The organism is Myroides sp. C4067 (genome assembly GCF_038039665.1).
Lineage (GTDB): Bacteria > Bacteroidota > Bacteroidia > Flavobacteriales > Flavobacteriaceae > Flavobacterium > Flavobacterium odoratimimum.
Genome location: NZ_JBBPHJ010000012.1, coordinates 57,672 through 115,342, shown reverse-complemented (window position 1 = coordinate 115,342; position 57,671 = coordinate 57,672). Strand labels below are relative to the sequence as shown.

At 34.4% G+C, this 57,671-nt stretch carries 42 protein-coding genes (2 of these 42 cut by a window edge); 22 read left to right on the top strand and 20 right to left on the bottom strand.

The genetic code is table 11. The features are described 5' to 3' along the window. The 5 genes from AABL87_RS10575 to AABL87_RS10555 form a co-directional block, all read left to right on the top strand. On the top strand, nt 1–8,670 hold the 3' portion of the coding sequence (locus AABL87_RS10575; RefSeq protein WP_341277320.1) for a hypothetical protein. The gene continues 810 nt to the left of window position 1, outside the view; the window shows 8,670 of its 9,480 coding nt (coding positions 811–9,480); its start codon lies off the left edge, out of view; the stop codon is at nt 8,668–8,670. Nucleotides 8,671–8,734: 64 nt separating this feature from the next. Then, the gene (locus AABL87_RS10570) at nt 8,735–10,234 is read left to right on the top strand and encodes a hypothetical protein (RefSeq protein ID WP_006264273.1); all 1,500 of its coding nucleotides are present in this window, start codon (nt 8,735–8,737) and stop codon (nt 10,232–10,234) included. Nucleotides 10,235–10,568: 334 nt separating this feature from the next. Further along, nucleotides 10,569–17,486 (top strand): hypothetical protein, encoded by a 6,918-nt coding sequence (locus AABL87_RS10565; protein ID WP_341277319.1) that lies wholly within the window; start codon nt 10,569–10,571, stop codon nt 17,484–17,486. A gap of 52 nt (nt 17,487–17,538) precedes the next feature. Further along, nucleotides 17,539–19,095, top strand: a complete 1,557-nt coding sequence (locus tag AABL87_RS10560) for a hypothetical protein (RefSeq protein WP_006265848.1) — start codon at nt 17,539–17,541, stop codon at nt 19,093–19,095. Between the two features lie 363 nt (nt 19,096–19,458). Then, entirely contained in the window at nt 19,459–20,085 is a 627-nt protein-coding gene (locus AABL87_RS10555; protein WP_006258608.1) for a 2OG-Fe(II) oxygenase, read from the top strand. Between the two features lie 64 nt (nt 20,086–20,149). Here AABL87_RS10555 and AABL87_RS10550 read toward each other — a convergent pair whose 3' ends face one another. From AABL87_RS10550 to AABL87_RS10525, 6 genes are all read right to left on the bottom strand, one after another. Further along, nucleotides 20,150–21,745: a PepSY-associated TM helix domain-containing protein gene (locus AABL87_RS10550; protein ID WP_341277318.1), complete on the bottom strand. Its 1,596-nt coding sequence runs from the start codon at nt 21,743–21,745 to the stop codon at nt 20,150–20,152. Nucleotides 21,746–21,765: 20 nt separating this feature from the next. Continuing rightward, nucleotides 21,766–22,056 (bottom strand): hypothetical protein, encoded by a 291-nt coding sequence (locus AABL87_RS10545; RefSeq protein WP_341277317.1) that lies wholly within the window; start codon nt 22,054–22,056, stop codon nt 21,766–21,768. Nucleotides 22,057–22,058: 2 nt separating this feature from the next. Continuing rightward, nucleotides 22,059–22,391: a hypothetical protein gene (locus AABL87_RS10540; RefSeq protein WP_225581760.1), complete on the bottom strand. Its 333-nt coding sequence runs from the start codon at nt 22,389–22,391 to the stop codon at nt 22,059–22,061. A 221-nt stretch (nt 22,392–22,612) separates the two neighbouring features. Next, complete coding sequence (locus tag AABL87_RS10535; protein ID WP_006264266.1) at nt 22,613–22,978, bottom strand: DUF1801 domain-containing protein; 366 nt, start codon at nt 22,976–22,978, stop codon at nt 22,613–22,615. Nucleotides 22,979–22,983: 5 nt separating this feature from the next. Beyond that, on the bottom strand, nt 22,984–23,442 hold the full coding sequence (locus AABL87_RS10530; RefSeq protein ID WP_341277316.1) for a GyrI-like domain-containing protein: 459 nt from the start codon (nt 23,440–23,442) through the stop codon (nt 22,984–22,986). Nucleotides 23,443–23,483: 41 nt separating this feature from the next. Then, entirely contained in the window at nt 23,484–24,218 is a 735-nt protein-coding gene (locus AABL87_RS10525) for a helix-turn-helix transcriptional regulator (protein WP_341277315.1), read from the bottom strand. A gap of 77 nt (nt 24,219–24,295) precedes the next feature. On the opposite strand from AABL87_RS10525, the gene AABL87_RS10520 reads away from it, so the two are divergent. Next, nucleotides 24,296–26,386, top strand: coding sequence for a hypothetical protein (locus AABL87_RS10520; protein WP_341277314.1), 2,091 nt, complete (start codon nt 24,296–24,298; stop codon nt 26,384–26,386). Between the two features lie 67 nt (nt 26,387–26,453). Next, the gene (locus tag AABL87_RS10515; protein ID WP_230493071.1) at nt 26,454–26,999 is read left to right on the top strand and encodes a hypothetical protein; all 546 of its coding nucleotides are present in this window, start codon (nt 26,454–26,456) and stop codon (nt 26,997–26,999) included. Nucleotides 27,000–27,059: 60 nt separating this feature from the next. On the opposite strand, the gene AABL87_RS10510 is transcribed toward AABL87_RS10515, so the two are convergent. Both AABL87_RS10510 and AABL87_RS10505 read right to left on the bottom strand, forming a co-directional pair. Next, entirely contained in the window at nt 27,060–27,257 is a 198-nt protein-coding gene (locus tag AABL87_RS10510; protein ID WP_006258599.1) for a heavy-metal-associated domain-containing protein, read from the bottom strand. Between the two features lie 771 nt (nt 27,258–28,028). Beyond that, nucleotides 28,029–28,709, bottom strand: coding sequence for an aspartate/glutamate racemase family protein (locus AABL87_RS10505; protein WP_006264259.1), 681 nt, complete (start codon nt 28,707–28,709; stop codon nt 28,029–28,031). Nucleotides 28,710–28,891: 182 nt separating this feature from the next. Here AABL87_RS10505 and AABL87_RS10500 point away from each other — a divergent pair, with 182 nt between their 5' ends. The 3 genes from AABL87_RS10500 to AABL87_RS10490 all read left to right on the top strand — a co-directional run bounded on the left by AABL87_RS10500 (nt 28,892) and on the right by AABL87_RS10490 (nt 31,167). Then, entirely contained in the window at nt 28,892–29,788 is an 897-nt protein-coding gene (locus tag AABL87_RS10500) for a LysR family transcriptional regulator (RefSeq protein ID WP_006264258.1), read from the top strand. Nucleotides 29,789–29,858: 70 nt separating this feature from the next. Continuing rightward, nucleotides 29,859–30,803: a YeiH family protein gene (locus tag AABL87_RS10495; protein ID WP_006265845.1), complete on the top strand. Its 945-nt coding sequence runs from the start codon at nt 29,859–29,861 to the stop codon at nt 30,801–30,803. A 220-nt stretch (nt 30,804–31,023) separates the two neighbouring features. Further along, entirely contained in the window at nt 31,024–31,167 is a 144-nt protein-coding gene (locus AABL87_RS10490) for a hypothetical protein (RefSeq protein ID WP_232297408.1), read from the top strand. Nucleotides 31,168–31,236: 69 nt separating this feature from the next. On the opposite strand, the gene AABL87_RS10485 is transcribed toward AABL87_RS10490, so the two are convergent. After that, nucleotides 31,237–32,865: an acyl-CoA carboxylase subunit beta gene (locus AABL87_RS10485; RefSeq protein ID WP_006261778.1), complete on the bottom strand. Its 1,629-nt coding sequence runs from the start codon at nt 32,863–32,865 to the stop codon at nt 31,237–31,239. Between the two features lie 653 nt (nt 32,866–33,518). Between AABL87_RS10485 and AABL87_RS10480 the strand changes: the two genes are divergently transcribed. Then, the gene (locus AABL87_RS10480; protein ID WP_029988676.1) at nt 33,519–34,163 is read left to right on the top strand and encodes a DUF47 domain-containing protein; all 645 of its coding nucleotides are present in this window, start codon (nt 33,519–33,521) and stop codon (nt 34,161–34,163) included. A gap of 19 nt (nt 34,164–34,182) precedes the next feature. Then, nucleotides 34,183–35,280 carry an inorganic phosphate transporter gene (locus tag AABL87_RS10475; protein ID WP_006258592.1) on the top strand — a complete coding sequence of 366 codons (1,098 nt, stop codon included), beginning with the start codon at nt 34,183–34,185 and terminating at the stop codon, nt 35,278–35,280. A gap of 107 nt (nt 35,281–35,387) precedes the next feature. Here the strand turns inward: AABL87_RS10475 and prfB are convergent. Continuing rightward, nucleotides 35,388–36,486 (bottom strand): peptide chain release factor 2 gene (prfB, locus tag AABL87_RS10470; protein ID WP_115660748.1). Its coding sequence is split into 2 segments (ribosomal slippage): nt 35,388–36,422 and nt 36,424–36,486, totalling 1,098 coding nucleotides; the frame shifts between segments, so codons are not numbered across the junction. A gap of 47 nt (nt 36,487–36,533) precedes the next feature. On the opposite strand from prfB, the gene AABL87_RS10465 reads away from it, so the two are divergent. Both AABL87_RS10465 and AABL87_RS10460 read left to right on the top strand, forming a co-directional pair. Then, nucleotides 36,534–37,559 carry a threonine aldolase family protein gene (locus AABL87_RS10465; protein ID WP_006258590.1) on the top strand — a complete coding sequence of 342 codons (1,026 nt, stop codon included), beginning with the start codon at nt 36,534–36,536 and terminating at the stop codon, nt 37,557–37,559. A 96-nt stretch (nt 37,560–37,655) separates the two neighbouring features. Further along, a complete protein-coding gene (locus tag AABL87_RS10460) occupies nt 37,656–37,967 on the top strand; it encodes a DUF6787 family protein (RefSeq protein ID WP_006258589.1) in 312 nt (103 codons plus the stop codon). A 73-nt stretch (nt 37,968–38,040) separates the two neighbouring features. Here AABL87_RS10460 and AABL87_RS10455 read toward each other — a convergent pair whose 3' ends face one another. From AABL87_RS10455 to dnaA, 3 genes are all read right to left on the bottom strand, one after another. Continuing rightward, a complete protein-coding gene (locus tag AABL87_RS10455) occupies nt 38,041–38,766 on the bottom strand; it encodes an SAM-dependent methyltransferase (RefSeq protein ID WP_006258588.1) in 726 nt (241 codons plus the stop codon). Nucleotides 38,767–38,865: 99 nt separating this feature from the next. Further along, a complete protein-coding gene (locus AABL87_RS10450; protein ID WP_006258587.1) occupies nt 38,866–39,321 on the bottom strand; it encodes a low molecular weight protein-tyrosine-phosphatase in 456 nt (151 codons plus the stop codon). Beyond that, nucleotides 39,321–40,760: a chromosomal replication initiator protein DnaA gene (dnaA, locus tag AABL87_RS10445; RefSeq protein WP_006258586.1), complete on the bottom strand. Its 1,440-nt coding sequence runs from the start codon at nt 40,758–40,760 to the stop codon at nt 39,321–39,323. The genes AABL87_RS10450 and dnaA overlap by 1 nt, the downstream gene beginning before the upstream one ends. Before the next feature lie 187 nt (nt 40,761–40,947). Here dnaA and AABL87_RS10440 point away from each other — a divergent pair, with 187 nt between their 5' ends. Both AABL87_RS10440 and AABL87_RS10435 read left to right on the top strand, forming a co-directional pair. Beyond that, entirely contained in the window at nt 40,948–41,355 is a 408-nt protein-coding gene (locus AABL87_RS10440) for an acyl-CoA thioesterase (RefSeq protein ID WP_006258585.1), read from the top strand. Nucleotides 41,356–41,491: 136 nt separating this feature from the next. Further along, on the top strand, nt 41,492–42,232 hold the full coding sequence (locus AABL87_RS10435; RefSeq protein WP_039330326.1) for a hypothetical protein: 741 nt from the start codon (nt 41,492–41,494) through the stop codon (nt 42,230–42,232). Between the two features lie 59 nt (nt 42,233–42,291). Here AABL87_RS10435 and AABL87_RS10430 read toward each other — a convergent pair whose 3' ends face one another. The 3 genes from AABL87_RS10430 to ribD all read right to left on the bottom strand — a co-directional run bounded on the left by AABL87_RS10430 (nt 42,292) and on the right by ribD (nt 45,177). Beyond that, on the bottom strand, nt 42,292–43,329 hold the full coding sequence (locus tag AABL87_RS10430; protein WP_341277313.1) for an alpha/beta hydrolase family protein: 1,038 nt from the start codon (nt 43,327–43,329) through the stop codon (nt 42,292–42,294). 151 nt (nt 43,330–43,480) lie between these two features. After that, on the bottom strand, nt 43,481–44,107 hold the full coding sequence (locus tag AABL87_RS10425) for an IMPACT family protein (protein ID WP_073144428.1): 627 nt from the start codon (nt 44,105–44,107) through the stop codon (nt 43,481–43,483). Beyond that, nucleotides 44,107–45,177, bottom strand: coding sequence for a bifunctional diaminohydroxyphosphoribosylaminopyrimidine deaminase/5-amino-6-(5-phosphoribosylamino)uracil reductase RibD (gene ribD, locus AABL87_RS10420; protein WP_006261776.1), 1,071 nt, complete (start codon nt 45,175–45,177; stop codon nt 44,107–44,109). Before ribD ends, AABL87_RS10425 begins: the two co-directional genes overlap by 1 nt. Before the next feature lie 34 nt (nt 45,178–45,211). Here ribD and prmC point away from each other — a divergent pair, with 34 nt between their 5' ends. Next, on the top strand, nt 45,212–46,054 hold the full coding sequence (gene prmC / locus AABL87_RS10415) for a peptide chain release factor N(5)-glutamine methyltransferase (RefSeq protein ID WP_036496764.1): 843 nt from the start codon (nt 45,212–45,214) through the stop codon (nt 46,052–46,054). 203 nt (nt 46,055–46,257) lie between these two features. Here the strand turns inward: prmC and AABL87_RS10410 are convergent, their stop codons facing one another. The 3 genes from AABL87_RS10410 to AABL87_RS10400 all read right to left on the bottom strand — a co-directional run bounded on the left by AABL87_RS10410 (nt 46,258) and on the right by AABL87_RS10400 (nt 52,387). Beyond that, complete coding sequence (locus AABL87_RS10410; RefSeq protein ID WP_006264250.1) at nt 46,258–47,469, bottom strand: efflux RND transporter periplasmic adaptor subunit; 1,212 nt, start codon at nt 47,467–47,469, stop codon at nt 46,258–46,260. A 10-nt stretch (nt 47,470–47,479) separates the two neighbouring features. Further along, on the bottom strand, nt 47,480–51,829 hold the full coding sequence (locus AABL87_RS10405; RefSeq protein WP_326368019.1) for a CusA/CzcA family heavy metal efflux RND transporter: 4,350 nt from the start codon (nt 51,827–51,829) through the stop codon (nt 47,480–47,482). A 213-nt stretch (nt 51,830–52,042) separates the two neighbouring features. Continuing rightward, nucleotides 52,043–52,387 (bottom strand): DUF6660 family protein, encoded by a 345-nt coding sequence (locus AABL87_RS10400; RefSeq protein WP_006258575.1) that lies wholly within the window; start codon nt 52,385–52,387, stop codon nt 52,043–52,045. 257 nt (nt 52,388–52,644) lie between these two features. Here AABL87_RS10400 and AABL87_RS10395 point away from each other — a divergent pair, with 257 nt between their 5' ends. Further along, on the top strand, nt 52,645–54,045 hold the full coding sequence (locus AABL87_RS10395) for an NAD-dependent succinate-semialdehyde dehydrogenase (RefSeq protein WP_006261772.1): 1,401 nt from the start codon (nt 52,645–52,647) through the stop codon (nt 54,043–54,045). Between the two features lie 211 nt (nt 54,046–54,256). On the opposite strand, the gene AABL87_RS10390 is transcribed toward AABL87_RS10395, so the two are convergent. After that, nucleotides 54,257–54,778, bottom strand: a complete 522-nt coding sequence (locus AABL87_RS10390; RefSeq protein WP_341277312.1) for a hypothetical protein — start codon at nt 54,776–54,778, stop codon at nt 54,257–54,259. 179 nt (nt 54,779–54,957) lie between these two features. On the opposite strand from AABL87_RS10390, the gene AABL87_RS10385 reads away from it, so the two are divergent. The 4 genes from AABL87_RS10385 to AABL87_RS10370 form a co-directional block, all read left to right on the top strand. Further along, on the top strand, nt 54,958–55,287 hold the full coding sequence (locus tag AABL87_RS10385; protein ID WP_006258572.1) for an ArsR/SmtB family transcription factor: 330 nt from the start codon (nt 54,958–54,960) through the stop codon (nt 55,285–55,287). A gap of 65 nt (nt 55,288–55,352) precedes the next feature. Then, nucleotides 55,353–55,838 carry a DUF6428 family protein gene (locus AABL87_RS10380; RefSeq protein ID WP_006258571.1) on the top strand — a complete coding sequence of 162 codons (486 nt, stop codon included), beginning with the start codon at nt 55,353–55,355 and terminating at the stop codon, nt 55,836–55,838. A 4-nt stretch (nt 55,839–55,842) separates the two neighbouring features. Continuing rightward, entirely contained in the window at nt 55,843–56,865 is a 1,023-nt protein-coding gene (arsB, locus tag AABL87_RS10375) for an ACR3 family arsenite efflux transporter (protein ID WP_326368021.1), read from the top strand. Between the two features lie 600 nt (nt 56,866–57,465). Next, nucleotides 57,466–57,671, top strand: partial view of a class I SAM-dependent methyltransferase gene (locus AABL87_RS10370; RefSeq protein WP_341277311.1) — the start only. 592 nt of this gene lie beyond the right edge of the window; only the first 206 of its 798 coding nucleotides appear in the window; it begins with the start codon at nt 57,466–57,468; its stop codon lies off the right edge, out of view.

Genomic DNA, 57,671 nt, shown 5'->3' with positions numbered 1-57,671 from the left:
ATTACGCTGCTAAAAGATAATGGTAATGGTACTTTGACATATTATAACGAAGCTTGTTTTGACAAAGACGGAAAATTTATAGAGGGATCAGTAGGAGAATCTTTTGATTCTAATACCCTACGTATCGAATCGACTAAAGATGGAAAGTATCTTTTCTTCGATGGAAGAAGTAAGGATATACCAGTGGCTACTATAGATGTGAAGCAGACTGTAGTAGAGAATATCACAGAGATATTAAAAGAGAATACTGTAAAAGAAGAAATATATAATACTGTAGCTGCACAAGGGAAAAAGGCAATAGGTGTAGATGCTGTGGATATCGTAGGAGGGGATAAGGCTGTACTGAATGGGATGACAATCTCTCTAAAGGATAAAGGAATCACTTCTGCTAAACTAAAACCAGGTGGCACTAAACAAATCTTAGTGACTACTACTAAGGGAGAAGTGCAATGGGTGAGTGCGACAGATGAAGTGATTAAGGATGCTGTGAAACACAATGAAAAGATTACAGTATTAGAGAATCATCACAATGGTACGTTTACGTATTACAACGAAAAAGGAGTGGATGAACAAGGGAATGTGATCAAGGATAAAGGAATTCATTTTGATGCAAATACCTTAAGAATAGAAGAGAGAAAAGGAGCAAAAGGTAAAGGGATATACGACTTCTACGATGGAATGAAAACAATCGAGAAAGGAACTCCTTTAATGACGATTAATACGCGTGCAAGTGCTATCGTTTTTGACAATACAACCAATATTGTGCAAGGAGATAACCTACAAGAGGTAATCGATAATATTTTACAAAAAATAGAAGTTGCTCAAGGTAAGCCTGCTGCTGTAAAGGGAAGTGGAATCTTGATTAACAATCAAACTGAATTAGCTGGCGCAGTATTAAAAGAAATGTTGTTAACTATAGCAGATGGCGCTATCAGTACAGATAAGTTGGTAGATGGTGCAGTAACTTCTTACAAACTGAGAGATGGCGCTGTTATTACTGAGAAATTAGGTAATAAAGCAGTGACAACAGCTAAAATAGCTCCTGGAGCAGAGAAACAGATTTTGGTAACTAAAAGTGGGAAAGCGGAATGGGTCACTGCAACAGACGAAGTGATTAAAGATATAGTATCTGCACATGAGGCGATAACAGTCGTTGTAAATAATGGAAATGGTACTTATAGCTATTACAATGAAAAAGGGGTGGATGCTAAAGGGCAACCTATTGAAGGAAAAGGGATGTTAATCGATGCGAATACGTTAACGATTGCAGATAATGGGAAAGGAGAATATATATTCAGAGATGGAGATAAACATCTGGCAACTATTGATATTCAAAAGACGGTAATTAACAATATTACAGGTATTCTGAATGATAGTAATGTACAGAATGAAATTTATAATACAGTAGCTGCGAAAGGACAAAAATTAGAAGCAGAGGATTCGTCTATCCATGTCGATGGTGGAGATAAAGCTGTTCTTACTAATGCGAAAATATCTGTAGCGAATCAAGGAATCACAACAGCGAAGATAAAGCCAGGAGCAGATAAGTATTTGTTAGTTACTAAAGATGGAGAAGTACAGTGGGTTCCAGCTTCAGATTCAATTATTGGAGAGGTAATAGATAGTAATGAGACGGTTACATTACTAACAGTTAATCCTAATGGAACGTTTACGTACCAAAATGAGAAGAATATCAAAGAGGGAACAGCAGGTGTTGAATTTGATGCAAATACGCTAAAAATAGAAGAGAAAAAGGGAGAAAAAGGAGTTTATATCTTTTATGATGGAAAAACAACTCTATCGGCACCTTTAATGACTATTGATGTAGCAGGTATTGTGATTGAGAATATCAAAGAAATACTAAATGATACTACAGTACAAAACGATATTTATACTACAGTAGCAGCACAAGGAGAAGCAGTGACTTCTCCTAAAGGATCTATTCAATTAACTGGAGGCGATAAAGCCGTATTAAATGCAATGCAATTAGATATTGCAAAAGATGGAGTAAGTACTGAAATGATTCAGAACAAAGCTGTAACACCTGCTAAATTAGCTCCAGGGGCTAAAGTAGGACAGCTATTAGTGACGAATGTAAATAAGGAGGCACAGTGGGTAGATGCAACAGATGAAGTGATTAAAGATTTCTTAAAAGGGAATCAAGCAATAACTGAATTAATAGATTTAAAGAATGGTAAGTTTACGTACTTTAATGAAGGTGATTATGACACTAATGGTGTGCGTAAACCTGAAGCTAAGGGGATTACATTTGATGCAAATACATTGACAATAGTTGAAGTTATAGGTGCCGATGGGAAAGGTAGTGGTGTATATAACTTCTTTGATAAAACAAGTGATACTAAACCAATAGGTACTATAAATGTAGCCGCTAATGTAATAGATAATATTACAACTATCTTAAATAGTGAAGAGGTAAAGAACCAAATATTCAATACAGTAGCCTCAAATGGTAAAAAGGTAGAGAGTACAGATGGCTCTATGGCTATAACTGGAGGGGATAAAGCTGCTCTAAACGCCTTGACTATTAATATTAAAGAGGGAGGGGTGACTACTTCTAAGATTAGTTCTAAAGGAGCTGCTCAGGGAACTGTATTAACAGCTGATGGTAATGGGAAAGTTGACTTCAAGACACCAACAGAATCTGTAGCGCCTGCTATGAAAGGTGACTTAGTAGGAGAGGATACGGTAATTAAGATAGAAGGAGGAAGAGATGTTCTTTTTGGAACAGATGGAAAGGAAACGAAGATATCTATTAATACAGGAGGAATTACAAGTAAGCATATTCAGAATGAGACAATCCAGAATGACGATATTAAGAATAAAACGATTCAAGCAGGTAAACTTGATGCAACAGGAGTAACAGCAGGAGCTGTAGCTACTGTAAATGCTGATGGAACTGTGTCTTATCAGCCGTTGACAAGTACTGTTATAACTGATAATGCCGCATCTTTAAAAACAGATGGTATTATTACTGTAGGTGGATTAATGGAGCAAAAAGGAACTTTGTTTACAGAAGCTAAGTTAGGTATTGTAGACAGTGGGATTAATACACTTCAACTGGCAGATAATGCTATAAAAAACAGTAAAATAGATACTGGAGCTGTCACCGTTGACAAGATTTCTGCAGGAGCTCTTGATAAAAAGAAAGTAATGGTGACGGATGATAATGGAGTGGTGAAATGGGGAGAATTAGATGATATTGTTACAGATGCTGCGGGTAATTTAACAACGGATAATATTATTGAATTGACAGTAGGAGATGGTGTTAATTCACTTTTTAACAATGTTGGATTAGGCATTAAAGACAATAGTATCACGAAAGGTAAATTGAGTTCTGCTGATGAAACTACGCCAGGAAGTAATATTGTCAAAGATAGAATATTGGTGACTGATGGTGATGGAGGGTTTGATTATGTTAGTAAAGATGCTGTTCTACAAGGAGGAAAGAATTTAAAGATAGGAAAATCGCTTGAGTTCACACAAGGAGATGGTCTAAGTGCTTTATTAGTAGAGACACATATTGATGTCGTTGATCAAGGAATCAGTACAGAAAAATTAGCTGATGGAGGAGTAACTCCTGCTAAGATTTCTTCTATTGGAGCAGATGAAAATGCTGTGTTAACAGCTGATGGTCAGGGAAAAGTTGCATATGTGAAACTTAGTGAAACTGCTTTTGCTGGAAAAGGAGCTGAGTTAAAATCGGAAGGTTCATTAAAGATCCCTCAAAATAATAAAGCAGTTTTAGAAGGAATAACTATTGATATTGCTGATGCAGGAGTTCAAAACATACATATCGCTTCTAAAGCTGTAACAGCAGAGAAAATAGGAACGAATGAGGCTGAAGGAAAAGTACTGACTTCTAATGGAGAAGGAGGAGCTGCATTTAGAACGCTAAAAGAAGTAGTTGGAGAGCAAGGTAAGGCCATAAAAGGGGATTCGGCTATTCATGTAGAGGGAGGAACACAAGCTGCACTTACTGAAGTAACACTTAGTTTGAATGAATTAAGTATTACTAATGCGAAGTTAGCAACTGATGCAGTATCGGGAGATAAGATCCAAAATCAGACCATTACTGCTACTAAAATGGTTGGGGAACAATCTAGAACGATATTGGTTACTGATGGTGGAGGTAATGTAAAATGGGCAGATGCAAATGAGAATGTGATTAAAGACATGGTTAAACATGTAGAATCATTGACTTTGTTGAGAGATAATACAGATGGTACATTTACTTATTTTAATGAAGATCAGGTAGACAATAAGGGGAATGTTGTTTCTGGAGCAAAGGGAGTAACTTTTGATGCGAATACACTAACTGTGGATACAAAAACTCCTGGGGTATATGTACTGAAAGATAAGTCTACAAAAGAGAATTTAGCTGTCATAGATACACGTGCAAGCCATATCATCTTTGAAGGAGATAATATCGAATACAATAATGTAGAGGAAGCTATTGTATCTATCACGAAGAAAATAGAACAATTAGAAAAAGTAGAAATACAGAAAGCTCCGTTATCAGGTAAAGGTATTTTAGTGGATGGTAAAGCGAGTGTAGCTGATGTTGTCTTTAAAGCTGTGGAGTTGAGTATTGCAGATAATGCGATTACTACTTCTAAAATTGTAGATGAGAATATAACTCCTCAAAAAATAAAAGGAGGAAAAGCAAAACAGCTTTTAGTTACGAATACTACTGGTAAAACAGAGTGGGTAGACGCTTCAAGTGATATCATTAAAGAGATGGTACAGACACAAGAAAGAGTGACTGTTTTAGAAGATAATGAGGATGGTACATTTACTTACTTTAGTGAGAAAGATATAGATAAAGATGGAAATAAAATAGGGGCTGGTGTTAATTTTGATGCTAATACCTTAAAAATAGAAGTAGCAGGTAAAGGAAAGTATGATTTCTATGATAAATCACAAGAGGCTCCTTTAGCAACTATTGACGTTGCTCATGATGTTATTGAAAATATTTTAGAGATTCTTAAGGAGGAAAAAGTTAAGGAAGAGATCTATAATACAGTAGTTGCTCAAGGTAAAAAAGTATCTACTGATAATGCTATTGAGGTAGTAGGTGGAGAGCAAGCAGCTTTATCAGAAATGACAATCTCTCTTAAAAATAGTGGAGTTACTACAGAGAAGATAAAAGATCAAGCTGTTACAGAGGAGAAGTTATTTGCTGGAGAAGGAAAAGAAAACTTCGTACCTGTGGTACAAAGTGATGGAACAGTAAGATATCAACCAATGTCTGCTGTAGTGACAGGGAAGATGCTTACACTTGATACTTCATTAACAGCAACAGGAGATACTTCAAAAGCGCTATTAGAGGCATTAGACTTAAAAGTAAGCGAAGCAGGAATAGGAAATGAACATTTACAAAGTCTGTCTGTTACATCAGATAAAATTAGTTCTAAACAAGGGGCTCTAATAGCAGGTAAAGGAGACGTGCTTACCGCAGATGGTGTTGGAAATACAGCTTTTTATTCAGCAAAAGAGATTGTCAATAAAGCAACTCAGCGAGATTTAAAAGGAGAAGAAGATGTTATCGTTGTAGAGGGAGGTGAGAATGTTTTATTTGGAGAAGCAATCGAAAAGACCATAATTTCAATTAATAAAGGTGGTATTAAAGGAGGTGATAAAGGACATATTGCTGCTGGAACTATTCAAGACTCAAATATTGCAAATCAGAGTATTACCATAGGTAAATTAAATGCAGAAAATGCACAAGAAGGTACAGTAGCTACTGTTGGAAAAAATGGAATAGTAAGCTATGAGCCTATAACTACTGCAGCTATTACAGGAAAAGGAAGCATCGCAGTAAGAGATGGTCTTACTGTTTCTGATAATGGAGCAGATAAAGTGTTCTCCAATGTAAGTTTAGGTATTGCTGATACGTCTATTTCTGTCAGTAAATTAGACGGTGGAGGAGCTGTAGCAGGGAGTGTTGCAACAGTAGGAGCGAATGGACAATCAGTGTCTTATCAACCTATTTCGACAACTATATTAGCTAACAAAGGTACATTATCTACAGACGGTGTAATCGTGGTGGATAATGGAGTAGATAAACTATTAGCTGATGCAAAAATAAGTATAGCTGATGGAGGTATTACTAACACACAATTAGGAGAAAAGGCAGTAATGGCTAATAATATTTCTTCTGAAGGGATAGGAGAAAAACATGTATTAGTCAGTGGAGAAAATGGTGAAGTAGTATGGGGTGAATTAGGAGATATAGTAACGAATACTGCTGGTAACTTAACTACGGATGATATTATTGAAATTACCCAAGGTGATGGTGTTAACTCACTATTAGCAAATGTTGGGTTAGGGGTTAAAAATAATAGTATTACAAGTGATAAGTTGAGTTCTAAAAAAGATAATGTACCTGTAGATATTGATTACATTTTAGTAACAGATGGAAAAGGTGGATTTGATTATGTTGAGAAAGAAGCTGTACAAGCAGGAGGAGTAGATTTAAATATAGGTACTGCACTTGAGTTCACGAATGGTACAACTGGTAAAAATGCTGTGTTAGCACCAACTTCAATTGATGTTAAATCAGGAGGTGTCTCAACAGATAAATTAGCTGTAGGTGCAGTAACAGTAGATAAGATATCTTCTGGAGATGCAGTAGCCAATACAGTATTGACTTCTATAGGAGAGGGAAAAGTTGCTTATAAGGCATTAAATAATACAGCCTTTGAAGGAGAAGGTGCAGACTTAAAATCAGATGGTTCTATTAAGGTAGGAGTAAAAGATAATAAGGCTTTATTGAAAGAAACATCGATAGAAATAGCTAAGGATGGGGTTAAAACAGAACACCTTAGTAGTAAAGCTGTAACAGTTGAAAAGATTAATCCAGAGAAAGCTGTAAAAGGAGCCGTATTATCAGTAGATGATAAAGGGAATGCTGTATTCCAAGGATTAGATGCAGTGGCTCAAACACAAGGAAAAGCTATAACTTCTACAGGGAAATCCTTGGAAATAGCAGGTAATAAGGCCGCATTACAAGATGTTAATATTGATGTAGCAATAGGAGGAATTAAGGCTAATCATATAGGAGCAAGAGAAGTAACTGTAGATAAAATAGCTTCAGGAGAAATGGGCGCTGGATTACTATTAGCTACTGATGGTCAAGGAGGAGCGGAGTTTAAAGATGTAGAAGAGGCGATGTCTGAGATAGGGAAGCCTTTAGCAGGAGGAACTGGTATTACGATTACTGGAGGAGGAAAAGAACATGCTTTATTAGGGGATGCAACAGTGAATATCGCTGAGAGTGGTGTTGGAGAGTTACAATTGGCTAATGGTGCAGTTACAACAAGTAAAATAGCAGCTAAGAATGTGACTTCAGATAAGTTAAGCTCTAAAGAGAAAGATAAAGTGGTAGATCCAGGAATGGTGTTGACAGCTGATGGAAAAGGAGGAGTAGAATTTAAATCTCCTTCAGGAGTTACAACAACAGGTGAATTAAAAGGGTCTACTATTATAGCTGTCAATGGAGGTAAAGATGCATTATTAAAAGAAGCAAGTCTTGATATTAAAGAAAGTTCTATTACTGACATTTACTTAGCAGATAATGCGGTTAGTACTAATAAACTTCAAGGTAAAGCTGTAACAGTTGAGAAAATAAAATCGAATAGTGGTACAGGAAATGCAGCCGCTGGAACTGTTTTAACAGCTGATGGAAGTGGAAATGTAAAGTATGGAAAAATGTCTGATAATGGTAAATTCCTTAAGACAGATGGAACAGGTCCAATATCAATTAAGACAGCTGATCATGGTCGAATTGTTTTGGAAGAAACAACAATCAATATAAAAGATAAAGGAATATCTCAAAAGTATATCGCAGATGAAGCAATCACCACAGATAAACTTGGATTGGGAGCTGTAACAACAGCCAAAATAGCGGATGATGCAGTAGGTTATAAAGAATTGAAGAAAGATGCTGTACATGATGATGTTATTCAAGATAGAGGAATTGAGAATAGGAAGATTAGTTCTCATGGATCTCCTGAATTTGAGGTATTAACATCAGATGGTAAAGGAGGAACACGTTGGGCTAAAGTCGCTGGAAATGATTCAGGAACAGGTGATTTAGATAATAGTAGTACAATTGAAGTGGCAAGTGGAGATGGTGAAGGAGCTCTATTTAATGATTTAACATTGGAAGTGAGAGAAGGAGCTATTGAGAACAAACATATAAAAGAAGAAAGTGTGAAGGTAGAAAAATTAAGCTCTTTAGATGCTGCTAATAAACAAGCTCCTCAAGGGCAAGTATTGGCTTCTGATGGGAATGGAGGAGTTGAGTGGAAAGATGGAGGAAGTGCTAATAAAACAGCGATGCCTAAATTCTTTTATGCACCATCATTCTATATTACAGTAGAGCCAGGAGAAGAAGAAACAATAGATGTTTATGAGTATTATAAACAACAGTTTGGGAATCCAAAAGTAGTAAACTCAAAAGCGCAGAGGAAAACATTACCTGTATTGAAACCTGTTGAATTAGATTATTATGTGCTTTATTATGATGAGGAAGTGTTTGAATGGGTTACTATTTCAGATTATGGAGATTTGGAATATAAAGTTAGGAATAATGCACAAGTGAGTACAAACACTTATTTTAATATAGTGTTTAGTGTAAGAGATTAAAGTTTGTCAAGCCTATTTTTATACAAAATAGGCTTCATTTAATTAGTTTAATAGAGATAATAAGATGAACAATAAAATAATTGTACTAATAGCATTAATCGTTACAAGTTTTGTTTATGGACAACAAGCACGAACCTTTCCCTATTTTCTTCCTCTAACGGGAGATGACAAGCCCAGTGTGATCACCGAGTACTTTGGACGTGATGTTTTTGAAAAATCAGAGCGTTATTCAGAAGATGGCTTAGCACTAACTTTTAAGACTTCTACTGGAGAAACACAGGAGTTTAGTGGTTTCGCCTTAGATGAAATCCCTTTTACCTCAGAGTTTGGTATTATAGTAGAGTTTAAATATGCTATGATAGACGGAGAGAAATTTAATAATCGGTATGGGGATGGAATGACTATGTTTTTATACGATAGTGATAAAACTTTTGAAATTGGAGGGCATGGAGCAAGTTTAGGATATACCTATAGAAATAGTGATTATGCTAATAGTGATGTAAAAGGGCTTAATGGAGGGTATCTAGCTGTAGGATTAGATGTTTATGGAGATTTTAAAGCAAGATCTGTTGCTTATGGAGAGAAAAAGGAAGGTATTGCAAAATATGATTGGTCAGAAGTAGGTAATCATGTTACTATTCGTGGAGCCCAATATTTGAATGACAGGTCCAAAGGATATCCTGTTTTATATACAATGAATGCAAATAATCAGTGGAAAGATAATAAGGCTTATTTAGATTATGATACTGGAGATTATCAGATTCGAGAAGATAATTTTACTAAACGTTTTGAGATGTATACAGGTCATGATGACAAAGGAAATATTAAGTATAATACAGTAATTGTTCTTATTTTTCCGGATCATGATAGAGGTGGAAGTTATGTAGAAGTTAAAGTAAAAGATGAATATGCTGATAATGGTAGAAGCGTTATTGATCGTTTTTTCTATCCCAATGAATTTAAGACAAAGGATCAGATGGGGAATTTATATGATTTTAAAACAAAAGTACCTGATAATTTTAAGGTAGGTTTTGCTGCTGCAACTGGAGGAGCTTATGAAAAGCATTTAATTAAAGATGTAAAAGTAAGTTTACCTTATGAACCGGATATGGATGATATGTTTGTTGAAATGTGTGGAGGGAATACTGATGGAAAAGAAGTTAAGATTGCTCCTTATGATGGAGCTTGGTTTTATAATGGATCAGTAAGTAATCCAAGTGGGGGAAATGATAAGAAGTATATCAATTATGATAGCTTCCGTTTTGAAGATGAGAAGGGATATGCTTTAAATTCAAGTAATCATTTTAAATATACTCAATCAGGTGTAGGTATCTGGGAATATGACTCTACTAAGGGAGAGGTAACTTTTGAAGCAACAGAGAATCTACCTAATGGAGAGTATTCTGTGTATTTCTCAGCGACAGGACAGAACAATGGACCGGGAGGATTTGGGCCTTTTGGACGAGAAGAATATCGATCTCGACCTACTAAATTGACAATAGCTGTTAAAGGATGTAAAGTGTTTTTTAACCCCAATATGCCAGTTAAAGTAAGAGTGAAATAATAGAGTAAGTATTGAAAAAGGGAAGCTAATTAATATTAGCTTCCCTTTTTTTATGCCTTTTTTTGAAATATGGATGTTGTATTTATTTGATTTTTTGATTTAAAATCAGCAAGTTAATTGTTGATTTTAAAGTTTCTTTTGTGATAAAATTAGTTTAAATGATGAATGAAAAAAGAATAGTAGGTCATTAATGCTATAACTGAGATTTTGTTTGTGGTATGATTTTTGTTTTTTGCTTATTGAATTACAGAATAGTATAAAAAACAAATATTTATAACTGTGATTTTCTATTACTAATTCAACCATTTTAATGGTATAGATAAATATAAAGGTTATGAAAAAAAAGGTAATTACAATTGGAATGTTAATGATGGCGGGGGTTGCATTTTCTCAAGTAGGGGTTGGGATAAGAGCACCACATAAATCGGCATTATTAGAGTTGAAGGCTTCTGAGGGAGAGTATAGAGGAGTGTTAATACCTCGTATTCCATTAAAAAATCTAACTGATGTTTCTGAAATAAATAAAGGTGATGTAGCCACTAGTTTATTAGTGTTTAATACTACAACAAATAATGTTTTAAGTACAGGTTTCTATTATTGGAGTGGAGCAAAATGGGTGAGATTAATCAATAATCAAGATATAATAGATAATATAGATACTTTTCCTAGAAATAAGGTTTTAGAAGTTAGAGGAGATGTATTAGTATTAGAAGATACTAAAGGTCTAAAAGTGGATACTCCTATTCAGGATTTAAATATTATTACTACAATTAAAGAAGGAGAGAATGGTACTTATATTTACAAGAATGAAACTGGAGAAGAAAGTATAATTAATATTACAGGTAGTGTTATTGACAATATCACTGAGATTTTAAATAATACAGAGGTAAAAGAAGAAATATTCAATACAGTAGTTGCGCAAGGACGCGCTATTACTGCTAAAGATAGTTCGATAACATTAGTCGGTGGAAGTAAAGCTGTTTTAGAAGAAACACAAATAGCTGTTGCAGATGGAGGAATTACAACAGAAAAGATAGCTGCAGGAGGTAATAAACAAATCCTAATCACGAATGCAAAAGGAGAAGTAGAATGGGTAGATGCAAGTGATGAGGTAATTATCGATGCAGTAAAGAATAATGAAACTGTAACAGTATTATTAGATAAAGGTAACGGAACTTTTGAGTACTACAACGAAAAAGCAATAGACGCTAAAGGTAATTTAATCGCAGATAAAGCAGTAAAGTTTAATGCCAATACATTAAGCATTGTAGAGAGAGAAAAAGAGAAAGGTATTTATGATTTCTTTGATGGAGAGCATAAAGACACGCCTTTAATGACGATCAGTACTCGTGCAAACTCTATCTATTTTGACAATAGTTCTACTACTATTGAAGGAGATAATCTACAAGAGGTAATCGAGAATATTATCACTAAAATAGAAGTAGCTCAAGGTACTCCATCATCTATAAAAGGAGGAACAGAGATCTTGATCAATGGAGAGAAAGAATTAGCAGATGCAGTGTTAAAAGATATGACTTTAAGTATTGCACCAGGAGCTATTACAACAGAAAAGATAGAAGCAGGTGGTAAGAAACAAATCCTAATCACGAATGCAAAAGGAGAGGTAGTATGGGTAGATGCTAGTGATGAGGTAATTATCGATGCAGTAAAAAATAACGAGACAGTAACAGTATTAGTAGATAAAGGCAACGGAACTTTTGAGTACTATAACGAAAAAGCAATAGATGCTAAAGGTAATTTAATCGAAGATAAAGCAGTAAAGTTTAATGCCAATACACTAAGCATTGTAGAGAGAGAAGGCAAAGAGAAAGGTGTTTATGATTTCTTTGATGGAGAGCATAAAGACACGCCTTTAATGACGATCAGTACTCGTGCAAACTCTATCTATTTTGATAACAGTTCTACTACTATCGAAGGAGATAACTTACAAGAGGTAATCGAGAATATTATCACTAAAATAGAGGTAGCTCAAGGTACTCCATCTTCTATTAAAGGAGGAACAGAGATCTTGATCAATGGAGAGACAGAATTAGCAGATGCAGTGTTAAAAGATATGACTTTAAGTATTGCACCAGGAGCTATTACAACAGAGAAGATCGAAGCAGGAGGTAATAAACAAATCCTAATCACCAATGCAAAAGGAGAGGTAGTATGGGTAGATGCTAGTGATGAGGTAATTATCGATGCAGTAAAAAACAACGAGACTGTAACAGTATTAGTAGATAAAGGTAACGGAACTTTTGAGTACTATAACGAAAAAGCAATAGACGCTAAGGGTAATCTGATTGAAGAAAAAGCAGTAAAGTTTAATGCCAATACACTAAGCATTGTAGAGAGAAAAGGCAAAGAACAAGGTATTTATGACTTCTTTGATGGAGAGCATAAAGACATGCCTTTGATGACTATTAGTACTCGTGCAAACTCTATCTATTTTGACAACAGTTCTACTACTATCGAAGGAGATAACTTACAAGAGGTAATCGAGAATATTATCACTAAAATAGAGGTAGCTCAAGGTACTCCATCTTCTATTAAAGGAGGAACAGAGATCTTGATCAATGGAGAGACAGAATTAGCAGATGCAGTGTTAAAAGATATGACTTTAAGTATTGCACCAGGAGCTATTACAACAGAAAAGATAGAGGCAGGTGGTAAGAAACAAATCCTAATTACGAATGCAAAAGGAGAGGTAGTATGGGTAGATGCTAGTGATGAGGTAATTATCGATGCAGTAAAAAACAACGAGACTGTAACAGTATTAGTAGATAAAGGTAACGGAACTTTTGAGTACTATAACGAAAAAGCAATAGACGCTAAGGGTAATCTGATTGAAGAAAAAGCAGTAAAGTTTAATGCCAATACACTAAGCATTGTAGCCCAAACAGATGGTACTTATGCGTTCTATGATGGAAGGAGTAAAACTGAACCAGTAGGTATTGTTGATGTGCCAGCAAGTGTAATTACTAATATTGAAGAGATATTAAATGATGAGAGTGTAGTTAATGTTATATATGATAAAGTAGCAGCAAAAGGAAAAGAAGTTACTTCTGTAGATGGCTCTATTCAAATAGATAATGGAGATCAAGCTACTTTGAATGCAATGCAAATTTCTATTGCAGAAGGAGGAGTTACACCAAATAAAATCCAAGCTGGTGGTAAGAAGCAGATCCTAATTACCAATGCAGAAGGAAAAGTAGAATGGGTAGAAGCAAATGAAGAAGTAATCAAAGAAGTAGTTCAGAATAACGAAAGAATTACACGTTTAGAAGCTAAGCCTGATGGTACTTTTATGTACTATAACGAATTAGCGGTTAATGAAAAAGGAGAGATTATAGGAGAGGGTGTTGAGTTTGATGCTAATACATTATCAATTGAAGAAAGTGCTAGTACACCAGGTATTTATACTTTCTCTGATAAGAAAGGAGTTATAAAAGACTTAGATATTCGTGCAAGCAATATCATTATAGATGATACTACTATTGGTTCAGGAAATGATAATGTACAAGATATCTTAGAAACTATTTTTGAAATAATCAATAATATTGATAGTCAAAAAAGAGATTTAAAAGGAAAAGGTATCTTAGTTAACGGAGGAGCTCTTGTTGAGAAAGCTCTTTTAGCAGAAGTGGAGTTATCTATTGATGATAAAGCTATTACAACAACTAAATTAGATACCAAAGCTGTAACAAATGCTAAAGTAGCTGATCATGCTATTACAGAAGATAAGTTATGGGCAGGAGAAGGTAGAGAAAAGCAAGTAGCTGTAGTACAAGCAGATGGTTCTGTCAAGTTTCAAGAACTTAATGCTGTCGTTACAGGCAAAATGTTATCTGTAGATAATTCTTTACTTGTTGAAGGAGATGCTTCAAACGCCTTGTTACAAGCAGTAGATATTAAAGTTAATGATTTAGGTATTGTAACCAAGCATATAGATCACAATGCCGTTACTGCTGATAAAATTGGTTCAGAAGATGCAGTTAAAGGATCAGTGCTTATGGCTCAAGGAAATGGAAATAGTTCTTTTGTTACACCCGATTCTATTATTGAAGGAACAATGCACGCTGATTTGAAAGGTGATGATGAAACAATTAAAGTTACAAATGGAGAGAATGTTCTTTTTGGGGATAAAGACAAAGAAGTGAAGATTAGCATTATAGGTAGAGGAGTTAAAGGTGGTCATATTGCTACTCAAACAATTATTGATGAAAATATTGCAGATACAACAATTACAGCAACTAAATTAAATGGCGGAATAAATAATGTAAATGCTGTTGCAACTGTTATTGATAATGAAGGAACAGTAGCTTATCAACCGTTAAAAGGTGATGCTATTTCGGATAAAGCATCTTTAAAGAGTGATGGTATTATTACTATAAATGGAGTTAATCAGCAAGAGGGAACTTTATTAAAAGAAGCTATTTTAGGTATTGCTTCCAAAGGTATTAATACTGCTCAAATTGCAGATAATGCAGTTGATAATTTACAGATAGCAGACTTAGCAGTTTCTTCTGATAAAATTACTTCTGGAACAGTAGGGACAGGTAGAGTATTATTAAGTGATGTAGATGGAAAAACGAAGTGGGGAGAGTTAGATGATATTACTACCCAATTAGCAGGTGATTTAACAACAGATGAGATTATCAAATTGACTTCTCAAGATGGAGATGGAGAGAAAGCTTTGTTAAAAGATGTGAAGTTGAGTGTGAATGACAATAGTATTACTAAGGATAAATTAAGTTCTAAAGAAAACGACGTTCCAGTAGGTAAAGATAAAATATTAGTTACCAATGATAAAGGTGGATTTGATTATGTGTCTAAAGGAGCTTTTGAATCTGGAGGTGAAGATTTATATGTAGGTAGTGCTTTAGAGTTTGTTAATAGTGATGGTTTAAATGCTGTTTTGGTAGAAACGACAATAGATGTAAAAGATTCGGGAATTAGTACTGAAAAGTTAGCTGATGGAGCGGTAACAATAGAAAAAATAACTTCTGGCGCTGCTAAAGAAAATACAGTTTTAACTGCTGATGGTAAAGGGAATGTTGAGTATAGAAAGCTTGCAGATAGTGCCTTTGAGGAACAAGGAAAAGATCTAAAAGGAGATAATTCTATTGCTGTTACTGCAAATAATAAATCCCTTTTAAGCGATGCTACAATTAGTATTGCAGAGTCTGGAGTACAAACAAAACATATTAAAGGAAGAGCGGTTACAGCAGATAAGATAGGTGCTGAGGGGACAAGTAACGGTTTAGTATTGGTAACTAAAGATGGAGGTGCAGAATTTTCTCCTATATCGGATGCAATTGCTGGAGCTGGAAAAGAAATTAAAGGAGGTAGTGCTATTGAGGTGACGAAAGGAAATAAAGCAGCGTTGCAAGATGTAAGTATTGATGTTGCTAATCTTGGGATTACGAATGCTAAAATAGCAGAAAGAACAATCCAAGCATCTAAATTTGATGCAAAGGGTAATGCTGCTGGAACAGTATTAACTTCTTTAGGAGATGGTGAAGCGAAGTATATGCCATTAACTCAATATGCTAAACCATTAAAAGGTGATTCATCAATTGAAATTTCAACAGATAAAGGGGTATTATTAGCAGATGCTACTATTAAAGTAAATGATTCAGGAATTGATACAAAACATTTAGGAGCAAAAGTTGTCACAACTGAAAAAATATCTTCTAAAGTAGATGATGGAGTAGCAAATAGACAACAAATCTTAATGGCTGATGGACAAGGAGGAGTTTATTTTGGAACTTCAGAGAATGTAGTAACTAAAGGGAATATTAATGAAGGAACTACAATTAGCGCTACTAAAGGAGCTACAGGAGCAGTATTACAAGATGTCACTCTTGAGGTAAAAGGATTGTCTATTGATACAGGACATATTAAGGACAATGCAATATCTCCTGCTAAAATTAACACTAATGCAGTAACTGAAGATAAGATAGATACTAATGCAGTAACTTCAAGTAAAATTGCTAATAACGCAGTTACTACAGACAAAATCGCGAATGATAATGTAACTAACTATAAAATACTAGATGGAGCGGTTACGACGAATAAAATGAGTGCTGGAAATGCTACAATTGGTCATGTACTAACAGTAGAGAAAGATGGTAAAGTAGCTTTTAAAGCCTCAGATGTTTCTAAAGGGAATATTAAAGAGAGTGAGACTATAAAAGCAGATAATGGCATAAATACTGTTTTAAAGGACGTAACACTAGAGATAAAAGGTGCGTCTATTCAAACGGGGCATATTGCTGATAATGCAGTAACACATAATGAAATAGGTGATGAGGTTATATACGGAAGAGTAATTGCAAACCAAGGTATTGACGAAAGTAAGATTGATGCAGATAATGCAAAATCAGGACAGGTTTTAATGGCTAATTCAAATGGCGGTGCTTATTGGGGAGATGTTAAAGCAGAGATTTTTACAGGAGATTTCTTAAAAAGTAATACAATCGAAGCAGAAGATGGATCTGATGCTTTACTTAAGGATGTAAAACTCGAAATAAAACTTGGATCTATTGAAACACAGTATATAGCAGATAATGCAGTTGGTACAGCTGAGTTAAAAGATGAATCAGTAACCAGTGAGAAAGTAAGTTCTCATGGAGCTCGTCCTAATGAGGTATTAACTTCAGATGGTAGTGGTGGAGCACATTGGGCGCCAGTTTCAGGAGGAAGTGATACTGGTTCTGGAGATTTTGAAGAAAGTGATACAATTGAAATTGAAGGAGATGGAGATGGAGCATTCTTTAAAGATGTAAAACTTGAAGTAAAAGAAGAGTCTATTGAAAATAAACATATTGTAAATGAGTCAATCAGAGTAGAGAAAATAAGCTCTTATGGTGCTAGTGAATTTGAAGTAATGATATCTGATGGTCGTGGTGGTGCTCGTTGGGAAAAACCAGAAAATGTTATTGCATCACCTAAGTTCTTTTACCTACCAGCAATTTATGTAGAAATGGTATCAGGTCAAAGTAATTCTATAGAGTTATACGACGAATATAAAGAACAATTTGGATCACCAATGTTATCAAGTAATGGGAAATCTTCTTTACCAGTGTATGGGAAATATGATTTAAATTATTATGTAACATACTATGACAAAAATGTGTTTGATGATGTAAAATTAGATAATGATGGAGAATTACATTATAAAGTAAAACAAGGGGCTAAACCAACAGGTAGAACATTTTTCAATATCGTGTTAGAAGTGAAATAATAATTAATATCCCTAAGAAGAAATAATCTTTTTAGGGATTCAAAAAAGACGTATGAAAAAGTATTATTATTTAATGATAGCGTGTTTAAGTTTATTGACTTTACAGGCACAGCAAACTAAGAATGGTTCTTACGAATATCCTTTAACAGATATTGATTATAATAATTTACCTTCTTGGATAGCAAATGATTTTGGGAAAGGAACTTTGTCAGGACCTACTGGTCAATCGAGATATACTTCAGAAGGGATTGTATTAACTATAAAAAGAGCCACAACAAGTGCTTTTGCCATTACTGATTTAAATCTTGATTTGCGCAAAGGAGCAAAGTTTGAGTTTGAGTATGCGATGGCTTCTGTAAACTGGAATGATGCACAAGGAGCTCAATACGGAGGAGGGGGAATGACTTTCTTTTTATTTGATGCAAAGGAAAAGCTAAGCATGGGATATGTAGCAAGTGCTTTAGGGTATTCTTTTAATGGATCAACTGCGGGAGGATCAACTGCAATCAAAACAGGATTAGGAGGAGCTTATCTAGGTATTGGTTTTGATTTAGATGGTAATAACAAAGAGAGAAAAGGTTTTGGAATGCAAAGTTACGAAACTCGTGAAGGACTTACAGAACAAAGATATAAAGATGCAGGTTTTACAGATCCGTATATTGATTATGATTTTGGTCGTAATATTTTTGGAACTTATTACAAAAATCATATTACATTAAGAGGAGCTGGACAAGGCAATGGTTATAAAGGAAATCCTTTGTTGTTGACTAAATATTTTGGAGGTCAAAATGCAGTAAATGAAGTTGCAATGGCTACTTTGGATTATAATACAGGTGATTATAATTTTAGTGGGAGTTATGAAGGAGATGATTTTAATATAGCTGATGGAGGAGCTGATTATAGTCCTAAATTTCAAAAAATAGAAGTAGAGCTAAGACCAGATGGAGAAGAGGGAATGTATGTGACAATAAAAGGTAATGGTAATGTATTAATTGATAATTTTTACTACAAACATTCATTTAAAACCTATGGTGATGGTAAAGTAGTAAACAATAAATATGAGGATTATCAATACAATTATAATACACGTATTCCAGATAGAGTTAATATTGGTTTTGCAGCTACTACCATGGATCTCAATACCCAAAAAACAATTATTAGAAATGTAAAAGTATCACCTATCGATGATAATGGAGGAGGAGATGAAGAATTTACATTAGAAGAACGTGTTGAAGAGTTGTGTGTAAGTGATTCTGGAAATAGTAATGGAGCAAGTATTGAACTTGAATTATCAGATAGTAACGAGTATAATTTAGATAAAGATACTTTTGAATTTACAGATGAACATGGTAATTATTTAGGAGGGTCGTCTTATAATCAGTCTGGTGTTGGCAAGTGGGAATATAGTTCTTATTACAATGAAGTTACATTAACTATCTCTGATGATGATTTTGAACCAGGGGATAAGGCTGAGGTCTATTATACTATTGAAGGGGATAATCGCAGTAATGGAAAAAGAGGTAAGTCTCGTCCTACAGCTATTACTATTGATGGTATTGCTTGTGGAGCTATAGCTAATCCCCAAATTAGCACTAAAAGTAATCAATAATAATGATTTATAAAGAAATAAAATATAGAAGAAGGAAGCTTATAGTTTCCTTTTCTTATTGATAATAATATGCTCATTTGATATGCTTTGAGTCTGTTTTTGATCTTTATTATAAGCAATTATAGCCTCATAACTTTAAAGAGGTTATTTGACATGTAAAAGGATGTGGAATATTGATGAAAATCCTGCAAAATATTCTAAAAAAATGCCAATACTCTCTTCGATAAAAGCTTTTGAAACCTCTTGAATTATCAAATCTGTAAAAGTGCATATTAACAGAGAATTGGCTTAAAAAAACACCTTTTTGTGTGTTGATTTTTTTGTCTTGTAAATTATATTTGTGTACTTTTTATTTGTTAATGTATGGGTGATTTTGAATTAAATCCATTTTATGAGTTAATAATAGACGATTTAGTGAATCGTAAATACTCGGTGGTTGACTGTTTTTTTTCGGAAGAAGAGATCAACTTGTTAAGAGCAAATTTGCTTTTAAAACAAGACTTACACAGTTTTAAAAAAGCAGCTATAGGGCAGGCAAGTAGCGAACAAATAGTAGAAGAAATTAGAGGAGACTCTATCTTATGGTTAGATGAGAAAGAACCTGATGAAGTAGAGCAGATGTATTTCAATAAAGTGAATCACTTCTTAGAATATGTAAACAGAACTTGCTATCTAGGTATTCAAGAAGGAGAGTTTCACTATGCGTGTTATCCTCCAGGTACTTGTTATAAGCGTCATTTAGATATTTTCCAATCAGATAGCCGTAGAACGCTGTCTGTAGTGTTATATTTGAATGATCAAGAATGGACTCCAGCTTATGGCGGAGAGTTAGCACTTTACCTACAAGACGAACATGGAAATGAAAGAGAAGAGATTGTACATGCCTTACCAGGACGCCTTGTCGTGTTTGACAGTAAGAGTATAGAACACGAGGTGAAGATGGTAAATCATACTCGTTATAGCATTACAGGATGGTTAAAGACTAGATAAGTAAAAAGCCTTTATATGTTTTATCATATAAAGGCTTTTTCGATTTATAGAAATAATGAGTAAACTATTCTACTGCTGTATTTAATTTTTTCTCTTGCTTATCTTTGACTAGTTTCCACGAGTATAGTGTGATAAGTGGAACGATGATCCAGAATAAATCAATAAGCAGGATATCAGAATAACCTTTAGCCCAACTTACCCATATCCAGTTACCTGTCATGACACCATTAAAGATAGGAATAGTAAGACCAATAATACTTCCGACTAATAAACAGTCTCTATTGGTTTTATAAATATTCTTTCTAATGCTTAATAAGATCGTGATAGCTAACCAAGTCCAGAAATAAAAGGAGTAAACAAAGTTTTGCCCTCCTGTTGGGTTTAGTTTTACTGCTATAAACGCCAATGCCGTTACAGGATACATAGATAAGCAGATAGCCATATAGATATTTGCTAGCCAGAAGTTAAACTTGCGTTTGTGTTCAGGAACATTCTTTTTATCTCTGGCCACTAACCAGATCAGTACTCCAGATATAATGACTATACATCCAGCTATCCCTACTAAGAAGTAAACGATACGAGTCGCTAAACCTCCGAAAGAACCAAAGTGAAGTAAATAAACTAAGTTAGAGAATATATAACTATATCCAGGGTTTTCATTAGGATTACTTATCTCTTCTACTTCTCCTGAGTGAATGTGATATTTTATTTCTCCACGACTATTTAACTGTTTTTCATTATGCGCTCTACCACTGATGGCTACAGTCATACTTTCATCCCCATAATTAAGTATAGAGATATTAGAGATATATGGATCATCCCATTTTTCTACTGTTTGAAGAATATAGGCGTTTAGATCTATTTCTTTATCAATGGCTTTATGTTGGTATACGATCTCTTTAGCTCCTCTATCTTGTGAAGTATCACTACTAAATTTATCTGCATCACCACCATAGCCTAATGCGATAATAGTAGCTGTTACTACTCGATAGTTTAATAAGAAATAAGCTCCTGTAATAGCAAATATTAACTGAAATGGAAAGGTGATAACCCCCAATGCTGTGTGTAAGTCAGTCCATACGGTTTTTAGTTTTTCCCAAGGTCTAAATACATAGAAGTTAGATACTATCTTTTGCCAGTGTACAAGTAAGCCTGTAATAAGTGCAAAAATGTAAATGAAAGAAACCAATCCTGCTAAAAAGTATCCAAAGGGAGAGATATGTATATTAACTAAACCATTTAATTGAGCAAAAAAGTGAAGTCTATATAAGAATTCTCCTAAAGAATAGGAATCCTCATAACTGCTTTTTTCTTCTGTAGCAATATCGTATAGTCCGAAGGTACGTTCTTTTGCTTTAGGTAGAAGGGTATCTTGTGAAGTAGAGATATTGTAGCTCATCAATCTACTCTTGTCTTGCATACGGAAATAGATGTTTCTGCCTTGTAATCCTATTTGATTGTCCAGAGAGTCTAATAGAGTATGGTAATTAATAGACTGAGGTGCTATTTTTTCTTGTGGTTTATTACTTTGCCAATTCGTTATTTCAGTTCTAAAAAAAGAGAACGAACCTGCGAAGAAGATAACGTATAGTAATACTGTAATAATAATCCCACTTATGGTGTGTAGGTGGAAGTATTTATTATAATTTCTAATATTCATAATAGTGATGTGTCTTGTGTTTAGGTATGTATTGGAGCGATTAAATAAGGTGAATAAAAAACCAGTGTTAACACGATATAGACTAGCCATATTTTATATCCGTTGCCAATGATAAAGGCCATAATGAATAAGATAGTCCATAATACATATCCTGTGACGAACATCGTTGTATAAATAGGATGAGAAGGGAAAAAGTACATTAAAAACATGTGAAACGTTGTACTTACTAAGAATCCTCCGAATAGACCTGCAGTTATCTTCAGTATACGTTGTATAACCGAACTTTCTAAATGCTTTTTATTTGCGGGCATAATTAAAATATTAGTAGTTCTAGAAATAATCCTAACCCTATAAAACTAACGATGTGTTTAGTCTTAAATGATAACATAGGATATAATGTTAGAATAGCAGAACCAATAAACATTAAGAAGATAAAGAACGTTAAGCTTCCTACTCCTAGACCTTCATAAATAGACTCTGTTGTTAAGGCTATTATTAATAGTGAGTAAGCGATAATCTTGGATAATTTAGTGTTTGACCTAATCCACGTAGTTAATGTACACTTCTTCTCATATTTTACTTTCTGAGAAGTGTTATATAGCATAAAGAAAGCAAATGCTGTAATTGAAAATAATAAAGTATGCATTTTATTTAGATTGAGTATAAACAAATGTATAACATATTTTATAGTTTTCAATAACAAAACATTAAACTTTTTTAGGAGCTAAATTATTATTGTTTTTAATTGATAATCAGTTGTTTGTTTTTATTTTTGATTGTTTTGTAAGAACGAAAAAGCCCAATTGTACATACAATTAGGCAGTTGATATTAGCTGATTATCGCTTATTAAATGGTCTGAGTCTAAATTACTTTGTTTTGATAACCCCATTTCGATATAGGTTTAAGGCTTCTTGTAGAACATCTATTATAGCATCAATAGGTAAATCAGCATTGGCATTTATACTTAATGTTTTCATGCGCTTTCTACTTCCTATTTCTAATAAAGGATGTTCTATACGCATTCCCTCCACTATTAAGAGGTAAGGTGTTTTAGGTTCTTTAGTCAAAGCGAGAAAACAGAACATACGATTCTTATAGCTAAAACAAGGAGTCCCCCATTTTAACGACTCTGTGACATGATCATCTAACTGTAAGATAATGTTTCTTAGTGCTTGTAAGCAACCTCTATTGGGTTCTTCTTGTCGTAAATAGTATTGTTCTGTTTCTTTCATAATTGTTATTTTATAGCTATATAAATGCTTACTTCAGCATCTTGTGGGTTCATGGCTTTTTCGTCATATACTTCAAAATCAGCTGTGTATTTTCTATCCCACTGTTGTTCCCATATTTTAAACCACTCATTGATAACCAACCCTTTCGTTAGATCTCCAGTAGCAGTTATTTTATTATAAGTACTTGCTTCTATAGTATGCCCTATCATACCTTCAGGAATATCAGATAGGTCTGTTACCTCACAACCAATGATAGTAGTATAAGGCATGGTGTGATCTCCTTCATAATTGGTATACATCGAATAAACGGCAGTACATACTTTGTTTGGTATACGGTTTAATACATCTTCTTTCCAGAAGCGTTCCCATAATAAAGGAATGTCATTAGCTGCCTTGTTTTGTTCATTGGTAGTGCGTACTTTTATTCCGATGATGTAGAATTTGTTTAAAGTTACTTGATTCATAATACATGAGTTTAAGATTATGTAGCAAAGTTAGGTTCCCCTTATGACATAGGTATGTCAGGGGGGGGGTCTTGTGGGTAATATTTTTCTCTACACGCTTTTAAGTATTGCTCCATCGTGATTTGATGAGGTTCGAATGTTTGTAAGGTATCTTTTAAGTGTTGGATACAATCTAATCTAAAAGCTCTAAAGTCTTGTCTTAATCTACAGTAGGCTATTAATATCCAATTGTCCTGCGTAGTATAGATAGCAAAGGGTTCTATGTCTCGCTGACTCTTTTGGTTTTCTAAAGACAAATAATCAATAGCAAGCACCTGATGATTGACAATAGCAGTCTGTATTTGTATTAAGTAATCACTCGTCTGTGCTTTATCAGGATTATCTCTTACGATTATTCTTTGAGAGAGCAGATCAGCTTTATCTTTTTGGGTGTAGCGCAGTACAGCTTTTAGTTTGAGAATAGCATTTTGATATTGTTTGATTAGAGAAGCATCTTTATTCTTTAATATCAGTTGCTCAGCAGTGATAAGTGCATTAGCCTCTTCTTGTGTAAACATGACAGGAGGTAGCGCATACCCATCTACCAAAGAGTATCCTTTACCTTCTTCTGTATAAATAGGAATACCAGATTGTTCTAATGTTCTGATATCTCTATACACCGTACGTATACTTACATTGTGTTTTTCGGCTATCTCAGTAGCGGTTACGATACGCTTAGATTGTAATTGAGTCACGATAGCTGTTAATCGGTTTAGACGAGGTTTACTTTCTGACATAAGACTACAGAGAATTAGATTTATTGACAAAGATAACATTTCGATAAGTATATTTACACCTTCTAAATATTCGCACTATGGCAGAACCAGTAGGAGTCTTTGCTCAAATACACCTAACAGAGGTTAATTATAAAGCATTTTTTAAAACCAAAGCAATCACTTTGATTAGTGAAGAGATGCACCAATGTATCCTTTATAATTGTCAAGATAACTATTGTTATCAGTACAATAAAAAGAAAGAAGAACTACTGTGTTTAGCTTTTTATAACCATGGTAATAGAGAGACTATCAGAGGAGATTTTTATCTAAGTATTCAGACCATTGCACCTTTTGCAAAAGAGGGAAGAACAGGTGTAATAGCACTGACATTAGATGCTTATAATTGGCAGGAAATAGAATGCTATGAGGTGTTAGTAGATAACCAATGGGAGGTGCAGGCCATCAGTGCTGTAGAGTTAGAAGCATTACGAGTTTTAGTCTTTAGTTGTTTAGAACACTTTGATCAGCCTTTTGCGCAGAAAGTGTTTGATTCAAAAATGGTAGATAGTAATGTAGTCAAAAAAATAGCTACACTACAAGAGAAGAACCGCTTGGCTAACTTAACCGTTTTTGCAAAAGAGGCAACGCCTTTAAACCCGATTCACTTATTCGGAGCTTTTTATTATAATGGCAAGGTGGTGTTTAGTTGTAAAGAGGGAGGGATAGTGTACCCTCAGATTGATTTAGCTACTTTTAAGCCAATGGTATATGGGGCTTGTGATCAAGAGCATGTTATTTTTAATGGCAAGTGTATCAAGACCAATCCTAAGAAGTTTAAAAGAGTAGCGAAGTATGAGACGGTCTATTATTTATCTGAAGAAGGAGTATTAGATGAGAAGGGCGAATGGATAGAGGGAAGCGATGCTACTACCTTTAAGCTGACAGAAGACTACTTAGCAGAAGACAGTATTCATCTGTACTATTGGGGACATGTAGTTTCTAAATCTTCTTTTTCAACTTACAGAGTGGAGAGTTATCCCTATCACACAGACTTTTTGATCACAGATACAGCAGTGTATTATACTCAATATAAGCTAGAGGTAGATGCTCAGAGCTTTCGTTTTTTAAAGAGGTTAGAAGGTTTAGCCTATTCTTATACTGGTTTTGTAGGAGAGGATAAGGAGGGGCTGTTTGTGTACTTGATAGAAGATAATAAAGGTCAAGTTATTCGTTCAACAGGATTGTCTATTGATCAATTGTTACAATTATTTCAAGATAAGTATGGCAATAAATATTGGCGAATGGAAGAGGATGAACGTATCTGCCTAGAGAAACCAAGTGCTGCATATTATAAGGAGTTTGCTAAAAAGTGTAAGACTCCATGGGTATTTTATCAAATAAAGGAATTGCGTGACTATGCTAAATTGATTGTTCAGAAATATGAGGATAAGAAGGACAAGGAAGAGTTAATTCCGTTTTGGAAGATCTATAGTCTAGTAGAACCTTATTTATGGATAGAAGCAGATAGTTATAAATATGTGATACTGATGTATTGTATAGAAGGAAAACAAGAACATGCATTAGATACTCTGAGAAAAGCGATTATGTATGGAGCATTTGATATGATGGAGTTCTTTGACCATCCTTTATTAAGCACTATCCAAGAGCATGAGTACTTTTTAGAATTAAAGGAATATGCTACACAGAATAAGCCAATAGGCTATAAAATCCCAATGCAATTAGAGATTTTAGAGAAGCTCTTAGCTCTTCCTCAGTCGATGTATACAGATGGGACGATACTGTGGAAGTATCACTTATACGATAATGTCGATATAGAAGAAGCTATGCGTGAGCATCCACAGTTGACAGATTATTATACGCGTTATATCACTTTAAATACAGAATTGTTTAATCGATTCTTTAAGCGTTATAATCTGATAGATATGGATTATACTCCTTATGAAGAATATCACTGTATGCCGATAGAAGCTTCTATCATTATGCTTAAGTATTATATGCGTATGGCTGATATACCATCGGGAAGTGTAGCTTATTTTATCCCACAATTAATACAACGTATGGATAAGATAAAAGAGAGAATTCATCGATTAGCAGGAGAAGAACATACTCACTACCAAACAGTGTATAATAATAATGAAGTTGTTCAAATATTAGAGCAGTATTTCTAAAAGTAAACAAAGATTATGTTTCTTACTTTTTTGTTAGTAAATATATTAGATGAAAATATATAAAAAAATGAAGAAACTAATTGTTTTGTTAATGTTATTACTGCCATTGTTGATGACTGCGCAGAAAGAAAATGAGTACAAGAGTAGATTCTATATACAGACTAGTTTTTTAGGAGTAGATGCAGGAAGAGATTTTTTGATAGGTGAGAATATATTCGTTCAGACGGGTGTGGGAGTAGGCGCAGGTTATGATGTATGGAATAATAGTATGTCAGTTTCATTTACTTTTAAGAAGCCAATTCCTTATCTGAGAGGGGGACTAGATTGGTATTATAATAAGAATAAGAGAATAGAGAAGAATCGTACTTTAGACAATAATTCAGGTAATTATGTAGGGTTTCAAGCTAAGTATAGTTTTGGTACAGATAGTGAAGAATATATGAATTCCTTAAATAGTGTTCTAGTAAGTGAAGTACATTGGGGAATAAAACGCAAGTTAGTAGGACCAATGTATTATAAAGTACAGTTAGGTGTAGGACACTTTAATGATTATGATGCGAAGTGCTCAGAAGTATATCCTGTAGTAGGTGTGTTTTTAGGTGCTACGTTCTAAGAAATAATATAACGATACTTAAAAAGATAAGGCTGTTCAAAAAGGACAGCCTTATTTTTATTAAAGTATCTCATACTTTCCAGCAGAAGTTAATATCTTTTGTACTTCTTCTTTCGTCACTTCAGGAGTTTTAACCTCTATACTATGTGTATCTAGAGTGACTGTAGCTTCTATATTAGGGTACTTTTTTAGTTCTTCTTGAATCTTTCCGACACAACTACTGCATCCCATTCCTTTAATTTGATATACTGTTGCCATTTCTTTTTTGTTTAATAATTTATATTACAAATGTAGGATAGTGTGTCATTATCGTTGTTATACGATTTTAAGGAGTTGTTATATAATTCTTTTAAAGAGTAAGATGAAGTCTTTTTTTTCATCTATGTGATGATCCGTATTCTTTGTTTATGAAGAAATAAAGGAATCCTTTTTTTGTTTTCAAGTCTTTTTTTGTCTTTAAATCAAGGAAAATAAACTTTTAAAATCTGTTTTTTTTCTAAATCAGGAGGATATAAGTCTATTTAGGGGATTATTTTAAAAAAACATAGATACTTTTTTTAAATAGGTTTTATTGTAAAGTGCTGATATTTACGTTGTTATTTGTTTTTGACTTTTTTTTAGCCAATATGGATATTGCCTTAACCCCAGTAAAATAGGGCACTTGACTAGAATCCCTCGACAATTCATGGACAATACCCCATATATAGTGGAGCAGAGAAGATGTTTGTCGAACAATGCTTCTTCTATTCTCCATGTATTCTCCTTCTAATAATGTACATGCTAAAATAAAGTAGGGTATAGTACATAGGAGTAAATATGTCTATGAAAAAGAGTCATTATAGCTAGGGATGAGTTGGGGAGATAATATTTAAGAAATTATCTCCGATGGGGATTAGAAGAGGTATTCTATCTATAGAAAATAAGCAGTAAAACAGAACTCAATATGCTCATCCATAAAGATGATAAGGCCTGCTTACTGCTTAGGTAAAGATTGGTGTAATGCAGAAATATTATCTGTACGATTACGGATTAGGATATCTTACTAAAAGCGTCTTCACACTGTAATACCATGGTGTCTATAATAGGTATTTTAATATCAAGTGAATTAAATACTAAAGGCAATTCTGTACAACCTAGAATCACTCCTTCTACAGAAGAGTAATCTTCTATTAATGTCATAAAGAATGAACGCATCTCTTCTGTGATGGTTCCCGTAGCAAGTATAGATTGGAATTGACCTATTTGGGCTATTTCTTCAGCATTAGGAATGATTACTTCTATCCCTGCTTGCTGTAAAGGAGATTTAAAATAATCATCTTCCATCGTGAAGGGGGTACCTAGTAGAAGTACCTTCTTCATATTATGCGTTAGTATATGTTTTTTGGTCAGTTCTATACTGTGTGAGATCGGAATATTAGTTAGTATTTCCTGTTTGATCTCATCATAGGCTTTGTGTAAGGTGTTATTTGCTATCAAGAAACAATCTGGTTGTAGCGATAGTAGAACTTCGATTTCGTGTTTTAAGATATTAGGTACTTCATCCCATTGATTAGCATATCTAGTTTTGATATTGTGATAATCTATACTGTATAAGAGGATAGGGCATGAGTGATATCCACCCCATTTTTCATTAGCCATTTTGTTTAATAGCGTGTAGTATAACGTTGTAGAAGGGTATGCAGTACCACCTAGTATGCCTATTCGTTTCATTGAGTTTGTTTTTTAGTTTTATGGATTGACTTTGTCTAAAAAGGACAGTCAAATATAGGTATAAGTCAGATTTTATCTCTGTGTAAATAGTATAAAATACCCGTATTAATTCATTAATTTTGTTGTTTAGGGAAAGAGGACATGTTAAGAGAGAATTACTTCTATGATAAAAAAGGTTTTATATGTTTGACTTTAGATTAAAGGTGTTTTATACAGTAGCGAAGAGAGGGAGCTTCACGAAGGCTTCTAAGGAATTGTTGATTTCTCAGCCTGCTGTGACGAAGCATATCCAAGAGATAGAGGCTAACTATCAGACTAAACTTTTCGTACGTGACGGGATGAAGATACACTTGACAGAAGCAGGTGAACTACTCTATACGTATGCAGAAGAGATATTTTCTATCTATCGCAATCTTGAGTTCGATATACATGCACTGAATGCTAAGATGGACGGAAGCCTTAGAGTAGGAGCGAGTACTACTATATCACAGTATGTATTACCTCCTCTGTTAGCAGAGTTTAGAAAGAAGGTAAACGATCTGCATCTAGATGTAGTATCTGATAATACGAATGCTATCGAGAATCTTCTGCTGAACAAAACAATAGATGTAGGTCTAGTAGAAGGGTATTCTAAAAATCCTCAGATAAAGTATATTGACTTTATCAAAGACGAAATCGTCTTGGTGTGTAGTAGCAATAATGAATTAGCCAAAAGAGGAAGTATTAAACCTCAAGAGCTAAAGGAGTTGTCTTTTTTATTAAGAGAAACGGGGTCTGGGACACTAGATGTCGTGGATACTACACTTAAAGAGATCGGTATAACTTTAAGTGATTTGACTAATGAGATGAACTTCTCTAGTACAGAGAGTATTAAGATGTATTTAATGCACTCAGATAGCGTTGCATTCTTATCCGTACACGCTATTCTAAAAGAGTTGAGGTATAACGAGTTGAGCATTGTAGATATAGAGGGATTAGACATCAGTAGAACTTTCTCTTTAATACAGCGTCAAGGACAAGAAAGCGCTTTGGTAGAACTGTTCATTCGCTTTGTACAGAATCATAACTTAAAGTTATAGGTTATAACAATTATGTATTTTCTTTTCCTTAGTGTATAAAGGAAATTTGTATCTGTAAATAATGATACAAATGACAACAGAAAATAACACTCGTGAGACAATAGGTAAAGTGCTTCTAGTAGGGCTAGCTTTGCTTAGTTTATTTCCATTTATTTCATCCGCAGTAGCACTAGTGATAGGGATAGTCTATGCACAGCTATTCGAGAACCCGTATGCAAAACAGACTAAGAAGGCAACAGGGCTATTGTTAAAAGTAGCTGTGATAGGGCTTGGTTTTGGTATGAATGTGTATAGTGCAATATCTGCAGGTAAGGATGGTTTTATACTTACTATCTTCTCTATCTTTTTGACTCTAGCACTAGGATTCTTATTAGGAAAAGTGCTAAAAATAGACAAAAAAATATCGTATTTGGTTTCTTCAGGTACTGCGATCTGTGGAGGTAGTGCTATCGCTGCGGTTTCTCCTGTTATTAAAGCAGATGAGAAACAAATATCAGTAGCTTTAGGAATCGTGTTTATCTTAAACTCTGTAGCTTTAATTATATTTCCTCCTATAGGACATGCCTTAGGACTAAGTCAAGTAGATTTCGGGTTATGGTCTGCTATCGCGATACACGATACGAGTTCGGTAGTAGGAGCTGCGGCTAAGTATGGTGACCAAGCTCTAGAAGTAGCTACTACCGTGAAGCTAGCTCGTGCATTATGGGTAATCCCTGTAGCGTTCTTGTCTATGGTATTCTTTAAAAATAAAGGAGGTAAAGTGAAGTTGCCTTACTTTATAGGGTTATTCGTATTAGCAATGCTAGCGAACTCTTATATCCCAGCAGTACAGTCTATCGGGCCATATATCGTAGAAGCTTCTAAAGCAGCATTGACCTTGACCTTATTCTTAATCGGTACATCGTTATCTTATCGCACCGTGAAATCTGTTGGTTTTAAACCTCTATTAGAAGGAGTAGGACTGTGGATATTTATCTCTGTGACTTCACTACTATACATTATGTATGTGAATTAAAAAAGATAGGAAACAATGTGTTTAAATTGAAAATCACACTAAATTGGACAAAAGAAATTATCTTTATAGTTTATCAGCAATAAATAGTTAACACTTATCATGAATATAAGTACGTATATCGCTTACTACATTAAAGGGTTAAAAGATAGATTAGAAGTAGTAAGACCTACTATGATAGATAGTTTATGTAGTTTATTTGTAAGGGAAGTATGACGAGTTAATGCAAACTCTATCTGAGCAACAAGAACGAATACTTGAATTTTGGTTTACTCAATGTTGGTTAGAAGCAAAGACTAAAACAGGTGCATCAATAAAAGGTAAGTTTAGCATACACGATACAACTTATAGAACAGAGCTTCCATAATGAAAAGGAGAAACTCTCAAATAATAAAAAGGGCTTTCAATGCACTTGAAAGCCCTTTAAGGTTATTTATTATACTTGAATAACTCCTAAGTTAAACGGTTTTTCGATAGGAGCGTGGTTTGCAGCTTCAATACCCATAGAGATCCACTTACGCGTATCTAATGGATCGATAATAGCATCTGTCCAAAGACGTGCTGCTGCGTAATAAGGCGAAACTTGATTGTCGTATCTCGCTTTAATTTTATTGAATAATTCTTCTTCTTGTTCTTTAGTTAGTTCTTCCCCTTTTGCTTTAAGAGATGAAGCTTCTATTTGTAATAATACTTTTGCTGCCTGAGCACCTCCCATTACAGCAAGCTCAGCACTAGGCCATGCAAAGATAAGTCTAGGGTCATAAGCCTTACCACACATCGCATAGTTACCTGCTCCATAAGAGTTTCCTACTACTACAGTGAATTTAGGTACTACAGAGTTAGATACAGCATTAACCATCTTAGCACCATCTTTAATAATACCTCCGTGCTCAGACTTAGACCCTACCATAAACCCTGTTACATCTTGTAAGAATACTAGTGGTATTTTCTTTTGATTACAGTTCGCTATAAAACGAGTAGCTTTATCTGCAGAGTCAGAGTATATCACTCCTCCGAATTGCATTTCGCCTTTTTTAGTTTTTACTACTTTGCGTTGGTTCGCTACGATACCTACAGCCCATCCATCGATACGAGCGTATCCCGTGATGATCGATTGTCCGTACCCTTCTTTGTACTCTTCGAATTCTGAGTTATCTACTAGACGTTTGATAATCTCCATCATATCATACTGCTCATTACGCGCTTTTGGTAAGATACCGTAGATGTCTTCTTGAGCTAAAGCAGGTTTGGCAGCTTTGATACGGTTATATCCTGCTTTGTCAAAGTCTCCTATTTTATCAATGATATTTTTGATTGTGTCAAGGGCATCTTTGTCATCTTTAGCTTTATAATCAGTTACACCTGATATTTCGCAGTGCGTAGTTGCTCCACCTAAAGTTTCGTTGTCAATGCTCTCTCCGATAGCTGCTTTTACTAAATAACTACCTGCTAAGAAGATACTTCCTGTCTTGTCTACGATAAGTGCTTCATCACTCATAATAGGAAGGTAAGCACCACCGGCTACACAGCTACCCATGACAGCAGCTATCTGTGTGATACCCATACTGCTCATCACAGCATTGTTTCTGAATATACGTCCGAAGTGTTCTTTATCAGGGAAGATTTCGTCTTGTAGAGGTAGATAAACACCTGCACTGTCTACTAGGTAGATGATAGGTAGTTTATTTTCTATTGCTATTTCTTGGGCTCTTAGATTCTTTTTTCCTGTAATCGGGAACCAAGCACCTGCTTTTACAGTAGCGTCATTTGCTACTACGATACACTGTTTTCCTTTTACATAACCTATTTTAACCACTACACCTCCAGAAGGACATCCTCCATGCTCTTCATACATCCCGTCTCCTGCGAAGGCACCGATCTCTATACTATTGGTCTTATCATCTAGTAAATAGTCGATACGTTCTCTAGCAGTCATTTTGCCTTGCTCGTGTAGTTTAGCTATTCTTTTTTCGCCACCACCTTGTTTTACTTTTACTAATTTTCTTTTTAAATCAGAAAGCAAAAGCTTATTGTGGTCTTCGTTTTTATTGAAGTTTATATCCATAGTTTGTTGGGTTGATTCACTGTTGTCTGTGGTTTAGTACAAGTTATATTTAGAGAGTAAATAGTGTACTAATCCTTGATCGTTTTCGCTAAAATACAAAATATACTAGAATTTTGACTATCCAAAAATGAGGAGATGCGATTTTTAGCATGATACCTATTTTCTTTTGTTCATTTTATTAATATTTATAATGACAGTTGTTGAAGTAAAAGGAGGTTTAGATTCAGGAGAATAGTTGATAAATGTGTATAATTTGGTGATTTATAAAAGTGTAGTTCTGTAGATTGATGAGTAAGATATAATAATGAAATGAAGAGGGATAAAAGTGAGTTAGGTAATGAGGTTATAGTATTGTCTTCTTTTAAAATTATATATCAGGAATGGTGAATAATGAGATAAAAAGAAGTGAGGGTGTGATGAATTGTAATTAATGAGGGTAATTGTCGTCGCTAAATAAGAATATAAGGGGGAAAGTGTACTTTTATTACATAACATTAAATTAATATAGGGAAATAGGTTTATATTTGTAATTCAGATAGTTATGTTTTTATTGTAAAGTAATAGTATTAATAAAGTCGTAAAAATTAACGTTAAGGAAACATTGAGCTAACTTAAAAGGTTTACTTTTGCGCCCGATTATTATCATTTATAAGATGTCATTAAACAATATTTTTCAGTTTTTAGTGCCTAAGGATAAAGTGTTTTATCCATTATTTGAAAAGGCAGCAGGTAAGATTAAGAAAATTTCAGAAACTTTAAACGAAGCAGTAAATGCTCCAGCTAAAGAAAGAGATCAGTTATTAAAGAATGTAGAAGTATTAAAACAAGAGATAGAAGCAATCGCTCAAACTACACGTGTAGAACTTGGAAAAAACTTCATCACACCTTTTGACCGTGAGGATATCCACAATTTGATTACAGCTGTAGATGATATAGCGGATCACTTATCGGATGCTGCATCTCGTATGAGATTATATCAAATCGATAAAGTAACAAAACCTTTGCGCAAATTAACTGAGGCTAATTTAGAAGCTTGTAGTGAAGTGGCTAAGGGGCTTTTAATCTTAAAAGACAATAAAAATTTTACAGCATTAGCAGAAATCAGTAAAAATATCTCTCGTTTAGAGCGTAAAGCAGATAAAGTATTTGATAAAGCTGTTGCGGACATCTTTGAGAATGAAAGCAATGCTATTGAGATTATTAAATATAAAGAGGTAATGATGGCTCTAGAAACAGCAACAGATAGTTGTAAAGACGTTGCTAATGTACTTGAGACAATTACAGTAAAATACGCTTAATTAATCAGAAACATTATTTATGGATTTTTTCTTAGGAATGTTTACTAATCAAGCTGGTATTATGCTGATGATCATTATCGTCTTAGCATTAGGGTTTGATTATATTAACGGTTTTCACGATGCAGCAAACTCTATTGCGACCATTGTGACTACAAAGGTGTTGACACCATTCCAAGCTGTATTATGGGCAGCAGCATTTAACTTTGCTGCTTATTTTATCTCTCTTTATATTATTGGAGAGTTTAAAATTGGTAATACGATAGCCAAGTCAGTGAATGAAAACTTTATTAGTTTAGAGGTGATATTCGCTGGATTAGTAGCTGCTATTATTTGGAACTTATTGACTTGGAAGTTGGGTATTCCTTCTTCTTCTTCGCATACTTTAATTGGAGGATTTATTGGAGCAGCAGTAGCTCATGCAGGTGGTTTTGCACCTGGAGGAGAGGATGTTATTGTATATTCTAAAGTAATTCCAATTTTCTTATTTATCTTCGGAGCTCCGTTTTTAGGTATGATATTAGCCTATTTTATAACGGTGGGTATTATGTGGATTTGTAGAAATGGTAATTCTCATAAATGTGATACATGGTTTAAACGTTTGCAGTTAGTGTCATCTGCAATGTTCTCTTTAGGACATGGTGGTAACGATGCTCAGAAAGTAATGGGTATTATCGGTGCAGCTGTTATCTTCTATCATGTTAATATAGATATGGATGAAGCTTATCTAGTGGATGGAGTAGATACATTTAAAGTATTCGTAGAGCACTGGTGGTGGGTTCCGTTAGCATCATTTATATTCATTGGTCTAGGTACTTTATCAGGAGGATGGAAGATCGTGAAAACGATGGGGTCTAAGATTACTAAAGTAACTCCATTAGAAGGGGTGGCTGCTGAGACAGCTGGTGCTGTTGCGTTATATGTGACTGAGCACTTAGGTATCCCAGTATCGACTACGCATACGATCACAGGTTCTATCATCGGGGTAGGAGTTACTAAACGTATCTCTGCTGTTAGATGGGGAGTAACTATTAACCTATTATGGGCTTGGATATTAACTATACCTGTATCAGCTATTATAGCAATGGTAGTATATTATTTGATTACATTCTTTATGTAAGCATATAGTTTAAAAGATATATAGAGTGGTACAGCGATGTGCCACTTTTTTTATTACGGGAAGTTGATGTGTTAATGAAGCAAAAAAGGAGCTGCTAGCTCCTTTTTTTATTCTTCTTCTTTTTGTCCCATCATCATTAGATATGCTTTTAAGAAGTTGTCAATCTCTCCATTCATTACAGAATCTACATCAGTAGTTTCGAATTGTGTACGGACATCTTTAACTAGTTTATAAGGATGCATCACGTAGTTACGGATTTGCGATCCCCATTCTATTTTCTTCTTATTTGCTTCTATTTCATCACGCATTGCTTGTTTCTTCTTAAGCTCAATTTCATATAATTGAGATTTTAAAAGTTGCATTGCTTTCGTTTTGTTATCTAACTGAGAACGCGTTTCAGAGTTCTCAATAATAATACCAGTAGGGTGGTGACGCAATCGTACTGCTGTCTCTACTTTATTAACGTTCTGTCCACCTGCACCACTAGATCGCATAGTCTCCCAAGATATATCTGATGGGCTAATTTCGATTTCGATAGTATCATCTGCTAATGGATAAACATAAACAGATACGAATGAGGTATGACGTTTAGCGTTACTGTCAAATGGTGAGATACGCACTAAACGGTGAACTCCATTTTCACCTTTTAAGTATCCGAACGCAAATTCTCCATCGAATTCTAAGGTTACTGTTTTTACACCAGCAACTTCTCCTTCTTGGTAGTTTAGTTCTTTTACATTAACGCCGTTCTTCTCTCCCCACATGATGTACATACGCATCAGCATAGCTGCCCAATCACAACTCTCTGTACCTCCTGCACCTGCTGTAATCTGTAGTACAGCACTCATATTATCTCCTTCGTCAGAAAGCATGTTTTTAAACTCTAGTTCTTCTATAATCTGAAGCGTTTTTTCATACTGTTCTACTACTTCTTCTTCTGTGTATTCACCTTCTGCATAGAATTCTAAAAGAATCTTTAATTCCTCTAGGTTAGACATAGCAGATTCATAGCCTTCTACCCATTTCTTTTTGGACTTCAGGGCTTTAACGATAACTTCTGCTTCTTTAGGATTATTCCAAAAGTCTGGAGCAAAAGTTTTTTCTTCCTCGTTTGTTATTTCGATAAGCTTCTTATCGATGTCAAAGATACCTCCTTAACGCACCAAGGCGATCAATAATATCCTTCTGTTGTTCTGTGGTTACCATAATTTTTAATACTTTTATAGCACAAAAATACTTATTCCTATCAATTTATGGAAATTAATTTAATCAGTGATACAATCACTAAGCCTACACCTGAAATGTTGAATTACATGATGAAAGCGAGGGTAGGAGATGATGTTTACAAGCAAGATGGAAGTACCAATGAATTAGAAATTGCTGTTGCTGAGTTGTTTGGGATGGAAGCAGCCCTTTTTTTTCCTTCAGGAACAATGGCAAATCAAGTCGCTATAAAATTGCATACTCAACCTGGAGATCATTTAATTTGTGATAAAAGTTCTCATATCAATATGTTTGAAGGGGGAGGGATAGCAGTGCACAGTGGAGTGAGTTGTGCATTAATAGATGGAGATAGAGGACGTATTACAGCAGAGCAAGTCTTGGAAAACTATAATGACCCCAATAATATTCACTTGCCAATCACTAAATTAGTTTGTATAGAAAATACGACAAATTTAGGTGGAGGAGCTTGTTATGAGCTAAGTGAGATAGAGCGTATTCGTGAGGTGTGTAATGAAAAGGGATTAAAGATGCACTTAGACGGGGCTAGATTATGGAATGCATTGGTGGCTAAATCACAACATCCAAGTCAGTTCGGTGCTTTATTTAATACGATATCAGTGTGTTTCTCTAAAGGACTTGGAGCTCCAGTGGGTTCTGTGTTGTTAGGATCGAAAGAAGATATCAAAAAAGCTATTCGCCTACGTAAATTAATGGGGGGAGGAATGCGTCAGATTGGGTATTTAACTTCGGCTGCTTTGTTCGCTTTAAAAAATAATGTTGGTCGCCTGCAAAGAGATCATTTCAGAGCGAAGCAAATAGAGATGGTTTTAAGTAAGAAAATATGGGTTAAGGAGGTTTTGCCTGTTCAAACTAATATCGTCGTTTTTAGGCTGCAAGAAATAGCTCAAAACAAAGTCTTTATAGATAAGTTGAAACAAAAGAATATATTTATCAGTGATATGGGAGGCGGATGGCTTCGTATGGTGACACATTTAGATTATCGCGAAGTAATGCATGAATATGTAATAGAAGCTCTTACTAAACTAGAATTGTAGAGGTAGAGGTAAGACGATGTAAATCGTTTATTTAGTAATATTTATGTTTTTAGATCAGGGAAATTGACTTACCTTTGTTTAGATTTAAATTAAATAATGGAAAAATTAAAACAACGTTGGGGTATTACATCAAATTGGCAAATGGGTGTAATCTTATTAGTTTTTGCAATTACAGGTTCTACTGCAGCTTACATATCGAAACCTATTTTAACTAGCATAGGGCTAGACAGAGCTACAACTAATCCGTTTATATATTGGGTTCTGTATATTGTGCTAATTCTGCCCGTTTATAAAGTTATTTTGATTTGTGTGGGTACTATATTTGGACAACATCGCTTTTTTTGGAATTTCGTGATGAAAATGCTAAGAAGAATGGGTTTTGGTTCTTTAGTGCCAAAAGATAAATAAGAAGTTTACCAATTATTATATTTATAAAAAAGCTGAAAGTATTAGTTAATACTTTCAGCTTTTTTTGTTCTATTTAGTTCTTGTGAATGATAAAGATACAAGGTCTTTTGTGTAAGTCTTCTTTTGTGTTTTTCCATTGAGAAGCTGGTTTAGTCTGTATAAACTCTGTCTCTAAGGTTATATCACAAGCTACGCAGATAAGAGTGTTTGGATTTAATATCTGTACCATATCTTGTAACAGTTGATTATTTCTATATGGAGTTTCTATAAATAACTGTGATTGGTTTTTCTCTTGAGAAGTTCTCTCTAAAGCTTTAAGAGCACTCTTTTTATCACTTTTATCTATAGGTAGGTATCCATTGAAAGCAAAGCTTTGTCCGTTCATTCCTGAAGCCATAACGGATAATAAGATAGAAGAGGGACCTACTAAAGGAGTTACTTTAATATTTCTTTTATGAGCTATGTCTACAATAACTGCTCCAGGGTCTGCGACACCAGGACAACCTGCTTCACTCATTACACCAACGCTTTTGCCTTCTAATAATGGTTTAATATATTCTTTGTATTCACTTACTTCAGTGTGTTTATTTAAAGGAAAAAGAATAAGTTCTGATTGTTTTTTTTCAGGACATATGCTTTTAATAAAACGTCTTGCTGTTTTTTCATTTTCAACTATGAATATGTCAAGCATTTCGATAGCGCGTTTTACAGTTTGTGGCAAAACGTCCATAGGATTTGTAGTGTCTCCTAGGGTGATAGGGATTAGGTATAGTGTACCTGTAGGTATATTATTTGTCATTTGTCAAATTTCTCTCAAATAGAGTACAAAGGTAAAGATAAAGTATAGTACAAAAAAGAAAAGGAAGAAAATGACTTTCTTCCTTTTACTTACATATATCTAAGATTTTAAATCTTTGGCTATTACATTACAAACTTCATCTAAAAGATGAAAAACATGTTCAAAACCATCATCTCCTCCAAAATATGGATCAGGTACTTCTAGGTTTTGACCTGGTGTGTTTTCATTAAGAATTAACTTTACTTTATTTTTAGCTTCTTGACTAGGTGCTAACTTAATTACATTTTCGTAATTAGATTTGTCCATCACATAGATGCGATCAAAATTAGTAAAGTCACTTACTTTAAACTGTCTTGCTCGTTGTGTAGTTAAATCAATATTGTATTTTTTAGCAACAGCTATTGATCGTTTGTCTGGTTGACTACCTATATGCCAATCTCCAGTACCAGCTGAATCAACAAAAAAACTTTCTGTAGAAAGCTTTGATTGTAATATCCCTTCTGCTAAAGGCGAACGGCAAATATTGCCTAAACAAACCATCAATACTTTTGTCATTACATACTGAATTTAATATTTATATCATCGTGGAATTTCTTAAACTCCTTATCCGTTTCTAATAAATTATCCACAGTTTTGCAAGCGTGTAATACTGTAGCGTGATCTCTATCTCCTATTTGTGAACCAATAGAAGCTAAAGAAGCTTTAGTGTATTTTTTAGCAAAGAACATCGCTAGTTGTCTAGCTTGAACTATGTTTCTTTTTCTTGTCTTAGAACGCAATGTTTCTGTGTCCATTTGGAAATAATCAGAAACAATTTTTTGAATATAATCGATAGAGATTTCTCTCTTCACACTCTTCACAAATTTCTCAACAACTTGTCTTGCTAAGTCAATTGTTACTTCACGCTTATTAAATGAAGATTGAGCGATTAATGAAATGATAGCTCCTTCTAATTCTCTAATATTAGAGTTTACATTTTTAGCTACATATTCGATTATTTCTTTTGGCATATCTACTCCATCACGGAATAATATTCCTTCAACAATTTTTACTCTTGTTTCAAAATCTGGGTGTGATATCTCTGCAGATAATCCCCATTTAAAACGAGATAAAAGACGTTGTTCGATATCTTGAATATCTACTGGTGCTTTATCAGAAGTAAGAATTACTTGTTTACCATTTTGGTGTAAATGGTTGAAGATATGGAAAAACACATCTTGTGTACCTGATTTACCTGATAAGAATTGAATATCATCGACGATAAGTACATCTATTAATTGATAGAAGTAGATAAAGTCATTACGCGTATTCTTACGTACAGAGTCAATATACTGTTGAGTAAAGACTTCAGCAGAAATGTACAAGACAGTTTTTTCTGGGTAAAGATCTTTAATTTCAACACCGATAGCGTGTGCTAAGTGAGTCTTTCCTAATCCAACTCCTCCAAAAATAAGAAGTGGGTTAAAAGAAGTACCACCTGGTTTATTCGCAACAGCCATACCAGCAGAACGTGCCAATCTATTTGAATCACCTTCTAAGAAGTTATCAAATGAATAGTTTGAATTTAACTGAGATTCGATTTTTACGTTTCTGATTCCAGGAATTACAAAAGGGTTTTTTAATTCTGGATTCTTGTTTTGAATAGGTACATCTAACTCTTGAGGTTTTACTGGACCTCTTTGTGTACTTGGTAATTGTTCTGTATAAGGTTGTTTGTTTCCAGAAGGAGTTTCCATCTGAATCTTATACAATAACTTTGCTTCAGCTCCTAACTGTTTTGTTAGGGCTACTTTTAGGATTTTTACATAGTGTTCTTCCAACCACTCGTAAAAAAACTTACTAGGCACCTGAATATAAAGAGCATTCTCTGTAAGCTCAATAGCCTTAATAGGCATGAACCATGTCTTGAATGCTTGTTCTTGGATGTTATCCTTTATGAATTCAAGACAATTATTCCATACAGATTCTGCTGTCTTAATTGTATTATCGTGCATTTTAGGTTAGAATTATAAAAACAGTTACTACTTTTGAGGGATTTTCAAGGGGAGAAAATGACCTCTTATTTCAGTGGCAAATATGTGAACAATTTTTGGGATAAAAAAACCTTTTTGTCATTGCAAAGTATAAAATAATTTGTTAAGTATAAGAAAAAAAATAACTCACAAGTTTATTAGAAAGATTATGAAATATTTTGATTATAAGGTTCGCGTACGTTATGCGGAGACAGATAAAATGGGCGTTGTATATCACGGTAACTATGCGCAATACTTTGAAATTGGGAGAGTTGAGTGGTTGAGGAACTTAGGTATATCGTATAAGAAAATGGAGGAACTTGGTGTTATGTTACCTGTGGTATCGTTAACTATGAATTATAAGAAATCAGCCTTCTACGATGACGATTTAACCATACGTACAATCTTTAAAAAACTTAGTTCTGTGAAGATAGAATTTGATTATGAACTATATAACGAAAAAGGCGATTTATTAACAACAGGTAATTCCGTTTTAGTGTTTGTGAATATGGAAACAGGAAGACCAATGGCTGCACCAGATTATGTTGTTGATAAAATACAAATGTTAGAAAAATAGCAGTCATTTTAGAGTGAATAAAAATAATCTAGTTGAACAATTGTTTTTGTTAGTTGTCTTTTAATGGTAAAAAAGACAAATTAGGTACAGCATTACTTAAAACAAATATTTATATTTACACAAAAGATTATAAATTATGAAACCAATATATTGGCTGATGAGCCTAGGTACACTTTTATCAATAGGGACGTATGCACAAGAACCAAAGTTGTTAGATGGTCGTGTACGTTTATATGATGGAAATGTAGTTCCTGTTACTATTGAAAATAAAAGAAGTAAAGAAGTGACTAAAGCTGATGGACGTGGGTATTTTATCATGGATGCAGCTGTAGGGGATACTATTCGTTTTTCTGATAAGAAGTTAGCTTCTGTTAATTATATCATTGGCAAAGAAGATTTGAATGCCAGTAGGTTTAATGTACTAATGACTAAAAAAGGGCAGTCCTTAGATGAGATTATCATTGTTCGCAAAGATTTTGGTGATGACTTCTTTGAAGGTGTTCCTAATAAAAACCTTACAGCAGCAGAGAAACGTTATAAAAAGAATAATACTGTTTTTTCCTCAACATCTAACTATGGAATGGGAATTAGTTTAGATGCCTTAGTTAATATGATATCTGGTCAAAAGAAAAGAGATAAACAGGCGATTCTTTATGAAAAATTAGATATAAAAGTGCAGCAGTTCTTAGATGACTACACTAGAGAAGAACTGTTAGAAGATTTTAAAATTCCTGAAGAACGTTTAGAGGCATTTCTTTACTACGTAGTAGCTCAGCCTAGTTTTGAAAAAATAAAAGTAGAGCGCACAGAAGGTTTTAAACTTTATTTAGCTCAAGAATATATTGATTTCTTAGGGTTTATGGATTTAGAAGAATAATGATTTTAATGTAGAATCATATCATGATATTATTATAGAAACTGAGTAATAGTACGCTATTATTCAGTTTTTTTATTGGTCTTAAGTATAAAAGTAGAGATATCAAATAAAGCATCTTTACTATAAGCTTTACGACCTTGGAAGACAAATAACCACTTTTTCCATTCAGGCCATTGCGCATCTAATTGATAGTTGAATAACTTTGCATTTAGTAGACCATGTGTACTTCTTGGATATACTTTGATAGTGGTAGTGTCTGATTCTCTATTAGAAGTATATTGTTGATAAAGTTGAGCATTGGTACCAGCAGGGACATTAAGATCATCACTTCCCCATAAGGCTAATAGAGGACCTTGCATATTTTGTAAATCAACAGAAGAATCAGCTTTGAGATTTCTAGCAATGAATAAGAATCTATCTTTTTCTATTTCTGATTCTTTAATTGTACAATCATTAAAATCAGTGAATAGTTTATAATCTGCTTGCTGTATAGAGTCTGCTTTTCGTTTTATTTCTTGTTCTGAGTATCCTTCTTCCTCTAAGCGTTTAGTTGTATAGTAATAACCTTGATCCATCCAATTAACGGCTCCTCCGATGATAACAGAGAAAGCAGGCTTAGTAAGGATAGCTGCTTTTGGAATGACCCAGCCTCCTTGAGAGAAACCTAGATATCCAATTCTATTCGGAGCAATTCCTTTGTCATGTACTAGAAAGTCAAAAGCATCTTTAGCTTCTACAGCTCTGTCCGTGATGGATTGGTTTAACCAATTTCCTTTGCTTTTATCTATACCTTTCTTGTCCCAGGTAAATACAGCAATTCCTTGATCTACTAGATGATGTATTAAAGGAAGGTAGCCTGAGTTAGAGGTCTTGTTTTGTGGGCCATCTCCATGAATAAAAATAGCGATAGGAGCAGTTTTAAAAAACTCTTTTTTAGGTAGAAATAAAGTGGCAGACAATTCCTCTCCTTGTGAAGTAAAGATTACTTCCTTTTGTGTAATCGTCGTGTCATCAAAATCTTGACTTCCTAAGAAGAAAAAATAAAGAAAAATAATGAGAAAGGTAGTAAAGATTGCTGCAAGTATTTTCCAACGCATAGCTGTATTTTTAGCCAAATATAAGCAGGTACGCGAATAGAAAAATAATATATTTAACTCAACAGTATTTTTTCAGTACTGAAACTACAAATAAAGGAGAAAAAGCTAATTGTATCTAAAATAGACTATTGAGTGAAAGTAAAGAACGAAACTAATATGCTTCGTCCGTTTCTTCGACAACTTTTACTTCATAAAATGGAACAAAAGCAGCTAGCGCTTGTTCATATTCATTTTTGCGTATAGATAACTCTATTTCACAGCTCATTTCCATTTTTTGACTTAGAATGTTTAAGTCTTTTTCTTTGATTACACGCATGACATTGTTCATGTCTTTGTATTCAAAGCGAACTTTAAACTTCTTATCAATTGTTTTTTCTATAATTTCCGCTTCTTCCATGGCCATCTGAGCTGCTGCACGATAGGCAGTGATGAGTCCTCCTACGCCCAGCTTTATACCACCGAAATAACGTACCACTACGATTAGAATATCTGTGACCTCATAAGATTGTATTTGTCCATAGATAGGAGCACCTGCAGTATTACTAGGTTCTCCATCATCATTAGCACGATAGTATACCTGTTCTGCTCCAAGTTGAAAGGCATAGCACCAGTGACGCGCATTATAATGCTCTTTCTTGATGCGATCGATGATTTCTTTTACTTCTTCTTCGCGTTGAATAGGAAAAGCATAGCCAAAAAACTTACTATTCTTTTCTTTATACAATACTTCTTCTGTTGGTCTACTTATTGTTTTATATGAATCTAATGCTTCTGCCATTATTTGCGATATACTATTCTTAATTCGTTGTCTAAAATACGATGTTTTACTACTTTATCAAATCCTGAAAAATGAGGAGCAGGGATACCTTCTGTTATTGGAGTATTTCCAATAAATACTCTTGCTTCATCCCATAACTCAGCATCAATAAAATGCTGAAGTGTATGTGTACCACCTTCTACTACAACAGACATAATCTGATGTCTGTATAAAATATCTAGAATCTGTGGTACTAGAGGTTGATTAAAATCTGCATGCTCATAGATTAGATTATCAGTAGAGACTAAGTCTTGATTAGCTGTGATACAGATCGTTTTGACACTATTATCTTTAATGCTAAAGGAGTTGTCTATTTTGCCAATTCTATCAATGAATACACGGATAGGACTTTTGCCGTACCAATCTCTTGTAGTAAGAGAAGGATTATCACTAAGGACTGTCTGTGTACCTACTAAAAAAGCCATTTCTTCACTTCTCCATTGATGTACTAATTGTTTAGAATAGGTATTCGATATCCAGAAAGGTCTATTAGTAGCTCTCTGTATAGGAGCAATAAAGTGATCTATAGACTCAGCCCATTTTAAGATAATATAAGGGCGTTTTTGATTGTGAAATGTAAAAAAGCGCTTGTTACTCTCTTGGCATTCTTTTTCTAATACACCTACTATTACTTCTATTCCTGCATCACGCATTTTTTGAATTCCTCTGCCACATACTTTTGCAAAGGGATCTACAGTACCGATAACGACTTTAGGTATCTTCTTTTCGATTACCAAGTCACAGCACGGAGGAGTCTTACCAAAGTGACTACATGGCTCTAGACTGACATATAAAGTACTCTCTTTTAGTAGTTCTTGATTCTGAACAGATGCTATTGCATTAGGCTCAGCATGAGGACCTCCATAAGGAGAAGTGAAGCCTTCTCCGATAATGCGATTGTTGTGTACTACCACAGCTCCTACAGAAGGATTAGGCATAGCAGCATAAGTTCCTTGTAGTGCTAACTGAATACAGCGAGAAATATATAATTCGTGTCTTTCCAAAATTGATAATAATGTATCTTTGAACAAAATTAAACTAAAACATTTGTTTTTAAAGAATACTATGCAGATAAAGTACTACCAATCCTATTTTAAAGAGAGTTTAACTCCTATTTATGATGCTGTGGAAGCGGAGCAATTATTTTTGATTGCTTTAGAAGAGATAGAAGGGAAAACTAGAATTGATCTAGTTATGAATCCAACGATGCAGACAGATAAGGTAGCAGTATGGGAATCTGTATTAGAAGAATTAAAACAAGAAAAACCAATTCAATATATCTTTGGGCAAGCCTATTTTTACGGATTGACCTTTAAGGTGAATGAGTTTACTCTTATTCCAAGAGCAGAAACAGAAGAATTAGTAGAGTGGATAATAAATAGTGTCAACCCATCTAAACCTATTAGAATATTAGATATAGGAACAGGAAGTGGCTGTATAGGAATAACATTAGCGAATGAATTACCTCTAGCTAGAGTTACTTTAATGGATGTTTCTGATAAGGCTTTAGAAGTAGCGAAACAGAATGCAGTAAGTAATGGAGTGGCTGTGGAAACGATTTTACAAGATGTATTACAACTAGAAAAGTTGAAGAGTCAGTACGATATTATAGTGTCTAATCCTCCTTATGTACGCAACTTAGAAAAAGTAGAAATAAAAAAGAATGTATTAGATTATGAGCCTCATCTAGCTCTATTCGTAGAAGATAATGATCCACTGATATTTTATAGAAAGATAGCTCTTCTAGCCAATAACAACTTACAAACAGGAGGTATGTTGTTCTATGAAATTAACCAGTATTTAGGAGAGGAGACTAAAACATTGTTTGAATCTCTTGATTTCACAGGTGTAGAGTTAAGAAAAGATATGGTAGGAAATGATAGAATGATTAAAGCTGTTAAACGATAAGTGAGTAGAGTAATTAACGTCATAGAGATAAAAGCTTTTTCCTGCTGTAGTAGCTGAATTTATGGAATATTCTATTTCTAGTAGTAACACCTCACAAGTATTGTAAGCAATTCTCATGAACTTATAATTAAGAATTTATTGAATAAGGACATATAAACTAATAAAGGCTATCACTAGGATAGCCTTTATTAGTTATAATTAGATTAATGAGCGTGTCCTCCGCCTCCTTCGTTTTTGATCAAGTGACTTTGAATATAGTAAGCACCAGATAGTACAATCTCACTATCTTTAGGAATGTCTTGTAAGACTGTTACCTGTGAGTACCCTAATTCTGATACTCCTGCTTTGACTTCTATTCTTTGGAAGTGATATGACATACCGCTTTCTTCTTTATGAGCATCTTCTAGAATGAAAATAAACTCACGTCCATCTGCTTTGACAATCGCGTCATTAGGCAGAGCATCTACTGTTCTCTCTCCGATATGTACTAATGCATTAACATAAAGTCCTGGTATCAGAGTCTCAGGTACATTATCAATATTAGCATGTACGATTACGGTTTTAGTACCAGGTTCAAAAGATTTATTGATACTAAAAATAGTAGCAGTTACCTCTGAATTATTGATATTAGTAAAGTTAAAAGAGACCTTTTGTCCTATTTTGATAAAAGGCATGTCTTTTTCGTACACTAATAAATCTAAGTGAATTCTAGAGTTATCTACAATAGTAAATAGAGACTGCCCCGCCATAACATTAGTACCTATTTTGACTGGTATAGTAGCTATATTACCAGATATAGGAGATACTATTCTCAACGATTTAGAGATAGACCCAGGAGCTGTATTAACTAAGCTTAGTCTATTGCTTAAAGATTGGTATCTTGCGCGTTCTATATTTAAGTCTGATTTAGTCTTCTGATATGTCTTTTCAGAGTTGACATTCTCTGCTCTTAAAGTTTGCTGACGTTTATACTCTAACTCTAAATATTCTAATGTGTTTTTAGAAACGAGGTATTCCTCTTGTAGCTGAATATATTCAGGACTATCTATAATTGCTATTGTTTGCCCTTTTTTTACATAGTCTCCTAGATTCACATTGATATTTGTGATTGTACCACTTAAAAAAGAAGATACATCAGCCTGACTTTGAGCAGGAAGCTCAGTATTACCATTTACTCTAATGACATCACTTAAGTTTTTTTGCTGTACTTGTCCTAGTTGAATGTTAGAAGCAGTGTATTGAGCTTGGTTGAGCTCTACCTCTTTATTAGCAGATTCTTCTTTCGCTTCTGTTTTTGTAGTACTCTCTGTTTTTTCGTTTTCGTGATCATGACCAGAATGGTCTTCTTCAGCATTTTTACAGCTAAATAATAGAATACTTGTAGCTATTGATAAAAATATAATCGACTTTTTCATTTCTCTGATATTATTGGTTTACTAAATAATGTAGGGTATTGTGACTTAGGTTATACTGTAGAATAGCATCTAAGTAATTCATCTGAATCGCTAGTGCTGTTTCTACGGATTGAATGTATTCTACATAAGAGATATCCCCATTATTATAAGATTTCTTAGCGTGGTCTTTGATAAGAGCAGCATTCTTTAAAGCATTTTCTTGATAGTAATCGATTACTTTCTCTTGTGCTTTGATAATGTCAAATTGTTGTTGGACATTTTCTTCTAACTGTTTGTGCAGGTATTCTTTTTGCACTGTAGCTTGTTGTATTTCATACTTCATCGCTTTTACCTTAGCGTTTTGACTACCAAAGAAGATAGGTATAGAAATCCCAACTGTATAACTCGGTACACGCAATTCTTTCCCATAAGTAACAGGTAGCCCATTACTCCCTGTTACAGTTCCTGAATCTGATTTTATGTTATAACCTAATGAGAAGTCAGGTAAGAAGTTTGCCTTCTCTAGTTTTCTATTTGCTTCTATTGTTTCTATCTCTTTTTCTGCTAGCTGAATAGTATTGTTTAAACTCAAATCAAAGTCAACATCCGCCTCGTGTTTGTCATATACAATATCAGTGTTCATAGGGATGAAATCTTCCTCTAGGTTTAATAGAGCTTTTAGCTTAGAAGTTTCGTTGTCTATCCCTGTTTTATTTTGTGTGATAAGTACTCTTAACTCTTGTTCTTTAGCAGAAGCTACATTACTTTCCATCAGTGTTGTTTCACCAGTTTCATAACGAAGCTTAGCTGATCTAGAAAAATCCTTTAATAAGTCTGCTTGTTCTTTGAGTAATACTTCTTTTGAAAGTGCATACAATAAGTTTTCCCAAGCTTGTCTTACTGCGTATTCCGTAACATTAACAGCTCCTTGTTGTTGGATAACAGCGGTCTCGTAAGCCTTATTTAGAACAGACTTTTTCTTTCCATAGGTAAACGGTGAGAAAGATTGAGAAATAGACAAAGTAATGTCCTTTTTCTCTTTAGTGTCTAAATACCCAAAACCTGTTGATATATCTGTTTTAGCTAGGTCAAAGTACGTTCCTATCATTTGCTTTTGAGCAATTGTATTATACTCTGCCGCTTTTATTCCTTTATTATTTGCTACGCTTAGTTCTAAAGCCTCTTGTAATGTAAGCTTTTTGACTTCTTGTGCCTGTGTACCTATCCCCATTAGTAATAATAGAGTAGAGGCTACTATAGTTTTATTTTTTTTGCCTATTCCCAATCCTTTTTCTTCATAGTAATAGATAATAGGCAAGACGATTAACGTTAAGATAGTAGCAGAGATTAACCCTCCGATAACTACTGTAGCTAGGGGTTTTTGTACTTCTGCTCCAGCACTAGTGCTCAGTGCCATTGGTAAGAAACCTAGAGAAGCTACAGCTGCTGTAAGTAATACAGGGCGTAGACGTATTTTAGTTCCTTCTATAATTCTTTCATATAAATCCATACCTTCTTTTTTAAGTGAGTTAAACTGACCAATTAGTACGATACCATTTAATACAGCGACTCCGAAAAGTGCGATAAATCCAACTCCTGCTGAGATACTAAATGGCATATCTCTAAGCCATAATGCAGCTACTCCACCGATAGCAGAAAGAGGAATAGCAGTAAAGATCATCAAGGACTGTTTTACTGATTTAAAAGTAAAGTATAACAACACAAATATTAATGCTAGAGCTACTGGTACAGCTACCATTAATCGATTTGTTGCTTCCACTAAGTTTTCAAATTGTCCTCCATAAGTGATAAAGTATCCATCAGGCATATCTAGTTTTTTATCTAAGATGGCTTGAATGTCATTCACCACACTTTTTACATCTCGTTCACGAACATTAAATCCTAATACAATACGTCTTTTACCATCTTCTCTACTGATCTGTTGAGGGCCGTCTTCATAGTCGATAGTAGCGATTTGCCCTAATGGAATTTGTTGTCCATTCGCTAATGGGATAAACATATTTCTTAGGTTTTCAATATCTTGTCTAGAATTGCTTTCTAAGCGTACGACTAGATCAAATCTCTTTTCTCCTTCATAAACTACTCCTGCAGTCTCTCCTGCAAAACCAGCTCTTACGACTTGACTGATTTCAGATATGGTAAGCCCATATAGCGCAAGTTTATCTTGATTATACTTAATCGATATCTGTGGTAATCCGCTTACTCTTTCTAGTTTAGTACTAGCTACACCAGGTACACCTGAGATTAGACCACTTATTTCATCTCCTATACTCGCTAGGCGATCTAGGTCGTCTCCAAACACTTTAATTGCTACATCACTTCTTACTCCGGTCATTAGTTCGTTAAAACGCATTTGGATAGGCTGAGAGAACTCTGTCGTTACTCCCGGTATTTCTTCTAGTGCTTCTTCCATTAGAGAGATAAGTTCCTCTTTGGTTTTAGCTGATGTCCATTCTTTTTTCTCTTTTAAAATAATAATCATATCGGCAGCTTCCATAGGCATAGGATCCGTTGGAATCTCCGCACTACCTATTTTTGAGATGACCATTTTCACTTCAGGGAAGCGTTCCATTAGAATCTGTTCTGCTTTAGTCGTAGTCTCTATTTCTTGGGATAGCGAACTACCAGAAGAGATAATAATATGTGTAGCTAAATCCCCTTCGTCTAGAGTAGGAATAAACTCACCTCCCATACGACCAAAGACAAATAAAGCAATAGCAAATAATCCAAAAGCAATAGCTAGAACGATTCTTTTTATTTTAAAAGCACCTTCTAATAGAGGTTTATACCAACTATATAGTTTGTCAATAATCTTATCACTAAAGTTTGGTTTTTCTTTTCCTGCTTTCTTCGATAAGAATAACGAAGAGGCCATAGGTACATAAGTAAGCGAAAGAATGAAAGCTCCTAGAATAGCAAATGACACCGTCATCGCCATAGGGCCAAACATTTTTCCTTCGATGCCTGTTAAAGCTAGAATAGGCAAGTACACGATTAGGATAATAATTTCTCCAAACGAAGCACTTGTTCTTATTTTAGACGAAGCAGTATATACTTCAGTGTTCATTTCGTCTTGGGTGAGCACTCTATTTTTACCTGCATGGAGTCGATGTACTATGGCTTCTACAATAATAACAGCTCCATCGACTATTAATCCGAAATCAATCGCTCCTAAACTCATTAAGTTACCACTTACACCGAATAACTTCATCATAGAAATAGCGAATAATAAGGCTAGAGGTATTACAGAGGCTACGATTAGCCCTGCTCTCCAGTTTCCTAAAAGCAATACTAGTACAAATACGACAATCAGAGCACCTTCGATAAGGTTAGTTTGAATGGTACTAACTGTTTTGTCGATTAATTTAGTTCTATCTATAAAAGGTTCTATTGCTACCCCTTCAGGTAGTGTTTTTTCTATTTGAGTGATTCTTTCTTTTACCGCTTTGACCACTTCTTGTGTATTGGCATCTTTCAGCATCATCACCATACCACTCACATCTTCACCTTTTCCATCTTTAGTCACAGCACCATATCGAATACTGCTCCCGATGCGTACTTCTGCTACATCGCGCACTAATACAGGTGTACCGTTGTTAGACTTCACTACGATTCGCTCTATGTCTTCTATGCTTTTTACCATTCCCACACTTCTGATGAAGTAAGCATAAGGTTTTTTGTCAATATAAGCCCCTCCAGTATTCTCGTTATTGGCTTCTAGTGCGTTAAATATCTCAAGGATAGAGGTGTTCATACTGTTAAGCAAGTCAGGTTTTACTGCTATTTCGTATTGTTTTAATTGACCTCCTAGGGTGTTTACTTCAGCCACTCCTTTTACACCTACCAGTTGCGGTTTGATAATCCAGTCTTGTATAGTACGTAGATCCATACTATTGTATCTTTCTTCATACCCTTCTTTAGGGTAGACTACATATTGGTATATTTCGCCTAGTCCTGTACTCACAGGAGCTAACTCAGGTGTTCCTACTCCTTTAGGAATGACTTCTTCAGCAGTTTTTAGTTTTTCTGATATTTGATTACGAGCCCAGTATATATCCGTGTCTTCTGTAAATACTACAGTGATCACACTTAGTCCAAACCTACTGATAGAGCGAAGTTCCGTTATATTAGGAATGGGCTTTACAGCCTGCTCGATAGGATAGGTGATGAATTGTTCCACTTCTTGTGTTGCTAGTGTAGGAGAACTAGTGATAATTTGAACTTGATTATTGGTTATATCAGGTTGAGTATCCATTGGTAAATTAAGGAGAGAATAAGTCCCAAGCGTGATTAGCCCTAGAACAAATAGTCCAATAATAAACTTGTTGCGGATACTAAAATGTATGATTTTATCTAACATAGTAGTAATAGTCTTAAAAATGATTTGTGATGTGTTGTATGGGCTAAGTAACGCGCCATAACAAGAGTTAACTTTATGATTCTATAAGCCTGTATAGGATAACTACAATCTTGTTCTCTGTTAGAATATGCCTACAGAAATAAGTAGCTCTAAAGGTTCATTGAACAATATTATAGCTCAATGAATAGATAGAAATAAAAAGTTAAAAGGGTATTAAGCAACTATTTTAGGTGGTTGCCAAATAGGGTACTCCATTCTAATCACAGCATCTTTGTGATATGAAGGGATTTTGTGGTTGTGTTTTACAGAAGAAAGATCTATTACATTAATGACTTCTGCCACAGTTAAAGAAACTGCACAACAAGAACAGCTACACAAAGGAGAGCACACATCTAAGTGGTCTATATCAGAGTCAGCCTGTTGTAAAGAAGTTAAGTGTATAGATTCTGTACTTTGAGTAATATTCAAATCAACATAACTATCCGCACAAGGATAGAAACTTATCGCTAGAAAAACTAACGAAAGAAATAAGTTTAATATGTTGTTGAATTGTTTCATAAGGCAAATATAGTAGAAAGAGATGAGATGATAAAACATAGACTATGTCTTTGCAACAGTGTTGCATAGCTAAATATGGAATACAATAGACTCGTACTATTGTTTTTTATAGTACAATAGTTCTTGTTCTTATGAGATCCTTGTGTTATTCAGACTCGTATTTGTTATATTTTCTTCACTCATAGGGATTTAACATAAGTTTTTAAGTCTTTCATTTTCAATTAAGTAAATTAGTAGGAACTTAAAAAAATATAATTATGAGTACACAGATAAAATCAAGTATTAAGACAATCAACCCAACTACGGGAAAAGAAGAAAAAGTATATCCTGTTATGTCACCTGAAGAAATAGATAGAATCTTAGCTAAAGCAGATAAGACCTTTCTGACATGGGGCAAGACTACGATAAAAGAAAGAGCAGCTATTATTCATAAAGTAGCAGAAACTTTCAGAGCACGTAAAGAAGAGCTAGGAGCCTTAATCACTCGTGAGATGGGTAAACTACACAGTGAAGGAATAGGAGAAGTATTATTATGTGCAGATATCTTTGACTTCTATGCTACTAATGCAGAAACCTTATTAGCAGATGAAAAGATAAAAACCCCTCATGGAGAAGCATTTATCAGTAAAGAACCCATAGGTACTATTCTTAGTGTACAGCCATGGAACTTCCCATTCTATCAGATTACTCGTTCTGCTGCCCCTAATCTTATGGCAGGGAATACGATGGTGTTAAAACATGCTTCTAATATTCCTCAGTGTGCAGAGATTATGGAGGTGATCTTTAAAGAATGTGGTCTACCTGATGGGGTATACACTAATCTATTTGTACCAGGAGCATCTATAGAAGCAATTATCGGTGATCCTAGAGTGAAAGCTGTAGCATTTACAGGAAGTGAGCCAGCAGGATCAAGTGTAGCTGCTGCCGCAGGTAAACATATTAAGAAAACGACATTAGAGTTAGGAGGTAGTGATGCTTTCGTTGTACTAGATGATGCAGATCTTAAGAAAGCAATTAAGGGTGCTGTAGAAGGTCGACTATGGAATGCTGGTCAAGTATGTGTATCACCTAAACGTCTTATAGTTGATAAGAAATTAGCTAAGGCGTTTATCGAAGGAGTAACAGAGCAAGTAAAGAAAACTAAGGTAGGTGATCCTATGTCAGCAGATACTCAGCTAGCACCTCTAAGTAGTGAGAAAGCAAGAGAAGATGTATTAAAACAAGTGAAGAAAGCTGTAGAACAAGGTGCTAAGTTAGTCTATGGTGGGAATAAACTAGATAGAGAGGGATGGTTTATGGAACCAACTATTCTAACAGGTATCAAGAAAGGCATGGATGCCTATAGCGAAGAGATATTCGGTCCTGTATTCATGATTTATGAAGTAGAGAACGAGGCAGAGGCTATCGCATTGGCTAATGATACAGATTATGGATTAGGCGGTAGTGTATTCACAGAGAATAAAGAAAGAGGAGTGAAGGTCGCTCGTCAGATTGCTACCGGAATGGTGTATATCAACCATGTGACAGGTATCTCACCAGAATTACCTTTTGGTGGTACGAAGAAGTCAGGGTATGGTAGAGAACAAGCGAAATACGGTATCCATGAATTCGTCAATGAGAAATTGATCAGAGTAACTGATATAGATAAAGCTTATTAGTAGTAATAAGTACTTTTAATTGTTTAAGTGGAGGGTGTTCTTTATAGAACATCCTCTTTTTTTTATATTCATTGGTTAATGAATTTTATATGACAAAGAATGTTCTGTAGAGGCACAATACGTTGTGTCTAACGTGTAATATGTATATCAGTAATGTTCTGTAGAGACGCAATACATTGCGTCTACCGTATAGTATGTCCATCAATATGATTTATAGGTTATTATAGAATTTGTCTTGTTTCCATGTAATAGGATTCATTATAATATAATTAGCAATCTTAATATAAGATTCTGCAGTTCGTATGATATGATCATGATATCTTGGTTGCCAGAAAAAAGGAATATTTAGTGTGTAAGCATCTTTCTTTACTCCTACTTTAAATCCTCTTATTATAGAGCCTAAACTACCAGAAGTAACTTTGCATTCCTTTTTTAATGTGCTGTTGTCATTAAATGTGTTACTGTTGTTAATATGTAAAATACCATGTATATGATTAGGCATTATGATAAAAGCATCAAGTATGACATAAGGATGATATAAAGGAATATTATTCCAACATTTTAATACGCTATGTCCTAATGGGCTCAAGATTATTTCTTCTTGTTGAATTGTACCAAAGTAATTGATTCTATTTTTTGTACATATTGTAATAAAGTAAGTACCATTATTACTATAATCCCACCATTGAGCCCTGTTAGAAGGACTTCTATATATTTTATTGTTTAGATTCATTGTTTTTGGTTTAATTAATGTCTACAAAAAGTATTCCTGTTTTTTTAATGCATTTTAATACTGGGTGTTAGACGCAAAGTGTTGCGTCTCTACCTTATATCATTCGTGTAATTATCCCTCATTTCCTTTCTTATTTAAATAATACATCGTAATATTGCGATGTATTAAATGAAGAGATTATGGGAATTACAAAAGCAGAATTGTTTAGCGAGAAAAAGAATCGGTTAGCGAGTATGTTTAAAGTACTAGCGCATCCTGCTAGATTAGCTATTCTTCAATACATCATTAATCAGAAAGCCTGTATCTGTAATGACTTAGTAGAAGAATTAGGTCTTGCACAAGCAACTATATCTCAACATCTGAAAGAGTTAAAAAACAGTGGTCTTATTAAGGGAAGTATAGAAGGAAAGTCTGTCTGTTATTGTATAGATGATACGGTATGGAATGAATTTGCTCAAGAATTTGGATTATTCTTTGCACAATCTATTCAAAATAACGAATGCTGCTAAGGCATTTTTTTAAACTAACGTATCGTGATATTACGATGTATTAATGAGTGTTAAAATTTAGAAATATGAAATTATCAGAAGTAAAACAAGTGTTAGCAACCATGCAAGACGTGGTATTTAAATTAGAAGACGGTAATAGTGTACCCTCGCATTTTCATATTACAGAAGTAGGTCAGATCGATAAAAACTTTATTGACTGTGGAGGTACTGTAAGAAAAGAGCAGAAAGTGAGCTTCCAGTTGTGGTTAGCAGATGATTACGATCATCAACTGAAAGCTGAGAAGCTATTGCACATTATTAATTTGTCTGAGCGTTTATTACAGATCCAAGATGCTGAAGTAGAGGTAGAATACCAACAGGCTACTATAGGTAAATATAATCTTGGTTTTGATACAACTAATAAGCACTTTGTATTACAAAATACCTTGACAGCGTGTTTAGCAGAAGATGCATGTGGTATACCTGTATCTAAACCTAAAGTAGCTCTGTCTTCTTTAAAAGCAGAATCTTGTTGTTCACCTAGTAGCGATTGTTGTTCGGATGAGAAATAAAAGGATGAAATTTTTAGATCGTTACCTTACCCTTTGGATATTTTTGGCCATGATATTAGGTGTCGGCGTCGGTTATTTCTTTCCTCGCATTCAAGATCTTATGGCATCGGTGTCTATAGGGAGTACAAATATCCCTCTAGCGATAGGGTTGATTGTGATGATGTATCCTCCATTAGCTAAGGTGGATTATAGTTTATTGCCAAAAGTGTTTGAAGATAAAAAGGCATTAACTTCATCCTTACTACTGAATTGGGTGATTGGTCCTGTTCTTATGTTTGTGTTGGCTATTATTTTTTTGAGGGATCAGCCTGACTATATGATAGGAGTGATTCTAATCGGTCTGGCTAGATGTATAGCGATGGTGCTAGTATGGAATGATTTGGCAAAAGGAAATAAAGAATATGCTGCTATGTTAGTAGCTCTGAATAGTGTGTTTCAAGTGCTTTTTTACAGTGTATATGTATGGCTTTTCATCAATGTACTACCTGCCAAATTAGGTTTGGCTACTTATGATGTACATATAGAGATAAGTGAAGTGATACAAAGTGTCTTGATCTACTTAGGAATTCCCTTTTTAGCAGGCTTCTTAAGCCGAAAATACTTGGTGAAATACAAAGGAGAGCAGTGGTATAATCACAGGTTTATTCCACGCATATCACCTTTTACCTTGTATGCTTTATTATTTACGATACTGTTGATGTTCTCTTTTAAAGGACAGCAAGTAGTAGAATTACCGATGGAAGTGATACAAGTAGGTATTCCTTTAGTCATTTATTTTGTATTGATGTTTGCCATCAGTTTTTGGCTGAACTATCGTATGAAATTACCTTATGATCACAATGCTGCTATTGCTTTCACTGCTTCAGGAAATAACTTTGAATTAGCTATTGCCATTTCTATTGCAGTTTTTGGAATACATTCTCCCCAAGCTTTTGTTGGAGTAATCGGGCCTTTGGTAGAAGTACCTGTCTTAATTGCTCTTGTGAGACTAAGTTTGTATTGGCAAAAGAAATATTATCAAAAATAAATATAGATAGAGACGTAGTTCACCCTAGAACTGCGTCTTTGTGTTATAGTACCTATTCGAGAAAACTATCTATACTTTTTTTGTTTTCTCTCTTCTTTTTACTGTTTTTTAATGGTAAATAGCTTTTTTTACTCTTCTTTTTTTAGTTAAAGCAGTTCTTTTGACCTTTATACAACCAATAATTTTAAAAAAAGTATCATTTTTTTTACATGGTGTTTTGTTTTAAGATAGTGATTATCAGTGTTTTATTTGTTTTTGACTGGTTTTTATACTTTACTCATACCTGCTTTAACCCTAGTAAATACGAGGCATATAGCAAAATCCTTGGACAATTCATGGACAATACCTAGATAATAGTGGAGGAAAGCGATGGTTTGTCGAAGGATACTCCTTTTATTATCCAGCTATTGTTCTTGGATTAGCTCTTGTGATTCTATTGAGGTGGAAGAGAATTGTATAGAAAATAAATATTGGTTAAACTTTAGAAACATAGAGAATAAAGAGAAAAACTTATTATACAAAAGCCATTTAAATACAGATAAACAGCATATTACGGTTAATGAAAAAACTGTATTTTAGCTTGTATTTAATTAATGGACTGTGGACACAAATAATAACTATATAGAGATCAATAAAAAAACTTGGAATGAGAAGGTGGCTTTGCACGTAGATTCTGAGTTCTATAATATGAAAGATTTTTTGGCAGGGGAGACTTCTCTAAATGAGATAGAGTTAAACTTATTAGGAGATGTTAGAGGGAAGAAGATTCTGCACTTACAATGTCACTTTGGACAAGATACGCTTTC

Excerpts from the sequence above, each read along its gene's own strand:
- AABL87_RS10570 (WP_006264273.1), top strand. The coding sequence starts at position 8,735 with ATGAACAATAAAATAATTGTACTAATAGCATTAATCGTTACAAGTTTT.
- AABL87_RS10565 (WP_341277319.1), top strand. The coding sequence starts at position 10,569 with ATGAAAAAAAAGGTAATTACAATTGGAATGTTAATGATGGCGGGGGTT.
- AABL87_RS10560 (WP_006265848.1), top strand. The coding sequence starts at position 17,539 with ATGAAAAAGTATTATTATTTAATGATAGCGTGTTTAAGTTTATTGACT.
- AABL87_RS10555 (WP_006258608.1), top strand. The coding sequence starts at position 19,459 with ATGGGTGATTTTGAATTAAATCCATTTTATGAGTTAATAATAGACGAT.
- AABL87_RS10550 (WP_341277318.1), bottom strand. The coding sequence starts at position 21,745 with ATGAATATTAGAAATTATAATAAATACTTCCACCTACACACCATAAGT.
- AABL87_RS10545 (WP_341277317.1), bottom strand. The coding sequence starts at position 22,056 with ATGCCCGCAAATAAAAAGCATTTAGAAAGTTCGGTTATACAACGTATA.
- AABL87_RS10540 (WP_225581760.1), bottom strand. The coding sequence starts at position 22,391 with ATGCATACTTTATTATTTTCAATTACAGCATTTGCTTTCTTTATGCTA.
- AABL87_RS10535 (WP_006264266.1), bottom strand. The coding sequence starts at position 22,978 with ATGAAAGAAACAGAACAATACTATTTACGACAAGAAGAACCCAATAGA.
- AABL87_RS10530 (WP_341277316.1), bottom strand. The coding sequence starts at position 23,442 with ATGAATCAAGTAACTTTAAACAAATTCTACATCATCGGAATAAAAGTA.
- AABL87_RS10525 (WP_341277315.1), bottom strand. The coding sequence starts at position 24,218 with ATGTCAGAAAGTAAACCTCGTCTAAACCGATTAACAGCTATCGTGACT.
- AABL87_RS10520 (WP_341277314.1), top strand. The coding sequence starts at position 24,296 with ATGGCAGAACCAGTAGGAGTCTTTGCTCAAATACACCTAACAGAGGTT.
- AABL87_RS10515 (WP_230493071.1), top strand. The coding sequence starts at position 26,454 with ATGAAGAAACTAATTGTTTTGTTAATGTTATTACTGCCATTGTTGATG.
- AABL87_RS10510 (WP_006258599.1), bottom strand. The coding sequence starts at position 27,257 with ATGGCAACAGTATATCAAATTAAAGGAATGGGATGCAGTAGTTGTGTC.
- AABL87_RS10505 (WP_006264259.1), bottom strand. The coding sequence starts at position 28,709 with ATGAAACGAATAGGCATACTAGGTGGTACTGCATACCCTTCTACAACG.
- AABL87_RS10500 (WP_006264258.1), top strand. The coding sequence starts at position 28,892 with ATGTTTGACTTTAGATTAAAGGTGTTTTATACAGTAGCGAAGAGAGGG.
- AABL87_RS10495 (WP_006265845.1), top strand. The coding sequence starts at position 29,859 with ATGACAACAGAAAATAACACTCGTGAGACAATAGGTAAAGTGCTTCTA.
- AABL87_RS10490 (WP_232297408.1), top strand. The coding sequence starts at position 31,024 with ATGCAAACTCTATCTGAGCAACAAGAACGAATACTTGAATTTTGGTTT.
- AABL87_RS10485 (WP_006261778.1), bottom strand. The coding sequence starts at position 32,865 with ATGGATATAAACTTCAATAAAAACGAAGACCACAATAAGCTTTTGCTT.
- AABL87_RS10480 (WP_029988676.1), top strand. The coding sequence starts at position 33,519 with ATGTCATTAAACAATATTTTTCAGTTTTTAGTGCCTAAGGATAAAGTG.
- AABL87_RS10475 (WP_006258592.1), top strand. The coding sequence starts at position 34,183 with ATGGATTTTTTCTTAGGAATGTTTACTAATCAAGCTGGTATTATGCTG.
- AABL87_RS10465 (WP_006258590.1), top strand. The coding sequence starts at position 36,534 with ATGGAAATTAATTTAATCAGTGATACAATCACTAAGCCTACACCTGAA.
- AABL87_RS10460 (WP_006258589.1), top strand. The coding sequence starts at position 37,656 with ATGGAAAAATTAAAACAACGTTGGGGTATTACATCAAATTGGCAAATG.
- AABL87_RS10455 (WP_006258588.1), bottom strand. The coding sequence starts at position 38,766 with ATGACAAATAATATACCTACAGGTACACTATACCTAATCCCTATCACC.
- AABL87_RS10450 (WP_006258587.1), bottom strand. The coding sequence starts at position 39,321 with ATGACAAAAGTATTGATGGTTTGTTTAGGCAATATTTGCCGTTCGCCT.
- dnaA (WP_006258586.1), bottom strand. The coding sequence starts at position 40,760 with ATGCACGATAATACAATTAAGACAGCAGAATCTGTATGGAATAATTGT.
- AABL87_RS10440 (WP_006258585.1), top strand. The coding sequence starts at position 40,948 with ATGAAATATTTTGATTATAAGGTTCGCGTACGTTATGCGGAGACAGAT.
- AABL87_RS10435 (WP_039330326.1), top strand. The coding sequence starts at position 41,492 with ATGAAACCAATATATTGGCTGATGAGCCTAGGTACACTTTTATCAATA.
- AABL87_RS10430 (WP_341277313.1), bottom strand. The coding sequence starts at position 43,329 with ATGCGTTGGAAAATACTTGCAGCAATCTTTACTACCTTTCTCATTATT.
- AABL87_RS10425 (WP_073144428.1), bottom strand. The coding sequence starts at position 44,107 with ATGGCAGAAGCATTAGATTCATATAAAACAATAAGTAGACCAACAGAA.
- prmC (WP_036496764.1), top strand. The coding sequence starts at position 45,212 with ATGCAGATAAAGTACTACCAATCCTATTTTAAAGAGAGTTTAACTCCT.
- AABL87_RS10410 (WP_006264250.1), bottom strand. The coding sequence starts at position 47,469 with ATGAAAAAGTCGATTATATTTTTATCAATAGCTACAAGTATTCTATTA.
- AABL87_RS10405 (WP_326368019.1), bottom strand. The coding sequence starts at position 51,829 with ATGTTAGATAAAATCATACATTTTAGTATCCGCAACAAGTTTATTATT.
- AABL87_RS10400 (WP_006258575.1), bottom strand. The coding sequence starts at position 52,387 with ATGAAACAATTCAACAACATATTAAACTTATTTCTTTCGTTAGTTTTT.
- AABL87_RS10395 (WP_006261772.1), top strand. The coding sequence starts at position 52,645 with ATGAGTACACAGATAAAATCAAGTATTAAGACAATCAACCCAACTACG.
- AABL87_RS10390 (WP_341277312.1), bottom strand. The coding sequence starts at position 54,778 with ATGAATCTAAACAATAAAATATATAGAAGTCCTTCTAACAGGGCTCAA.
- AABL87_RS10385 (WP_006258572.1), top strand. The coding sequence starts at position 54,958 with ATGGGAATTACAAAAGCAGAATTGTTTAGCGAGAAAAAGAATCGGTTA.
- AABL87_RS10380 (WP_006258571.1), top strand. The coding sequence starts at position 55,353 with ATGAAATTATCAGAAGTAAAACAAGTGTTAGCAACCATGCAAGACGTG.
- arsB (WP_326368021.1), top strand. The coding sequence starts at position 55,843 with ATGAAATTTTTAGATCGTTACCTTACCCTTTGGATATTTTTGGCCATG.